The organism is Stenotrophomonas pavanii, from assembly GCF_900101175.1.
Classification (GTDB): domain Bacteria; phylum Pseudomonadota; class Gammaproteobacteria; order Xanthomonadales; family Xanthomonadaceae; genus Stenotrophomonas; species Stenotrophomonas pavanii.
This window is the reverse complement of record NZ_FNFQ01000010.1, coordinates 89,232-146,902: the sequence shown is the minus strand read 5'-3', so window position 1 is coordinate 146,902 and position 57,671 is coordinate 89,232. Positions and strand designations below refer to the sequence as shown.

The window sequence follows — 57,671 nt, the reverse complement described above, 5'->3', positions numbered from 1 at the left end:
CCTGGCAGGGCGCCGTCGTTGGGCAGCCACCGCACCTATGCCTGTGCCGAGCATCCCAGCCTGGCCGCGATCCTGGCTGACTTCACCGCAGGCCTCGGCCAGCCGGTGCAGACCGCAGTGGTCGCCATCGCCGGCCTGCTCGATGGCGACGTGCTGATCAATTCCAACCTGCCGTGGACGGTGTCGCTCGCAGCCACGCGCGCGCAGTCCGGGCTGCGCGAACTGCAGCTGATCAATGATTTCGAGGCGGTGGCGTTGGCCATTCCCTTCCTTCAGCCCGACACGCTGGTGCCGCTGAATGGCGACGCGGATCCGGCGCAGGCGTTCCCGGCACTGGTGCTGGGCGCCGGTACCGGCCTGGGTGCTGCGCTGCGCTTCGCCGATGGCGAGCGCCCGGTGCTGGCCAGCGAAATCGGCCATGCCGCGCTCGGCGCCGGCAATGCGCTGGAGCTGCAGGTGCTGGGCAAGCTGCTGCAGCGCTGGCCGCATGTGGACAACGAGCGCGTGCTGTCCGGCAGTGGCCTGATGAACCTGTATCCGTGCCTGTGCGAGCTGCGCGGCGTCACCCCGGTGTGGAGCAGCACCGAGGCACTGATCGGCGCCGCGCGCAGCGGAGAAGACGCGCTGGCGGTGGAGACACTGCAGGTGTTCTGTGCCTGGCTGGGCAGCCTGGCCGGCGACGCAGCGATCGCCGTCGGTGCGCGTTCGGTGTACCTGGCCGGGGGTATTTCCGCGCATGTGCAGGATTTCCTGGCCGATGGCCGCTTCCGTGAGCGCTTCCTCAACAAGGGCGTGCTGACCGAGGTGCTGCGCCAGGTGCCGGTATGGCGCGTGGAGCACGGCCAGCTGGGCGTGCTCGGTGCAGCGGTCTGGCACGCCGCACGGCAGCCCACGCACGACTGATCGTCGGGGCCGGCATCGGGCCGGCCGCGCATTGCAGACTGGGAGGGGATGATGGTGGATCGCAGGCAGTTCCTGCAGGCCGGTGCACTGGCCGCGGGCATGGCGGCCTTGCCGGGCGTGCATGCACGCACGCAGGGTGGGGCCAGGGTGGTTTCCACCTGGGACTTCGGCGTGCCGGCCAACCAGGCCGCATGGAAGGTGCTGTCGCAGGGCGGCAGCGCGCTGGATGCGGTGGAAGCGGGCGCACGCTGGGCCGAGAGCGAGCTGTGCAATCCCACCGTCGGCCATTGCGGCAACCCCGATCGCGACGGCGTGCTCAGCCTGGACGCGAGCATCATGGATGGCGATGGCCGTTGTGGCGCGGTGGCCGCGCTGGTCGACATCCTGCATCCGGTGTCGGTGGCCCGCAAAGTGATGGAAAACAGCCCGCACGTGCTGCTGGTCGGCGAGGGCGCGCAGCAGTTCGCGGTGCAGCAGGGGTTCGAGCGCAAGCATCTGCTGACCCCGCAGGCTGAAGCGGCCTGGCGCGAGTGGCTGAAGACCGAGAAGTACCAGCCGCAGATCAACGCCGAGCGGCGAGGCATTCCCGGTAACAGCGACAACCACGACACCATCGGCATGCTGGCGCTGGATGCCCAAGGCCGCCTGGCCGGTGCGTGCACCACCAGTGGCATGGCCTGGAAGCTGCACGGCCGGGTCGGCGACAGCCCGATCATCGGTGCTGGCCTGTATGTCGACAACGACGTCGGAGCGGCCACTGCCTCGGGCGTGGGCGAGGAGATGATCCGCAACGCCGCCTCGTTCCTGGTGGTCGAGCTGATGCGCCAGGGGCGTTCGCCGGCGCAGGCCTGCCGCGAGGCGATCGACCGCGTCGTACGCAAGCGGCCTGAAGCGAGCAAGACCTTGCAGGTCTGCTTCCTGGCGATGAACAAGCAGGGCGAGGTCGGTGCCTACGCGCTGCATCGCGGCTTCGTCTACGCGGTGTGCGATGCGCAGCGCCAGGATGACCTGCGCGACTCGCCGTCGATCTACACGAGCAGCCAGGCGTGAGCACGCGGCTGACCCTGGAGGTCGCCAGCAATTCGTTGGCCTCGGCACTGGCCGCGCAGGCCGGCGGCGCCGACCGCATCGAGCTGTTCGACAACCTGGCCGAGGGCGGCACCACGCCGTCCTTCGCCAGCATCGCGATTGCCCGCGAACGCCTGTCGATCCCGCTGTTCGTGCTGGTGCGGCCACGCCCGGGCGACTTCCACTACGACGCGCTGGAAACCGAACTGATGCTGCGTGACATCGCGCAGTGCCGCGCGCTGGGCTGCGATGGCGTGGTGATCGGTGCGCTGGACGTGCAGGGTGGCATCGACCTGGCGCTCTGCCGCGAGCTGGTCCAGGCCGCCGGGCCGTTGCAGGTGACCTTCCATCGCGCCTTCGATGCGGCCCGCGATCTGTCGGCGGCGCTGGAGCAGGTGATCGGGCTGGGCTGCCAGCGCGTGCTGACCTCGGGCGGCCAGGTCAGCGCCGAAGCGGGCGTGGATATGCTCGCCGGTCTGGTCACCCAGGCGGCAGGCCGCATCACGGTGATGGCCGGTGCGGGCCTGGGGCCGGCCAACATCGCCACCGTGGCACGACGGAGTGGCTGTACTGAACTGCACGCGTCCGCAAAAGGCCTGCGCCGCTCGGCGATGCAGTTCCAGAACCCGGCGCTGCGCGGTCTGGACCCGGACTGGAGCCAGACCAGCACCGCGACCGTGGCCGCACTGCGTCAGGCACTGGACGGCTGATCGCAGGGCCGGGGTCGGTTCCCTTCGCAGAGGGGCTCCGACCCCGCTGCCGAACGCGCACCCCTTGCCGAAAAGTGACGCTTCTGACGTGCGCGGATCGCCAGTCCGTCTGCCAAACAGCGGAACGCGGGGGCATCCATGTTTCCGTGTAGACGATCAAGCGGGGATTGTTGACAGTGGGTCCGACTCCCCGTGGCAATGGCCCTCCTTCCGCATGTCTCGACTGCTCTTGCTGCTTCTCTGTCTGCTGCCCACCGCCGCAATAGCTGGAGAGGAGGGACGGCCCCCACTGTTGACCTGGACGGCGGCCGGACCGGAGGGAGGCGGCATGGACGCTGTGCTGGACGGCGTGACGCTAGCCGCTGCTGCTACTGGCGCGTTCGTCGACACGCGCGTACATCGAATCGGGAAGAAGCGCTTCCGTGCGCTATATCAGGTGTTCGATTCAAACGCCTCCAACCCGATGGGGCACTGTGGGGCGGGGCGCGAGATCCGTTTGTTCGTCTACGATTTGACCTCGCCGAAGCCCATTGAACGCGGCCGGATCCTGGTCAGCAGCTGCCTCGAATCCGTGTCCCTCGCCAGCCAGAACGCAGGGCGACCCCACAGTGAATCCGACTTTTCCTCGGTCATCTGGCGTGACGACGGGTTCACCATCGACTGGTGGGGTAACGAACCCGGAGGCGATACGTCGAGCCACTACGCCCTCCGAAATGGCCGCTTCGTCCCAACTCGCTCGGGTGAGGGGAATCGCTGAGGCGGACAAAACCGTTCCGCGCGCGGCTGTCGTGACCGTGTCACGTCTTCGTGCGCCGGTCTCTCAATGATGTTTCGCAACCCTTTGATTGTTCTGCGTAGAGGGAGCCGTTAACGGCATTCCCCCGGTCATTGCTGCATCGCCGCATGCCCGGTGTGGTTCAGCTGTGCTTTAGTTTGGATCGATCCACAGGGGAGGTGCCGTATCGGTCGTGAACCGATCCAGGCGCCTGGATCCGTCGTAGTGCCGCGCCACCGTCCGCCCGTGCGTCCACATCTTCGAAGAGCAACCACCCATGGCTCAGATCGTCCACAAGCGTCGTCACCTCCTGTCCCAGGCCCTGATCCTGGCCCTGTTGCCGCTGGCAGCCAGCGCACAGGAAGCCGCCAGCCCCTCCACCCAGGATCTCGACGCGGTCACCGTTACCGGCACGCGCATCAAGCGCGCCGCGGTCGAAGGCCCGGCCCCGGTCAACGTGATCACCGCGCAGCAGATCCAGAAAGAGGGCTTCGTCAGCGTGTATGACGCGCTGAAGACGCTTACCGAAGCGACCGGTACCGTCGAAGCGGCCTCGCAGTGGGGTTCGCACACGCCCAACGCCAGCGGGCTGAATCTGCGCGGGATGGGGCCGAACCGCTCGCTGCTGCTGGTCAACGGCCGCCGCGTGGCCGATTACCCGCTGCCGTACGGCGGCGAAACCAACTTCTCCAACTACGGCAACATTCCGGCCGCGGCGGTGGAGCGGATCGAAGTGCTGACCGGTGGCGCCTCGGCCATCTATGGCTCGGATGCGATCGCCGGCGTGGTCAACGTCATCCTCAAGACCAACTACGACGGTGACGAAGTGCGCGTGCGCGGCGGCACCTCCACCGAAGGCGGACGCGATACCTGGGACCTGTCCTGGGCCGGCGGCAGGACAGGGGACAACTGGAGCGTGACCTATGCGTTGCAGTACACCAAGCGCGATCCGTTGTTCGGCCGTGATCGCCCGCAGATGGACGATGCCGATGATGCACCGTATGCGTCCTGGAACATGGAGCAGCGCAAGGTCGGCTTCCGTCCCACGGCCGGGCTGGCGCTGATCGATCCGACGACGGGCCAGCGCCTGGCGCCACCCACCGGTACCTGCGAGAAGTTCGACGGTGAGTACTACACGGCCGATCGGCTGGTCTACAACTACGCCGCCAACCGCATCACCAACACCGGCCGCCTGTGCGGCATGAGCGCCGACTACGCCAACTGGCTGCTCACCGGTGGTGCCGAGAACGTGTCCGGCAACCTGTATGCCACCTTCGATTTCAGCAGCGACCTGCAGGCCTGGACCAACCTGGCGGTGTACCGCTCCGAAGCGATCTGGGGCACCAATCCACCCAGCGTCTCGCTGATCGACGATGCCAACGGCTATTACTGGGACGCCAACCGTAACCGGCCGATCCTGGGCGTGCGCCAGTTCACCCCGAACGAGGTCGGCGGCCTGGATACGCTGCGCAACACCAATCGTGAACTGTCCTGGGACTGGAGCGCCGGCCTGCGTGGCCGCCTCGCCGACCGCTTCGACTGGAGCGCGACGGTGGGGCGTTCCTATTACCGCGTGGAAGAACGGCAGAACGTGGTCGACGAGCAGAAGTCGTACGATTATTTCCTCGGCCCGCGCCTGGGCACCACCGCCGATGGCGAGGCGATCTACGCGCTGAACGAGTCGCGCTGGTGGAACCCGCTGACGCCGGACCAGTACTGGCAGATGGGTACGGTGGCGAGGAACCGCGCGTCATCGTGGGTCAACCAGGCCTCGGCGGACATCACCGGTGAGCTGTTCCAGGGCTGGGCGGGCCCGATCTCGTTCGCCGCCGTGGCCGAAGTGGCGCAGCAGGGCTATCACCTCAGCCCGGACCCGCGCGCCGGTATCGACTTCGACCTGCAGAACGTTGACCGCGGTGGCGGCGAACGCACCCGCTATTCGGCCGGCGTCGAGTTCAAGATTCCGCTGCTGGACAGCGTGACCGCCACCGCAGCCGCGCGCTACGACCGCTACGGCAACTACAAGGCCGATGACAGCAGCCAGGCGCTGGACATCGGCAGCCAGAAGGAAACCACCTGGAACGTTGGCCTGGAATGGCGTCCGGTCGAATCGCTGCTGGTGCGTGGCTCGTATGCCACCAGTTTCCATGCGCCGGACATGCATTACCTGCTGGGCCAGCCGAGCAGTTCCGAAGTGCAGACCTATGACCGCCTGCGCTGCATCCAGAGCGGTGCCTACCTGGTCAACAACTGCGGGGTGGGCAACACCGATGTCTGGTACACCTTCGACGTGAACCGGCGCGGCACGCCGCTGCTGCGCTCGGAGACCGGCGATTCGTGGACGGTCGGCTTTGTCTGGGACGTGATGCCCAACCTGTCGGTCAGCGCCGACTACTGGGCGATCAAGCTGGAAGACATGATCGTCGACGTCGGCGCCGACGAGGTGCTGGCCAGCGAGGCCGGCTGCCTGACCGGCAAGAACATCGATGGCACGCCGTGGGCCAATCCGGCCGGTGGCGACTATTGCGCCGGCATCCTGGCCCGCGTGAACCGTGACAGCAGTGGCCGGCTGGTGTCGATCGAGCGCGGCCCGTTCAACCTGGCCAGCCGCGAAGTGCGCGGCATCGACCTGACCGCGCGTTACCGGCTGGAAACCGCCCAGTGGGGCAGCTTCCAGCTTGGGGTGAACTACACCAACCAGATCTCGACCAAGGAACAGCGCTACGCCGCCGATCCGAATCCGGAACGCCGCGACCGCGACCTGCGCAGCAAGCTGCGCGCGAGCCTGGCCTGGCAACGCGGCAACTGGAACGCCAACGTGTATGCCGACCGCATCGGTTCGGTGCCGGGCGTGCGTTACCACTGGGGCACCGATCGTCTGGACAACCCTGGCGGCTGCCTGCCGTTCGCCGACGGTTATGTGCCCAGTGACAGTCCGTCGCTGAACTGCGTGGAACCGGCACGGTTGCCGGATGGCTCGGTGAACCCGAACCCCAATGCCGGCCAGCAGACCTCGCGCTACTTCGGCCGGGTCGGGCCGTTCATCACCTGGAACGTCAACGTGGGCTATCAGGTAACCGAGCACGCCAAGGTCAATGTCTACGTCAACAACGTGTTCAATTCGGCCAGCTGGAACCACAAGGACCCGTACAAGCTGGACTATGACTTCGCCCCGACCCGCCTGCTGAGCGCGGTCGGCCGCGAGTTCGCACTGGAGTATGTGTTCACCTTCTGAGGCGAGCTGCCGCCGGCGATGGATCCACGCCATGCGTGGATCTGGCCATGCACGGACGTGGATGCCGGGTGCCATTCAGGAACTGCGGACAGGCTGGATTTGACCTTCCCACGATGGCAAGGTTTAGCCTGTCCGCATCCAGAAGGAATCCCGGGAATCCGATCATGAGCACGCCACGCGCCACTGCCGTCCCCACTAGCGCCCCGATCAGCCTGCCGATCGAGGGCATGACCTGCGCCAGCTGCGTGGGCAGGGTCGAAGCGGCACTGTCCAGGGTCGAGGGCGTGGGAAGTGTCGCGGTGAACCTGGCCACCGAGCGGGCGGACATCCGCCCGTCGGGCCCGGTCGATCGCGCAGCGCTGATCCAGGCGGTGGAGCGGGCGGGCTATGACGTGCCCGCCGGTACCACTGAGCTGGCGGTGGAGGGCATGACCTGCGCGTCCTGCGTCGGCCGGGTCGAACGTGCGCTGCTGGCCGTGCCCGGCGTCAGCCAGGCCAGCGTGAACCTGGCCACCGAGCGCGCCACGGTGGGCGGCGTGGCGGATGCTGCGGCGCTGGTCGCCGCGATCGACAAGGCCGGCTATGACGCACGCGTGATCGAGGCGGGTGTGCAGTCCGATGACGAAGCGGCGGAAAAGAAGGATGCCGAGCGCGCGGAGCTGAAGCGCGATCTCATCCTGGCCGCCGCGCTGGCACTGCCGGTGTTCGTGCTGGAGATGGGCTCGCACCTGATCCCCGGCATGCACGCATGGGTGATGTCCACGATCGGCATGCAGGCCAGCTGGTACCTGCAGTTCGTGCTGACCGCGCTGGTGCTGGCCGTTCCCGGTCGTCGCTTCTACCAGAAGGGCGTGCCCGCGTTGCTGCGGCGTGCGCCGGACATGAACTCGCTGGTGGCGGTGGGTACCGCCGCGGCATTCGGTTACTCGGTGGTGGCGACCTTCCTGCCAAGGCTGCTGCCGGCGGGCACGGTGAACGTCTACTACGAAGCGGCGGCGGTGATCGTCGCGCTGATCCTGCTCGGCCGCTTCCTCGAGGCGCGTGCCAAGGGCCGTACCTCCGAGGCGATCAAGCGCTTGGTCAATCTGCAGGCCAAGGTCGCCCATGTGATCCGTGACGGCCGAACGGTGGATGTCCCGGTCAATGAAGTGCTGAGCGGCGACGTGGTGGAAGTGCGTCCGGGCGAGCGCGTGCCGGTGGACGGCGAGGTGGTCGAAGGCCGCAGCTTCATCGACGAGTCGATGATCAGCGGCGAGCCGGTCCCGGTCGGGAAGCAGCCGGGCAGCAGCGTGGTCGGCGGCACCGTCAACCAGACGGGCGCACTGACGGTGCGCGCCACGGCGGTGGGCGCGCAGACCATGCTGGCGCAGATCATCCGCATGGTGGAACAGGCGCAGGGCTCGAAGCTGCCGATCCAGGCGGTGGTCGACAAGGTCACCCTGTGGTTCGTGCCGGCGGTGATGCTGGCCGCGCTGGCGACCTTCGTGGTCTGGTTGATCTTGGGCCCGTCACCGGCGCTGAGCTTCGCGCTGGTCAATGCGGTGGCGGTGCTGATCATTGCCTGCCCTTGCGCGATGGGACTGGCCACGCCGACCTCGATCATGGTCGGTACCGGCCGTGGCGCCGAGATGGGCGTGCTGTTCCGCAAGGGCGAGGCACTGCAGCTGCTGAAGGATGCGCGGGTGGTGGCGGTGGACAAGACCGGCACGCTGACCGAAGGCCGCCCGCGCCTGACCGACTTCGAGATCACCGGTGGCTTCGATCGCAGCACGGTGCTGGCGGCAGTTGCCGCCGTGGAATCGCGCTCGGAGCATCCGGTTGCCCGCGCCATCGTCGATGCAGTCATCGAGCAGGGCATCGCGCTGCCGTCGATGGTCGACTTCGAATCGGTCACCGGCATGGGCGTGCGGGCCAGCGTGGATGGTGCGCGGGTGGAGGTCGGTGCCGATCGCTTCATGCGCGACATCGGCGTGGACATCACTGTGTTTGCGACGCTGGCGGCAGCGCTGGGCACCCAGGGCAAGTCGCCGCTGTATGCCGCCATCGACGGTCGCCTGGCCGCGATCATCGCGGTATCCGATCCGATCAAACCGAGCACGCCGGCCGCAATCGCGGCATTGCATCAGCTCGGCCTGAAGGTGGCGATGATCACCGGTGACAACGCCGGGACCGCGCAGGCGATCGCGCGCCAGCTGGGCATCGACGAGGTCGTGGCCGAGGTGCTGCCGGAAGGCAAGGTCGAAGCGGTGCGTCGCTTGAAGTCCACCTACGGCCAGATCGCCTTCGTCGGCGACGGTATCAATGACGCGCCAGCACTGGCCGAGGCCGATGTCGGCCTGGCCATTGGCACCGGTACCGATATCGCGGTGGAATCGGCTGATGTGGTGCTGATGTCGGGCAACCTGCAGGGCGTACCGAACGCCATTGCGCTATCGAAGGCGACGCTGGGCAACATCCGGCAGAACCTGTTCTGGGCCTTCGCCTACAACACCGCGTTGATTCCGGTGGCCGCCGGCGTGCTGTACCCGGTCTGGGGCGTGCTGCTGTCGCCGGTGTTGGCGGCCGGTGCGATGGCGCTGTCCAGTGTGTTCGTGCTGGGCAACGCACTGCGCCTGCGCCGCTTCCAGCCACCGATGGCCGATGCCGCCGCTGCGACCCAATGAAGGAGATCCGCATGAACATCGGTGAAGCCGCCAAGGCCTCCAGCGTGTCGGCGAAGATGATCCGCTACTACGAACAGATCGGCCTGATTCCTGCGGCGGATAGAACGGAGTCGGGCTATCGGGCGTATTCGCAGGCCGACATCCATCGCCTGCGCTTCATCCGCCGCGCGCGCGATCTCGGCTTCCAGGTGGCCGAGATCGGCGACCTGCTGGGCCTGTGGAACGACACGTCGCGCCACAGTGCCGATGTCAAGCAGCTGGCCGAGCAGCACATCGCCGACCTGGAACAGCGCATCGAGCACATGCGGCAGATGGCCGATACGCTGAAATCGCTGATCCGCTGCTGTGCCGGCGATGAGCGCCCGGAATGCCCGATCCTGCAGCGGCTGGGTGAAGACGATGAGGCTCCGCTGCCGGTGGAAGCGGCCAAGACCGGCGCGGTGCGCCGCCGCGCGCGCAAGCACTGAGTTTTCATGTTCGCATGCATTGAAAAGCCCGCCCTGTGACAGTGCACGGGGCGGGCTTCGTTGTGGATGCCGGGCAGGGGATCAGGCGCTGCGCGGCGGGAAACCTGCATCGTTCACCGCGGCGAACACCTGTTCCTGCGACGCGGTGGTCTGCACCTTGACCAGGCCGCTCGGCGGGTCAGCGACTACGCGGGCGTTCGGATCGATCTGCTGGATCGCGCGGGTCACGCTGCGTGCGCAGCCGCCGCAGGTCATGCCGTCGACATGGAATTCCATCTGTGGCTCCTTCGATGCTCTTGGGACAGGGCCAGTGTGCACCTTCCAACGATGGCAGGGTCAAGCGCCGGACTGAACGGCGGCCAAGGGGCCCATGAACATGCATCCATGAAAAACGGCAGCCACCTGTACCAGCGTGGCTGCCGTGGAGGACCCTCCCCGCCGGAACGGGGCGAGAGCGCGCCGGGCAGGCCCGGCGCCGCCTCAGAACTTCCAGTTCACGCCGAAATACAGCTGGCGGCCGGCGTACAGGTTGGACAGCAGGCGGGCCTGGCTGTCGTTGCCGATGTAGCTGCGCAGCTCGGACTTGGTGGCGTTCAGCACGGCGGCGGTCACCGTCCAGTCCGGGGTGAGGTTGTAGGCCACGTTCAGGTCAAGCTGGCTGTACGGCTTGGTGTAGGTGGTCATGCCATTGTTCAGGCCGCCGACCACTTCACCGCGACGGTTGTACGAGGCACGCGCCAGGAACTTGTCGTTCTCGTAGAACACGGTGACGTTGGCCTGGTTCTTGGCGCTGCCGACCAGCGGCGAGGAGCCGATTTCCTCGCCGTCCAGCACGATCGAGGCCAGATTGGTGTCGTTGTAGGTGTAGTTGGCCTGCACACCCAGGCCGAAGTCGAAGGTGTACTGGCCATACAGTTCCACGCCCTGCGAAACGCCATCGCGGCCGTTGGCCTGGGTCTCGTACTTCTGCACGGTGACCGACTGCCCGCCGACGTTCATCTGCTGGTCGCGTACCACCGGCACGGTGAAGTTGTCCACGTTCTTGCGGAACAGCGAAACACCCGCGACGGCGCCCGGCTTGAAGTACCACTCCAGGCCCAAGTCGAACTGGACCGCCTTGAACGGCTCCAGCGCCTTGTTGCTGCCCGAGCCGTACCAGCCGGGCGTGTCGGTGCCGCCGGTGACACGGCGATCGTTGGCGTACTCCTCGCTGATGTAACGCAGGCCACCGGGGTAGGCGATGCTGGTGTAGCTCGGGCGCGCGACCACCTTCGATGCTGCGCCGCGCAGCACCAGGTTGTCGGTGATGTCCCAGGCGATGTTGAAGCTGGGCAGCACGTCGGTATAGGTCTTTTCCAGCGACGACAGCGCGTACACCTTGTCGCGCACCTGGGCGTCGGGCAGGCGGACGAAGCCACCCTGGCAGCGCAGGTTCGGATCGGCGGCCGGATCATCGCAGCTCATCGGTGCGCCGCTGGCGTTATCGACGAAGTAGTCGTTGAAGCGCTCGACCGAGTCGCTGGACTGGGCGAACTGCTTGGTGCGCACCACGCGCACGCCGACGTTGCCGCGCACGCGCTCGGTGCGGAAGTTGGCCTGGAAGTAACCGGAGTAGATCTTCTCGTTGACGTCGTAGACGAAGTCTTCCTCGGTGCGGTTGTGCGAGCCGCCGTAGGTCTTGTTCAGGTAATCGATGTAGGCCGGGTAGTTGATGCCCGGGAACACATTGGCGTTGAAGGCGCCGGTGATGTTGCTGATCGGGTTGGACAGGAAGAAGCCCGGCTGCGCGTTGCCAGCGGTCGGATCGCAACCGGCCTGGTAGCGGTTGTTGTCATAGTCGGACGGGTCCAGGCCCGGGCACACCCAGTAGGTGTTGCCGGTGTTGCGGTGGACCTTGCCGTCGCGGTACTTGGCGCCGAACTGGATCGAGTCCAGCCAACCCGCCTCGAACAGCTTGGTGACGTCTGCCTGGAAGTAGTTCTGCTTGACTTCGGTCTGCATCCAAGACGAATCGGTGGAACCGGTATCGACTTCGGCGATGCCGGCCATCAGCTGCTGCTGCAGGTCGGGCGAGAACTGCACCGACGGCGTCCCGGTGAGGTCCCACGCGGTGTACTGGTTGCCGGACTGCCACTGGTTGCCAACCTTGCGGCGCGGCTTGGCCGACATGCGGAAGTTCATCGACGGGCCACCTTCGGACCAGGTGCGGCCGCCGGTGAACGAGGCTTTCCAGAGCGGGCTGATGTCCCAGTCAATGGTCAGGTCCGCAGTCTGCGACAGCGCCTTTTCCTTGCTGTAGCCGCCGGTGAGCTGCGGGGTGGGGATGGTGCAGTCGTCCGGGCCCCAGCCACCGGGCTTGAGGCCGGCCGCAGCCGCTTCATCCTCGCTGCAGTAGTAGGTCTTGCCGGCCAGCTTCTGGTACTGCGCGCCGGTGACGATGCTGCCGCTCGGATCGAAGTCGAGGCCATTGAGCAGGCGGCCGCCGGCCCAGTTGCCGTCCTGGTTGTAGCGGGCCAGGTTCCATTCCGGCACCTTCAGCATGTTCTGGGTGTAGTCACCCTGCAGTTCGAAGCGGAAGTAGTTGGCCGTCATCGTGACGTTGTCGACCGGCTTGAACTGGAAGGTCAGCTGCCCGCCCTTGCGTTCGCGCTTCTCTTCCTTCACCGCGAAGTTCACCGAGGTCGGCATGAAGAACTCGCTGTAGTTCTTGCCTGTCTGGTTGTTGAAGCCGGACTGGCCCCACCAGTAGTGGATGCCATCCTGCTCCAGCAGGTTGCCGTTGGCATCGCGGGCGGTAGTGCCGTTGCCGTACCACTGGTAGTCCTCGGTGCTGGCTTCCATGGTGCGGGTAGTGCGCTTCTGCTGGGTCACGCCGACCAGCACGCCGAAGCGCTCGTCCTTGCTGTGCCAGGAATACAGCGCCGACACCTGCGGATCGACGTCGTGGCTGGTGTCGGAGGTGGTGCCCTCCAGGTTCACGTAGCCGGAGTTGGATTCCATGTCGAGCGGACGGCGGGTATGCAGGATGACCGTGCCGCCGATGCCGCCTTCGTCGATGCGGGCTTCCGGCGACTTGAACAGCTCGGCGCTGGACAGCATGTTCGACGGCAGCAGGGTGTAGTTGAAGGAGCGGGTCGCTTCGTTGTTGGTCTCCGACGAGGCGACGAAGTTGCCGTTCAACTGGGTCAGGGTCAGGTCCGGTGCAAGGCCGCGCACGCTGACGCTCTTGCCTTCGCCACCGCTGCGGGTGATGACCACGCCGGGCACGCGCTGCAGGGCGTCGGCCACGTTCTTGTCGGGGAACTTGCCGACGTCTTCGGCGGTGATCACTTCGACCACGGCGTTGGCATCGCGCTTCTGCTCGAGGCTCTTTTCAATGGCGTAGCGGTAGCCGGTGACCTGGACGCTGTCCAGAGTCGTGGCGTCCTGCGTGCCGGTGGACGCGGCCTGCTGCGCGGCGGCGCCTGCCGGAATGACGGCGGCAGCCAGGGCCAGCGCGATGGCCAGCGACAATGCGTCCTGGCCGTGCGTACGTGTTGAATGCTTCATTCCCATCTCTCCCTCTCTCCTGGATTGATCCGGTGACGTGGCACGGACAACTTGAATCGATCTAATTTGAAGTGACTTTGCGGCGGTCGCCATGCAGTGGCAGTAGCACCGCGCGTGTGGCCTGGTACGTCCTGTTGCTGCTCCCCCAACTCCCGGCCATCGCAGCGTCGTCTTGGATCGATCTAAGCGATGGGCGGGCGATTTTTAGCACGGGTCGCCCGCAGGTGCATGCTGCTGCGCAATATGGTACTGGCGTGGCGAAGGGATGACGGTTTGCTGAAATCAGTGAAATCGTTTTCGTGCGCAGGGGAGGGGGGTCGGCAGGGCTGCGCCCTGCACCCGGGTCGTGCCGGCCGCTGGCCGGCAACAGCCAAAGCCAAAGCCAAAGCGGCTCGGGGTTGTCTGTGGGTTGGCGGGGCGGTGTGGACTGGTAGGACACGCCGTAAACCCCCCTCCGGAGTCCGGCCCAGCCGCTGGCGACTGGGCGTTCGGGCGCTTGTGAAGCAGTGCTTCGCAAGCAAAGCGCCCTCACCCGTGGGGGCTCGATGGCGCCATCCATGGCGCCAACGGTCCTGCCAGCCCACACCGCCCCACCTTTGACAGTTTCCCGGTGACGGTTGGATTGATCCTGGAGCGACATGGGGTCGTGGGGTCAGATCCGTTTTCCGTTGGAAAAATGGATCTGACCCCGGATTGATTTCGATATCCGACAGAGATTCATCCACGCATGGCGTGGATCCATCCACAGATCACGGAGATCTGTCGAAGGCGGGGTGGGTCCGGTTGCGGGGGTGTCCGCGGCATGGATGCCGCGGCCAAGCCCCCAGGGATGGGTTTACGGCGTCCCCCGCAACCGGACCCACCCCGCCATTCCACGGATCGCCGGCTTTTGCTGTTGCTTCGGCTGTTGCTTCTGGGGTTGCCGGCCAGCAGCCGGCAGTACGCGCGGGTGCAGGGCGCAGCCCTGCCGAACCCCCTCATGCTGCGCCGCAGAATGCATTCGGCTGAACCCGCATGCTCTACTTGAATCGATCTAAATTCACGGTCGCACGGGTCGGGCGTCATTCCAGGGGGAGCTCTCTGCAGGTCAGGGCAGGGCTCAGCGGAACGCTGCCGGACGGCCCCGGCCGTCTGCCTCCGCGCCATCGACTACAGGAACCCGACATGCGTCCAGTGCCGTCCGCTCCCGCCGTCCCATCATCCTCGCGCCCGCTGGTGCGCCTGGCCTGCCTGCTTGCGCTGTCGGCGGCGCCGATGCTGCTGCAGGCCGCGCCGGCAGCGCTGGAGCGCGAGGTCAACACCTTCATCGGCAGCAAGGACGATGGCAACACGTTCCCGGGTGCGTCGGCACCGTTCGGCCTGATCCAGGTCAGCCCGATCGGCAGCCACTACTCGGGCTGGCGCTATGACGATGAGAAGATCCGCGGGTTCGGCCACTCCTTCCTGTCCGGCGCGGGTTGCTGGGAACAGGGCGGCCAGGTGTCTGTGCTGCCGGTGACCGGCTCGATCGGTCCGGGCGGTGATTTCGATACCGGCAACGCCAAGCAGTTCGACCACAAGGCCTATGCCTCGGCTTACACCCATGACGGCGAGGTCGGCCAGGCCGGCTACTACAAGGTGCGCCTGACCAGCTACGGCGGCATCGATGCCGAGGCGACCGCGCGTACCCGTGCCGCGGCCGAGCGCTACACCTTCAGCCAGCGCAGTGGCGATGGCCACGTGCTGGTCAACGTCGGCCAGGCCAACGAGCGCCATTCGGTGATCGGCAGCGTGGTCGATGTGGTCGGCGACCGCGTGGTCGAGGGCAAGCTGGTCACCAAGAGTTTCTGCGGCGGCCATCAGTACACCACCTGGTTCCGCATCGAGTTCGACCGCCCGTTCAAGGCGCATGGCACCTGGGGCGAGGGCGGTGGCCTGCCGGGCGCGCGCCACAGCATGGAAGGCGAGCAGAAGCCGAACGGTGCCTGGCTCAGCTTCGACCTGGCCAAGGGCCAGTCGGTGACGGCAGTCAGCGCGATCTCGCACGTGGATGCCGAAGGCGCGCGCACCAACCTGCGCGCGGAAGGCATGCAGGGTGGGGCGCTGCTCGGCTTCGACCGCATGCGCGCGCTGTCCCAGCAGGCCTGGCGTGAGCAGTTGGGCCGGGTGCGCGTGCAGGGCGGCACCGCCGATGACCGCACCGTGTTCTACAGCGCGGTCTACCACGCGCTGCTGCAGCCGATGACCGGCAACGACGCCGATGGCCGCTACCGCGGCTATGACGATGGCATCCACCGTGCCGATGGCTGGACCTACTACGAGTACTTCTCGCTGTGGGATACCTACCGTGCGCAGAACCAGTGGCTGGCACTGACCCGCCCGGACGTGGCGCGCGACATCGGCCGCACCCTGCTGGCGATCGATGAGCAGGGCGGTTGGCTGCCGCGTTGGGGCTATGCCAACTTCGAGACCAACATCATGACCGGCGATCCGGTCACCCCGTTCATGGTCGACCTGTGGCGCTTCGGTGCGCTCAAGGGGCGTGAATCGCAGGCCTGGGATGCGCTGCGCCGCAATGCCTTCGGTACGCCGCCGCTGAACTCGCGCATGGCCGGCCGCTCCGGCAACCCGACCTACCTGGACAAGGGCTACGTGGCCTATGACCGTGCATTCCCGTCCAAGGGCATGGACGTCGATCCGCACCACGGTGGTTCGGCCACGCTGGAGTACGCGCTGGCCGACTGCGCGCTCTCGCAGATGGCCGATGGCCTGGGCCACGCCCAGGATGCGGCGACGCTGCGTGAGCGCGGCCGCAACTGGCGCAAGGTGTGGGATCCGCAGGTGCGCGATGCCGAGACCGGCTTCACCGGGTTCCCGCGCCCGCGCACCGAGGATGGCCAGTGGTACACCCCGTCCGACGGCCATTACAGCCCGCGTTCGCACCACGGCTTCCACGAGGGCACGGCGTGGCAGTACCAGTGGCTGGCGCAGCAGGACGTGCCGGGCCTGGTCGAAGCGATGGATGGCCGCGAACAGGCGGGCCGCCGCCTCGATGCGTTCTTCGCGATGGACGCGCTGCAGGCCGACCCGCTCAACGCCGCGCGCAAGGCGTGGGTGGTCGGGCCGTACAGCTACTACAACCAGTTCCGCTACAACCCGAACAATGAGCCGGACCTGCATTCGCCGTGGCTTTATACGCTGATCGGCCAGCCGTGGAAGACCGCGGCCGTGGTGCGTGCGGCGCAGCAGCTGTTCACCAATGCCCCCAACGGCGTGACCGGCAACGATGACCTTGGCACGATGTCGGCCTGGTACCTGTTCAGCGCCATCGGCGTGTACCCGGCGGTGCCGGGCAGCGGCCAGTTCCTGCTGCACACCCCGCGTTTCAGCAAGGTGGAAGTGGACATGGGCAACGGCCGCACCCTGCGCATCGACGCGCCGGGCGCCGATGGCCGCCGCCTGCAGTACGTGCAGGGCGTGCAGGTCGATGGCCAGGCGCATGCACCGGTGTGGCTGGACTGGAGCCGCCTGCAGCAGGGCCCGCGCGTGCGCTTTGCGCTGGATGCGAAGGTGCCGGAGCAGGGCTGGGGCACGGCGGTGAAGGACCTGCCGGTATCCTGGTGCGCGGCACCGGGCAGCCAGCTGCGCTGAGCCGGACTGTGCCGTTCGCGGTGACCCAGCGAACGGCACGGCACGACACGGCCCTGATCCATTAGGCTTGAGCCTCCAGCGGAGTCCGGGAAGACGATGAACGACAACGGCAGCAGTCCCAGCAAGCGCGCCGGCAAGGCGGTGACGGTGACCGACATCGCGCGTGCGATCGGCGTGTCACGGGCAACCGTGTCGCTGGTGTTGCGCGGCAGCCCGCTGGTCAATGTCGATACCCGCGCCAAGGTCGAGGCCGAGCTGCGCCGCCAGCGCTATGTCTACAACCGCGCGGCGGCCAACCTGCGCCGACGCACCTCGTCGAGCATTGCGCTGGTGATCAACGACCTGTCCAACCCGTTCTTCGCCGAATTCGCGTCCGGCGTGGACGAGGCGCTGGGCGGGCGCGGTTACGTGACGCTGCTGGGCAGCACCGGGGAATCGCCGGAGCGCCAGCAGGCGGTGCTGTCCACGCTGATGGAGCACACCCCGGCCGGCCTGATCCTGTCGCCGGCCGAGGGCAGCGACACCGCGCAGTTGCGGCAGGCGCTGGGCGCCAATGCCAACGTGCTGCTGTTCAACCGCGAACTGGCCGGGGCTGACTGGGACTTCCTGACCCTGGACAACCAGCACGGCGCCTATCTGGCCACGCGCCACCTGATCGAGCGCGGCCATCGCCAGATCGCCTTCTTCGGCGGCCACGCCGCATCCAGTTCCTGCCACCAGCGCCGCGCCGGGTTCCAGCAGGCGTTGGCCGAGGCCGGGCTGTCGCTGCCGCCGGGTTGGATGATCGAGTCGGCGCCTAACCGTCTGGAAGCGGCAGCGCGCACCGATGAGCTCTTCGCCGACGGTCATCGGCCGAGTGCGGCGGTCTGCTACAACGACACCGTCGCGCTGGGCCTGATGCTGGGCTTGAACTCGCGGGGCATCCGTCCGGGCGGCGATTTCGCCGTGACCGGCTTCGATGACATTTCCGAGGCGGCGGTGGCGGTACCGCCATTGACCACGCTTACCGCCGATCCGCGCGAGCGTGGCCGCCAGGCTGCGGCGCTGCTGCTGCAACGGCTGGACGAACCGGACGCGCCGCCGCGGCGCACGGTCGCGCCGGTGCAGCTGCGCATCCGCGAAAGTAGTGCCGCACGACCGAACTGATTCCTTCCGCATACCCCTTCCACGCAACAACGACCTTCCGCGCATCGAGGCGCGTACCGCATGCCGATCTCCGCAACGCCCCGTCCATCGGGTTCTTCGGGCAACGCACCCGCCGTCACCAACGGCAAGGCGCTGGCTGTCGTCACCACGATCTTCTTCATGTGGGGCTTCCTGACCTGCCTCAATGACATCCTGATCCCGCACCTGAAGGCGGTGTTCGAACTGAACTACGCCAAGGCGATGCTGGTGCAGTTCACCTTCTTCGGCACCTATTTCCTGATGTCGCTGCCGGCCGGTCGGCTGGTGGCGGCGCTGGGTTACAAGAAGGGCATCGTGGCCGGCCTGGTGATCGCCGGCATCGGCGCGCTGGGCTTCTGGCCGGCGGCCGAACTGCGCGTCTATGGCGCCTTCCTCGGTGCCCTGTTCGTGCTGGCCACCGGCATTACCGTGCTGCAGGTGGCCGCCAACCCCTATGTCGCGCTGCTGGGCCCGGAGCAGACCAGCTCCAGCCGCCTGACCCTGGCGCAGGCGCTGAACTCGCTGGGCACGGCCATCGCGCCGATCTTCGGCGGCATGCTGATCCTGTCCAACACGGTCAAGAGCGCTGACGACATCGCGGCGCTGCCGGCCGCCGAGCAGCTGGCCTACCGTGCCGCCGAGGCGCAGGCGGTGCAGGGTCCGTACGTGGGCCTGGCCGTGGCGCTGGTGCTGCTGGCGCTGTTCGTGTTCCTGTTCCGCCTGCCGGCGCTGAGCGACGCCACCGAGCAGGCCGACCAGGGCCACCACCACAGCTACCTGGATGCGCTGCGCAAGCGCCACCTGCTGCTGGGCGTGCTGGGCATCTTCTTCTACGTCGGCGCCGAAGTGTCGATCGGCAGCTTCCTGGTCAATTACCTGTCGATGCCCAACATCGGTGGCTTCAGCGAACAGGAAGCCACGCACTACGTGTCGGCCTATTGGACGATGGCGATGATCGGCCGCTTTGCCGGCTCCGCGCTGCTGGCGCGCTTCTCGCCGAGCCGCCTGCTGGCGATCTTCGCGCTGGTCAACGTGGCGCTGCTGGTCACCACCATGCTGACCTCCGGCAACATCGCGCTGTACTCGGTGGTGGCGATCGGCCTGTTCAATTCGATCATGTTCCCCACTATTTTCGCGCTGAGCATCGAGCGCCTCGGCCCGCTGACCAACAAGGGCTCCAGCCTGCTGATCATGGCCATCGTCGGCGGTGCCGTGGTGCCGTACCTGCAGGGCGTGCTGGCCGACCACATCGGCGTGCAGGCCAGCTTCATCCTGCCGCTGCTGTGCTACGGCTACATCATTTTCTACGGACTGGTCGGCGCGCGTACGCCGGCCTCCGCAACGCAGGGAGGCTGAGTCCGGAATGGGTGCCATTGTCTGCTTCGGCGAAATTTTGATCGATCTACTAGCGCAGCCGCCGGCCTCGGCCGACACGCCGCGCGCATTCCTGCAGTATGCCGGCGGTGCACCGGCCAACGTCGCCGTGGCGGCTGCACGGCTGGGCGCGAAGACCCAGTTCGTCGGCATGCTGGGCCGCGACATGTTCGGTGACTTCCTGGCCGACAGCCTGGTCGAGCACGGCGTGGGTACCGATTACATCGTGCGCACCGACGCGGCCAAGACCGCACTGGCCTTCGTGGCCCTGGATGCCAATGGCGAGCGCAGCTTCAGCTTCTACCGGCCGCCGGCGGCCGACCTGCTGTTCCGTGACAGCGATTTCCAGGCCGCGTGCCTGGACAGCGCGCAGTGCTTCCACGTCTGTTCCAACAGCCTGACCGAGCCGGCCATCGCCGAGGCGACCTTCGCCGGCATGGACCGCGCCCGTGCCGCCGGTGCGGTGGTCAGCCTGGACCTCAACCTGCGCCCGGCACTGTGGCCCGCCAACGAAGATCCGACGCCGCGGCTGTGGCAGGCACTGGAACGCGCTGACCTGGTCAAGCTGTCGCGCGAGGAGCTGGACTACCTGGCTGCGCCGCTGGGTGCCGACGGCGAGGCGGCGGTGCTGCGGCGCCTGCTGGCTGCGCAGGCGCGCTGGGTGATCGTCACCGACGGTGCGGCCACGCTGCACTGGTACACCCGCGACAAGCACGGCACCGTCACCAGCTTCCGCGTGGCTACGGTCGACACCACGGCCGCGGGCGACGCGTTCGTCGGTGGCGTGCTGGTTGGGCTGCTGGAGCGCGGCGGTGCCGGTACCGGTTTTGCCGCCTTCTGCCAGGACCCCGAGGCGATCACCGCCACGCTGCGCTTCGGCGCTGCGGTCGGCGCGCTGGCTGTTACCCGCAAGGGCGCGTTCGCCGCGATGCCCTCGCTCGATGAAGTGCAGCAGCTGCTGCAGGCACAGGACATTACCGCATGAGCCCTTCGCCCGATTTCCGTTCGCCCGCGTTCCTGCGCGCGCACATCGCCGAGACCATGGCGTTCTACCACCCGCGCTGCATCGATCCCAACGGTGGCTTCTTCCACTACTTCCGTGACGACGGCAGCATCTACGATGCCAGCCATCGCCACCTGGTGAGCAGCACCCGTTTCGTCTTCAACTATGCGATGGCTTACCGCGAGTTCGGCAATGCCGAGTACCGCGACGCGGTCGAGCACGGCGTGCGCTACCTGCGCGAGGTGCACCGCAACCCCGCCACCGGCGGCTATGCCTGGACCCTGCGTGATGGCAAGGTCGAGGACGATATGAACCACTGCTACGGCGTGGCCTTCGTGCTGCTGGCCTACAGCTGTGCGCTGAAGGCAGGCATCGAACAGGCGCGCGCGTGGATGGACGAAACCTGGCAGCTGCTGGAAACGCGCTTCTGGGAGCCGCAGCACGGGCTCTACAAGGATGAAGCGGACGGCCAGTGGAACTTCACCGGCTACCGCGGCCAGAACGCCAACATGCACATGTGCGAGGCGATGCTGGCTGCGTTCGAGGCCAGTGGCGAGCAGCGCTATGTGGAGCGCGCGCTGCAGCTGGCCGACAACATGACCCGCCGCCAGGCGGCCAAGGCCGGCGGGCTGGTCTGGGAGCACTACGATGAGAACTGGGAGATCGACTGGGACTACAACCTGGACAACCCCAAGCACCTGTTCCGCCCGTGGGGCTTCCAGCCGGGTCACCAGACCGAATGGGCCAAGCTGCTGTTGATCCTCGATCGCCACGTGCAGGCGGACTGGCTGGTGCCGACCGCGCAGCACCTGTTCGACGTGGCCGTGGCGCGCAGCTGGGACGACGCCCGCGGCGGCCTGTACTACGGCTTCGCACCGGAATCGCGCCGGCAGCCCGGCATGGATGGCGCGCCGATCGGTGGCGACAGCTTCGTCTGCGACGACGACAAGTACTTCTGGGTGCAGGCCGAAACGCTGGCCACCGCCGCACTGATGGCCAAGCGCACCGGTGATGACCGCTACTGGCAGTGGTACGAGCGCATCTGGGCGTACGCGTGGGTGCACTTCGTCGACCATCAGTACGGCGCTTGGTTCCGCATCCTCGATGCCGACAACCGCAAGTACAGCGACGAGAAGAGCCCGGCCGGCAAGGTGGATTACCACACCATGGGTGCGTGCTACGAAGTGTTGAACGTGGTGCGTTGAGGCGCGCGTCGCCGTACGCATGATGAATCGGAATCGGTAGCGCCGGGCCACGCCCGGCGGAAAAAACAGGAGCTCCGCGTGCATCGTCTTTCCCTCGTTGTCCGTCTGCTCCTGCTGCTGGTCGCAACGTCGGCCTTCCCGGCAACTGCAGCCCCGCTGCAGGCGCAATGGGAATTCCGCATGTTGCCCGGCGACGCGCAGGGCGCCGCGCACCCGGGCCTGCAGCAATGGCGTGCGGCCACGGTGCCGGGCAGCGTGCACACCGACCTGCTGGCGCATGCGCTGATCCGCGACCCGTACGTGGGTGCGCCCGAAGCCGAGCTGCAATGGATCGGCCTGGCGGCCTGGGAGTACCGCGCGCGCTTCGACGTGGACGCGGCGACGCTGGCCAAGCCCAATGCCGAACTGCGTTTCGACGGGCTGGACACTTATGCCGAAGTCAGCCTTAACGGCAAGCCGCTGCTGCGTGCGGACAACGCGCACCGGACCTGGCGTGCGCGCGTGGAAGGGCGTCTGCGGGCCAGGGACAATGAACTGCAGATCGTGTTCCGCTCACCGATCCGCACCCTGCTGCCGGGCGTGCAGGCGATGCCGCACAAGATCGCCGGCAACTATCCTTCGCCCTATGGGGACGAGCCGAAGGACGCGATGGTCGGCAACTTCGCGCGCAAGCCGGCCTACCACTTCGGCTGGGACTGGGGTCCGCGCTATGTCACCGCCGGCGTCTGGCGTGGAATCGACCTGCAGGCCTGGGACGCGCACCGCCTGACCGATCTTGCGGTGCGCACCGATGCATTGAGCGCGGAGCAGGCGAAGCTGGCGGTGCTGCTGCAGGTGGAGCAGGGCGCGTCGGCCGGCTCGGCGGTGGTCCATGTGGACGTGCGCGATCCGCACGCCCGCAGCGTGGCCCAGGTGCAGCGCACGGTACTGCTGAAGCCCGGGCAGAACAGTGTTGAACTACCGATTGAACTGGCGGAACCGAAGCGGTGGTGGCCGGTCGGCCATGGTGCGCAGGATCGCTATACCGTGCAGGCGCGCCTGGATGGCGGTGCCGACGCAACGCTGGTGCGCGAGCAGCGCATCGGCCTGCGTACGGTTGAGCTGCGCCGCGAAGAGGACGGCAAGGGCGGGCAGGGCTTCGCCTTCGTCATCAACGGCGTGCCGATCTTCGCCAAGGGCGCCAACGTCATTCCGTTCGATGCCTTTCCCGCACGTGTCGATGCCGCACGCCTGCGCCAGGTGCTGACCGCCGCGCGCGATGCCAACATGAACATGCTACGCAACTGGGGCGGTGGCTACTACGAGGACGACGCGTTCTTCGACATCGCCGACGAGCTGGGCCTGCTGGTCTGGCAGGACTTCATGTTCGGTGGCGGCATGCAGCCGGGCTACGATCCGGCGTTCCGCGCCAGCGTGGTCGCCGAGGCGCGCGACAACGTGCGCCGGCTGCGCCATCACCCCAGCATCGTGCTGTGGTGTGGCAACAACGAGGAAGAAACCGCCTGGAAGGACTGGGGCCACGGCCGCGACCTGAAGGCGGCCGACCCGGCATTTGCGGCGAAAGTCTGGCAGGGCTATGTCGACCTGTTCGGCAACGACCTGCGCCAGGTGGTGGGCGAGGAAGGACTGGGCGTACCGTACTGGTCCAGTTCGCCCAGCAACGATCTGGACGAGAAGGCCAACGATTCCACCCGCGGCGACAAGCACTACTGGCAGGTCTGGGGCAATCCGGCGCTGCCGGTGCAGGCCTACCTGGGTGAGACGCCGCGCTTCATGTCCGAGTACGGGCTGCAGGCGTGGCCGTCGGTGGCGACGGTGGACCAGATCGCCACCCGCGCCGAGCAGCGCATCGACAGCCCGGTGATCCGTGCGCGCCAGAAGTTCATGGCCGGCGAGGGCAACAGCCGCCTGCTGCACTACATCGAACTGGGCTACGGCACGCCGAGGGACTTCGAGGACTTCGTCTACCTGAGCCAGGTGATGCAGGCCGATGGCATCGCGCTGGCCGCGCTGCATCATCGCGCCTCGCGGCCGTACACGATGGGCTCGCTGTACTGGCAGCTCAACGATGTCTGGCCGGGTGCTTCATGGTCCAGCGTGGACTACTTCGGTCGCTGGAAGGCGCTGCACTTTGCCGCGCGGCGTTTCTTCGCGCCGGTCACGCTGGCGGCATTGCGTGATGAGGGCAGGACGCGGGTGCGCCTGATCAATGATGGCGCCTCACTGGAAGCGCGCTGGCGGCTGCGGGTGATGAATGTGGATGGCAAGGTACTGCGCCGTCGCGAGGACGCAGTGATGCTGTCGGCGGAGGGCGTCACCTCCATCGGTGATTTCCGCGATGCCGAGCTGCTGGCCGGCGCCGACCCGAAGCGCACGGTGGCCGTGTTCGAGCTGCTGCAGAACGGCGCGGTGCGTGCGCGGCAGGTGGTCGGATTCGTCGAGGCCAAGGACCAGGTGCTGCCGCGGCAGAAACTCAAGGCCACGTTGGCCATTGACGGCGACCACTACCGCCTGCGCCTGGAAAGCGCGGCGTACGTGCGCGCGGCGTGGATCGACTTCGGCGCGCTGGACGTGCAGGTCGAAGACAACCTGCTGGACCTGCTGCCGGGTGAAACCCGTGATATCGCGGTGCGCGGTCCGGTGGACCTGGCAGCGCTGCGCGAAGCGGTGAAGGTGAAGACCCTCAACGATCGTTGAGCAAAAAAGGGGACGGAGGGGATTAAGTCGTTTGCGGCCCATGTGTGCCACAAACGACTTAATCACCTCCGTCCCCTTTCTCCTGCTTACAGCTGGATCTGCTGGAAGTTCTCGACCCGCTCGTGGCCATTGGCGGCCTGGCCGGTGCGCGGCATCGGGTAGTCGTCGCGGCGGTCGATCAGGCGCGTCTGCAGGCCGGCTTCACGGGCGGCATCCAGCTCTTCCACCACATCGGACAGGAACAGGATCTCGCCGGCGGGCACGCCGATCGACTGCACGATGCGGCGGTAGCTGTCGGCCTCACGCTTGCCGCCGATCTCGGTATCGAACCAGCCCGACACCAGCGGGCTGAGGTCACCGGCATCGCTGAACCCGAAGAACAGCTTCTGTGCCGGCACCGAGCCGGAGGAGTACACGTACAGCGGCAGGCCGGAGGCATGCCAGCCTTTCAGCACCGGCGCCACTTCCGGGTAGAAGTGCGCGGTGTAGTCGCCACGACGGTAGCCTTCGTCCCAGATCAGCCCCTGCAGCGCTTTCAGTGCGGTGTGCTTGCGGTCCTGGTCGATCCAGCCCTGCAGCGTTTCGGCCACCAGGCTGTCCTGGCAGGCGCCGCCGATCTCGGCAGCGACCGCATCCAGCCAGCGGCGGACGTCGGGCTGCTGGCCGTGCTCGGCGATGAACGCGGGCAGCGCTTTGCGGGCATAGGGGAACAGCACGTTCTTGACGAACGAGATGCTGCTGGTGGTGCCTTCGATATCGGTCAGGATGACGCGGGGCTGCATGGATCAGGACGCCTGGGTGGGTACGTAGCGGGGGAACTTCTGCGCGATGTCGGTGCCGGTGAAATGACCCACCCAGCCGTCCGGCTCGGTGAAGAAGCGGATCGCCACGAAGCTCGGCTCATCGCCCATGTCGAACCAGTGGGTGGTGCCATCGGGCACGGCGATCAGATCGTCCTTCACGCACTCGATCTCATAGACCTTGTCCCCCACGTGCAGGGTGAACAGGCCCGAGCCTGCGACGAAGAAGCGCACCTCGTCCTCCTTGTGGAAGTGCTCGTCGAGGAACTTCTTGCGCAGCTCGGCGCGGTTCGGGTTGTCCGGGGCGATCGAGGCGACGTCCACGCTCTTGAAGCCGCGTTCGGCGACCAGGCGGTCGATGTCGGCACGGTAGGCGGCGAACACTTCCTCCTGGCTGGCGCCCGGCGCGACCGGCGCGGCGGCCTGCCAGCGCTCGAAGGTGACGCCGATCTTCTGCAGTTCGGCAGTGATGACCGCGCCGTCCTGGGTGTCCAGCAGCGGCGATTCGGGGCGGGTGTCGTCGTAGATGCGCAGTCGGCTCATGGCGGCAGCTTGAACGTCTCGGGGGGAAGACAGGGTAGCAGGGCGGGCGCGGGGTGCAGATTCCGGATCGGCATCTGCACCTGCGCGCCGGTTCAGCTGCGCAACTTGCGCAGCTCCAGTTCGCAGTGGAACAGGAACTCGAACGCTTCCAGGTGGCGGCGCGCCTCGGCCATGTCGCGGCCCCAGGCATACAGGCCGTGGCCGTCGATCAGGTAGCCCCACAGGTTCTGGCGGTCGAGCAGGTCATCGACCTGCTGCGAAAGCACGTTCATGTCCTGGGTGTTGGCGAACACCGGTACGTCGATGGCCATCTCGTGGGTGCTGTTGCCGGCGAAGGCCTTCAGCAGTTCGTAGCCTTCCAGGTGCACATGACCCTGCGGCGCGTACAGGCGCGAGGCAATGGTCTGCACCGGCGAATGGGTGTGCAGTACGCAGCCGATTTCCGGGAAGCGGCGGTACAGCTGGGTGTGCAGCAGGGTTTCGGCGGAGGGGCGCAGCGGGCGGCCAACGGCCTTGCCGTCGAAGTCCACCACCATGATGTCGTCCTCGATGAGGCGGCCCTTGTCCTTGCCCGAGACGGTGATCGCGGCGTGGCGGTCGTCCAGGCGGTGGGAGAAGTTGCTGCTGGTGGCCGGGGTCCAGCCGGCCTGGGCCAGTTCGCGGACGTTGTCGATCAGCAGCTGGGCCAGTTCGCTCAGGCGCGCGGTGTCGTACGGGAAGGTGGGGGCGTTCATGTGGGCGATTTTACTGGATTCGGCCAACGGCTGAGCCCCTCGTGGCGGGTCGTGTAGAGCGGTTCATGGCGGGCGGGGCGGGTGGGCCGTGCAGGGGGCGCTGCAAGCACGTCCCTGTAAGCTCGATGGCGCCATCCATGGCGCCAACGCCCCTGCACGGCCCACCCGCCCCGCCTCTGACAGGTTCCGCGCGCGGCCTGCCACGGAGTGAAGAAGGAAAAGCGAAAAGCGGGTCGCTTCGCTGCGCTTGCTCGCAGTCGAGCATGGCTCCGCTCGACAGAAATATTCATTCCGGAACATTCGTTCATGAGAACGCTTCATCCACGCATGGCGTGGATCTACTGGACGCGCCGGTGGACTGTCGGAGGTGGGGCGGGTTGGGTTCGCGGGGGTGTCCGCGGCATGGATGCCGCGGCCAAGCCCCCAGGGATGGGTTTACGGCGTCCCCCGCGAACCCAACCCGTCCCGCCAAGCCCTCAACCCAGCTGTTGCCGTTGCCGTTGCTCCGGCTTCAAAGGCGGGTGCAGGGCCGCAGGCCCTGCAATGCAAAACCTTACTTACCCCGCAGGCGGCTGTGCCGGAACCCGTAGCCGAAATAGATCACGAAACCGACGACCGTCCACACCCCCATCAGCATCCAGTTGTGCATCGTCATTGCCGACAACAGTGCCAGGCAGCTCAGCACGCCCAGGCTGCAGATCAGCCACGCCATCGGCATGCGGAACGGGCGCGGCAGGTCCGGCTGGGTACGGCGCAGGATCAGCACGCCGGCACAGACTGCGGCGAACGCGATCAGCGTGCCCATCGAGGTCAGCTCGCCGAGGATGTCCAGCGGGAACAGCGCCGCCAGCAGCGCGATGCCGATGCCGGTGATCACGGTGTTGACGTGCGGGGTGCGGTACTTCGGGTGGATCCGGGTGAACACCGGCGGCAGCAGGCCGTCGCGGCCCATGATCATGAAGATGCGCGGCTGGCCGATGATCATCACCAGCACCACCGAGGACAGGCCGACCAGCGCGCCGACCTCGACCACCCAGCGCAGCCAGCCGAGCTGGGGATGCGCCGCCACCGCGGTCACCACCGGCTCATCGGTGCCCAGCAGCTGGAACGGCACCAGGCCGGTCATCACCGCGGCCATCGCGATGTACAGCACGGTACAGATCACCAGCGACAGCATCATGCCGATCGGCATGTCGCGTTGCGGGTTCTTCGATTCCTGCGCCGCCACCGATACCGCCTCGAAACCGATGTAGGCGAAGAACACCATCGCCGCGCCACGCAGCACGCCTTCCATGCCGTACTTGCCGGGGCCTTCATTGGCGGGGATGAACGGAGTCCAGTTACTGGTGTCCACGTACTTCCAGCCGACCACGATGACCAGCACGATCAGGCCGGTCTTGAGCACGACCATCGCCATGTTCATCGCCGAGGACTTGCTGATGCCGACGTAGCACAGCCAGGTCAGCAGCAGCACGAGCGCGGCGGCGGGCAGGTTGGCGATCGCGCCGGTCGGGCGCAGCTGCGCGTCGAGCGGGGCACTGACCAGGGCTGCCGGTAGATGGATGTCGAACTGGCTGAGCAGGCTGAGGAAGTAACCGGTCCAGCTGACTGCCACCGCCGAGGCGGAGACGCCGTACTCGAGCACCAGCATCCAGCCGATGAACCAGGCCGAGAGCTCGCCGAAGGTGGCGTAGGTGTACGTGTAGGCGCTGCCGGAGACCGGCACCATCGAGGCGAATTCGGCATAAGCCAGCGCGCAGAAGGCGCAGCAGATGGCGGCCAGCACGAAGGACAGCATGATCGCCGGGCCGGCGTGGTTGGCGGCGGCCTGGCCGGTGATGACGAAAATGCCTCCGCCGATCACCGCGCCGATGCCGAGCGCGGTCAGCCCCCAGGGGCCAAGGTGGCGACGCAGGCTCAGGCCGTTGGCGTCTTCATGGGCGGCATGCGGATGCTTGGTGGCCCACAGTTGCTTGAACATGTGTGGTGGTCTTGTCGAAGCGCGCCATGGGCGGCGCGCGGGAAAACGGACGGGCCGGCGCGAGGCCGGCCCGAAGGCGGATCAGGGCGACTTGGCGAGCTTGCTGTTGCGGATGCCGTAGCCCAGGTAGATCAGCAGGCCGAGCAGCGTCCAGCCAACGAACAGGTGCCAGTGCACCACGAACGCCTGCCAGAACAGGAACAGGCAGGTGGCCGCGCCGAGCGGGCAGATGATCCAGACCATCGGCACGCGGAACGGGCGGTGCAGGTCCGGCTTGGTATAGCGCAGCACCAGCACGCCGACGCAGACGGTGGCGAAGGCCAGCAGGGTGCCCATCGAGACGAGTTCGCCGAGCACGTTCAGCGGCACCAGGCCGGCCAGCGCGGCAGCGATCACGCCGACCACGATGGTGGCGACGTACGGGGTGCGGAAGCGGGCGTGGACCTTGCCGAAGAACTTCGGCAGCAGGCCGTCGCGGGAGATGGTGTAGGCGATGCGGGTCTGGCCCATCATCATCACCAGCACCACCGAGGACAGGCCGGCGATGGCGCCGACTTCCACGAACGTCTTCAGCCAGGACAGGGTCGGGTAGGGCTCCAGCGCGGTCGCCACCGGCTTGTCGGTGCCCAGCAGGTGGTACGGCATCATGCCGGTCAGCACCGCACAGACGATGATGTAGACGATGGTGCACACGGCCAGCGAGCCGAGCAGGCCGATCGGCATGTTGCGTTGCGGGTCCTTGGTTTCACCGGCAGCGGTGGAGACCGCATCGAAGCCGATGTACGCGAAGAACACGATGGTGGCGGCGCGGAAGATGCCGCTCCAGCCGAACTCACCCGGCACGCCGGTGTTTTCCGGAATGAACGGGTGCCAGTTGGCCGGGTCGATGTGGGCCGCGCCGATGCCGATGAACAGGCAGATGACGGTGACCTTGATCGCCACGATGATCGCGTTGACGAACGCCGACTGGGTCACGCCCACGTACAGCAGGCCGGATACCGCCGCCACGATCAGCACCGCCGGCAGGTTGAACAGCTTGCCGGAGGAGACGAACTCGCTGCCGGTCCAGGCGATGGGCGCGGCGCTGAGCAGGTCCGGGAAGGGCATGTGCAGCGTGGTGGTGATGAAGCTGATCAGGTAGGCCGACCAGCCCACCGCGACCGACGCCGAGGCGAACAGGTACTCCAGCACCAGGCACCAGCCGATGAACCAGGCCATGCCTTCGCCGAGGGTGGCATAGGAATAGGAGTAGGCACTGCCGGAGACCGGCATCATCGCCGCGAACTCGGCATAGCACAGGCCTGCCAGCGCACAGGCGAAACCGGCCAGTACGAACGACAGCATCACCGCCGGGCCCGCGTGGTTGGCTGCCGCCTGGCCGGTCAGCACGAAGATGCCTGCGCCGATCACCGCACCCACGCCCAGCAGGATGAGGTGTTTAGCCGTGAGGGTCCGTTTCAACGTGGCTTCGCCGTCCAGGCTGCCTTCGATGGGTTCGCCGGCATCGACGTGCCCGGCCGGCTCGACCGGCTTGACCCTCAACAGAGCTTTCAGCATGCAGTACTTCCTAGTGATCGGATGGGGTGGGCGGCCGATACGTTGCCGGCCGCCTTGAATGGTGAAGGCCGTGCGAACGGCCCGCTGTACCTTAGCCAAAGCTGAAGCCAACGCACAAGCGCAATCGCAACAATGAACGGCGATAATGAGCAGTATTTTTCCGAACTGCCCCCATTCATGAGCCAGACCGTCGAAACCCTTGCCGCGCTTGACGATCGCCTGCGCGGCCTGCTCCGGGACTACGCGCGCCGCGAACCCGCCCACGACGCCCTGGCTGCCGAATTCGGCACATTGCTGGATCATCCGCAGGATCCGTTCCGGCGTGAGCGGCTGGCCGGCCACTTCACCGCCAGCTGCTGGCTGGTCAGCGCCGACGGCCAGCGCCTGCTGCTGACCCACCATCGCAAGCTGCAGCGCTGGCTGCAGCTGGGCGGCCACGCCGACGGTGAGCGCGACCTGGCCCGGGTGGCGCTGAAGGAGGCCGAGGAGGAGTCCGGCCTGAGCGGGCTGGTACTGGAAGACCCGGCCATTTTCGATCTGGACAAGCACTGGATTCCCGAGCGCAAGGACGTGCCGGGGCACTGGCACTACGACGTGCGTTTCGTGATCCGGGCGCTTGGTGGCGAGGCATTCGTGCTCAGCGAGGAATCGCTGGACCTGGCCTGGCGGCCGGTAACCGAGGTCGCGGCCGACCCGGCGTCGGATGAATCCATGCAGCGCATGGCGCGCCGCTGGCTGGCACGTTGATGCTCTCGGACGGCTGTGCCGCGTTTGTTGCGGCTCATGCCTGTGGCGAGGCGAAGCAGGATGCTGCCCTTGCGATGATCAAGGCTGCATTGCCAGTCATCACATCCATCGACTGGGAGCGCGTGCCATCGCGCCTGGAGGTCCCCGGGGTGGGGCGGGAGCGGCTGGCGCAGGAGTTGAGCGCCATTGCAGATGCTGTTGGCTTGCCAAGCGAGGCTGCGTTGACGGTTGTCCAGGTGGATGGGGCGGTACCTTCGCTGGGCAGCCGCCTGCAGGACTGGCTGGTTCATGCCGAGGAGCTGGATTTCGTCGATACGCTGTTCCTGTCGATGGAAGACAGGGTTCTGATCCATTGGGACTTTTACAAGAACCTCCACGCCGTAAGGTTCTGAGGTTTTCCATCCACGCATGGCGTGGATCTACTGCGGGATAGCGCGAAACGCCAGTAGATCCACGCCATGCGTGGATGGTGCGACGCCGGAAGCAATCCGCCGGGGCATGCCCGGCGACGCCTTGCTCAATACAGGATGCGCGTCCGCAGCGTGCCCGGAATCGCGGCCAGTTCGTCGCGGACGGCGGCGGCCTGCGCCTCGCTGGCGGTGATGTCGATCACCACGTAGCCCACCTTCGGGTCGGTGCGCAGGAACTGGCCGTCGATGTTGACGTTGTGGCGCGAGAAGATCTCGTTGACCCTGGACAGCACGCCCGGCACGTTCTGGTGGATGTGCAGCAGGCGCAGGCTGTCCTCGTGTTCGGGCAGGGTCACTTCCGGGAAGTTGACCGCCGACAGCGTGCTGCCGTTGTCGCTGTAGCGCACCAGCTTGGCCGCCACTTCCACGCCGATGTTGTCCTGCGCTTCCAGCGTGCTGCCGCCCACGTGCGGGGTCAGGATCACGTTGTCGTGGCGGGTCAGCGGCGACTCGAAGATATCGCCGTTGCCCTTCGGTTCGACCGGGAACACGTCCAGCGCGGCACCGCCGACGTGGCCGCTGGCCAGCGCTGCGTCCAACGCGTCGATGTCGACCACGGTGCCGCGCGCGGCGTTGATCAGGTGCGCGCCCTTGCGCATCTTCGCCAGCTCGGTGCTGCCGATCATCCACTGCGTGGCCGGGGTCTCCGGCACGTGCAGGGTGACGATGTCGGCGCGGGCCAGCAGGTCGTCCAGGCTCGCCGCGGCACGCGCATTGCCCAGCGCCAGCTTGGTTTCCACGTCGTGGAAGATCACCTGCATGCCCAGCGATTCGGCCAGCACGCCGACCTGGGTGCCGATGTGGCCATAGCCGATGATGCCCAGGGTCTTGCCACGCACCTCATGGCTGCCGCTGGCCGATTTCGACCAGCCGCCGCGATGGCACTCGGCGTTCTTCTGCGGAATGCCACGGGTCAGCATGATCGCCTCGGCGATCACCAGCTCGGCCACGCTGCGGGTGTTGGAGTAGGGCGCATTGAACACCGGGATGCCGGCCAGCTCGGCCGCGTCCAGGTCGACCTGGTTGGTGCCGATGCAGAAGCAGCCCACCGCGATCAGGCGCTTGGCCTCGGCCAGCACCTCGGCGCTGAGCTGGGTGCGCGAACGGATGCCGACAATGTGCGCCTCGGCGATGCGCGCCTTCAGTTCGTCCTCGGGCAGTGCCTTGGTGTGCGCCTCGATCTGGCTGTAGCCGGCGGCGCTGAACACCTCCACGGCGGTCTGGCTGACCCCCTCCAGCAACAGCACGCGGATATCCTGCTTGGGGAACGAGGTCTTCTTCGGCGACATGGGGCAACACGGCCAGTGGGACAGGGGCTGACCACTATGCCAGATCGCAACGCCCATGGTGCAGTGCGCAATTGGTTGCATCCGTAGCTATCTGTACGGCTGCGGGGCTGGACGCTAGCGCGTGCCGCTGGCACGCTTGCCCGTTCTTCACGCACCGCGCTGGACCGTCATGACCGATTCCCGCATTGCCTCGCTGCAGCAGGCCTGTCCCGGCCTGAAGCTGAAGACCGACCCGGCCGACCTGGAGCATTACGGGCGTGACTGGACCCGGCGCTGGACGCCGGCGCCGCTGGCGATCGCACTGCCGGCCACGGTCGAGGAAGTGCAGGCGGTGATGCGCTGGAGCGCGGGCGAGGGCGTGGCCGTGGTGCCGTCCGGTGGCCGTACCGGCCTTTCCGGTGGCGCGGTGGCGGCCAATGGCGAGCTGGTGCTCAGCCTGGAGCGGATGAACAAGGCGCTGGCCTACGACGCGGTCGATCGCACCCTGGTGGTGCAGGCCGGCATGCCGCTGGAGGCCGTGCACAACGCCGCGCTGGACCACGGCCTGATCTACCCGGTGGATTTCGCCGCGCGCGGGTCGTGCACGATCGGCGGCAACATCGCCACCAATGCCGGCGGCATCCGCGTGATCCGCTACGGCAATACCCGCGAGTGGATCGCCGGGCTGAAGGTGGTTACCGCCAGCGGCGAACTGCTGGAGCTCAACAAGGGCCTGATCAAGAACTCCAGCGGCTATGACTTCCGCCAGCTGCTGATCGGTTCGGAAGGCACGCTGGGCGTGATCGTCGAAGCGACGGTGAAGCTGACCGATCCGCCGCCGGCCAGCAACGTGATGCTGCTGGCGCTGCCCAGCTTCGAAGTGCTGATGCAGGTATTCGCCGCGTTCCGCGCGCGGCTGCAGCTGCAGGCCTTCGAATTCTTTACCGACCGGGCGCTGGAGCACGTGCTGGCGCATGGCGCCCAGGCACCGTTCGACGAGGTGCATCCGTACTACGTAGTCACCGAGTTCGCCGCCAACGACGAAGCGCAGGAAGCGGCGGCGATGGCGGCCTTCGAGGACTGCATGGGCAACGGCTGGGTCAGCGACGGGGTGATCAGTGCCAGCGACGCCCAGGCCGCCCAGCTGTGGCGCCTGCGCGAAGGCATCACCGAATCGCTGGCGCGCTACAAACCTTACAAGAATGATGTCTCGGTGCGGATCTCGGCGATGCCGGCGTTCCTGGCTGAGACCCAAGCACTGATCGGGCAGGCCTACCCGCACTTCGACGTGGTCTGGTTCGGCCATATTGGCGACGGTAACCTGCACATCAACGTGCTCAAGCCCGACGACACCAGCGACGCCGATTTCGTCGCGCAGTGCGAGCAGGTGACCAAGCTGCTGGCGCAGGTACTGGCGCGCTTCGATGGCAGCATCTCGGCCGAGCACGGCATCGGCCTGGTCAAGAAGGGCTACCTGGACAGTACCCGCGGCCCGGCCGAGATCGCGCTGATGAAGGCAGTCAAACGCGCGTTCGATCCCCAAGCGCGGCTGAATCCCGGCAAGCTGTTTGACGCCTGAACCGGGCAAATCCTTCACGCACCCGTTACGCTCCACGCATCCTCACAACCGGCCTCGAACCGATGACCCGTCCGATCCTGCTGCTCGCCCTGCTGTCCCTGCCGCTGGCCGGCTTTGCTTCCAGCTTCGCCGGCACCTCGGCCGGTTCGGCGACCGGTGCCTCTTCCGGTTCCTCGGGCAGCAGCTCGGGCGACGACAAGGTGGTGCTGGCGGCACGCGACGACGCCGCTGCCTTCGTCGCCAGCGACGGCCAGATCCGAGGCGCCCGCCTGCAGGCCGCACTGGCCCACCTGCGTGAGCAGAGCGCCGCCGCGCAGCAGCAGAGCGACCTGGAACTGGCCCGCTCACTGCTGGCGCGTTGATCCGGCCTTCGGGTAGTGCCGGCCGCTGGCCGGCAACTGCATGACATCTGTACGGAACGCCGCCACGCATGGCGTGGCTCTACTGCTGGTCGCCCACGTCGCGCACGCAGCTGATCGCCTGCAGCTGGACCCGGCAGGGTTGAGCCCTGCCCAACGGCAGGTGGCGTCGCAGACGCTCGCCGATGTGCAGTCACTGCTGCCCGAGGGCCTGCTGCGCGCATTGCCGGCGCAGGTCCAGGTGCGCTGGAGCGATGAGCTGCCGGTCGATGTACATGGCCGTGCCTTCGGCGGGCGCATCGCGCTGCGCCGCGACCTGCTGGACGAGGCGGTGCCGGGTGCGCGGCGCGCGCGACGCAGCGCGCTGGTGCATGAGCTGACCCACGTTGCCGACCGCGGCGGCGCGAACTGGTCGCGCAGTGCGCGCTGGCGTGATCTGGCCGGTTGGCAGCGCAAGCCCTGGCACCTCGGTCGTGGCGACAACGATTTCCGTGACCGCAGCCCCGATGCCTATGAACTGAAGGACCCCGCCGAATACCTGGCGGTGAACGCCGAGCACTTCGTGCTCGACAGCGCGTTCGCCTGCCGGCGCCCGGCGCTGGCGCAGTGGTACCAGGCCCACTTCGGAGCGCCGCCATCGCTGCCGCAACCGCAGTGTGCCGCAGCGTTGCCGTTGCTGCAGGCCGGATCGGAAGAGGGCGCGGCATCGCTGCTGCAGCTCGATCCGGCCCGCGTCTATGCCGTGGACTACCTGTTCGCCGAAGGCAGTGCGCAGCCGATGAGCCGTTGGGGCCACAGCATGCTGCGGCTGGTGATCTGCAAACCGGGCCGCGTGCCGGGACCGGACTGCCGCCTGGACCTGGAGCACCACCGCGTGCTGTCCTTCCGCGCCTTCGTCGGCGACGTGCAGATATCCAACTGGCGCGGCCTCACTGGTGGCTACCCGTCGCGCCTGTTCGTGCTGCCGCTGCAGCAGGTGGTGGACGAATACACCAAGGTTGAATTGCGCGGGCTGCAGTCGCTGCCGTTGCGGCTGCACCGCGAGGAGATCGCCAGCCTTCTGGAGCGGACCGCCCAGGTGCACTGGAGCTATGACGGGCGCTATTACTTCGTCAGCAACAACTGCGCAGTGGAAACCGCAAAGCTGCTGCAGGCCGGTGTGCCACGGCTGGGCGAGGCCGGGCTGGCCCAGCTGAGCCCGCGTGGCCTGAAACGGCGACTGGCACGGCTGGATGCGCTCGATGAGCGCGTGCTGGCCGATCGCAGCGCAGCACAGGCGCAGGGGTATTACTTCGCTTCGGCGCGCGACCACTACCAGCAGTTGTTCGCAGCGGCGGCGGCGCAGCTGGCCTTGCCCGCCCGTGATGTGCACGGCTGGCTGAAGCTGCCGGCACGGCAGCGCGCGCCGTGGCTGCTGCAGGGTGACCTGCGCGCCAGCGCCGGCCTGCTGCTGCTGGAACAGGCTGCGCAGCGGCGCGCCGAGCTGCGCGCGCGCGACGTGCTCAAGCGGCAGCTGATGGCGGCGCCGGACAGCGCAGAAACCCGCAGCCTGCGCGCGTTGCTGGAGCAGGGCGGGCAATGGCTGCGCCCGGGTACGCTGCTGCAGGATGGCGGCTACGGGTTGCCGCTGGCCGACGAGCAGGCACTGCTGTCCACGGCCGTGGCCACGGCCAGCGCACAGGCCGTACCGGCATGGCAGGCCTTGCGTTCGCGGCTGCGCCAGCAACTGCCGGTGCGGCAACGCGAGGAAATGGATGCGATCGACGCGAACCTGGCCGCGCTCGGTGCACGGCTGCGGGCACAGGCCGCGGCTCCGGCTACTGGCGCGGCAGTTCGATGACGAAGCGACTGCCGCCGGCGCTGCCCGGCGTGCAGTAGGCTTGGCCACCGTGCGCATCGGCAATGGCCTTGACCACCGCCAGGCCCAGCCCGCTGCCACCGCCCTGGCGTGAGCGCGAGCCGTCGGCGCGCGTGAACGGCGTGAAGATGTCCGCGTGCAGTGCCGGATCGATGCCCGGGCCCTCATCCTCGATTGCCACCTGCACGTGGCCCGGCGTGTCATGCACGGCGATGCGCACCTTGCCCGGGCTGGCATAGCGGCGCGCGTTCTCCAGCAATGCCAGCAACGCCTGGCGCAGGCGCGTGGGATCACAGTGCGCGTTGTGCTCCTCACGGCTGGTTTCCAGTTCGAGCACGAAACCGGCGGCGCGGAACTGCGGGTCGACCAACGTCATCACCGAGTGCACCTCGGCCACCACGTCGGTGCGCGCGCGGCGTACATCCAGCCGTGCGTTGTCGGACAGGCTCAGCACGCGCAGGTCCTCGATCAGGCGCGACAGTCCTTCGACCTGCGCGAGCAGGCTGCGGAACTGCGACTCGTCCGGCTGGAACACACCCTCGGCCAGCCCCTGCAGGCGACCACGCAGGATCGTCACCGGCGTGCGCAGCTCATGGGCAATGGCCGCGTGCCACATCGCGCGCTCGCTCTCCATGTGCTGCAGGCGGCGCGCCATTGCGTTGAAATCCTCGACCAGGGTGGCCACTTCGCCGGGGGAATTCTCCTCGGCGCTGGCACGTGCGCCGAGGTCGCCGCCGGCAAGCGCGCGCACGCTGTCCACCACCGAATTCAACGGCGACAGGATGCGATGGGCCAGGCGGAATGAAGCAGCGAGGGCCAGCGCCAGTCCGGTCAGGATCACGCCGACCATCCATGCCAGCTCTGGCCCGGTCGGCAGCCAGCTTTCGGGCTCTTCGGTGCTGCCGGGGAAGAATTCGACCAGCACCGCATACAGCAGCCACGACGACAGGATCATCATCACGATGACGCCGATCACCATCAGCGACATCGACACGATGATGTGGCGGCTGAGCCCGGAGCGGCGCAGGCGGGCCATCAGCGGTCGGCCATCAGACGGTAGCCGACGCCGCGCACGCTGGCCGGCACGTTGACCATGCCCACTTCGTCGAGCTTGCGGCGCAGCTTGCTGACATGGCTGTCGACGGTGCGCTCCAGCGCTTCACTTTCCGGCAGGCATTCATGCATCAGTTCGCTGCGGCTGAAGATGCGCGTGGGCGCCAGCGCCATGCAGTGCAGCAGCTTGAACTCGGTGAGGGTGAGCAGTACTTCATGGCTGTAGCCTTCGCCCTCGACGTGCACGGCATGGGTGGCCGAATCGATCAGCAGTGGGCCGACCCGCAGCGCAGTGGGTGCATCCACCCGCGAGGCCCGCAACGTCCGCCTGAGCACGGCGCGCACGCGCGCGGCCACCTCGGCCGGGTTGAACGGCTTGACCACGTAGTCGTCGGCGCCCATCCGCAGCGCGGTCAGCTTGTCCAGGTCCTGGTCCAATGCGGTCAGCATGATCACCGGCGTCTCGCCACGCTGGCGCAGCTGGGTCAGTACGCTCCAGCCATCCAGGCGCGGCAGCTGCACATCGAGCAGGACCAGGTCGGGGCGGGCGCTGCGATGCAGGTCCAGTGCGCTGTGGCCATCGGCGGCACGCAGGGTGCGCAGGCCTTCGCGTTCCAGGTAGGCAGTAAGGATGTCGGCGATCTCGACCTCATCCTCGACAATCAGGACGAGGGCGGCGAGGGCGGGTGAGGCATGCATGCAGGGCGGGGCCGTAAGGTGCTTGCCTCCATCGTATCTCCACACTTCCTCCATCGAAACCCCATCATCGCCACGCACACTGCGCGCTTCAGAACCTATCCGCCGCCTGCGCGGCATTGTGCACAGCAATGAGAACCTTCAGGACTCCGGTCGCGTTGATCGCGGCCCTTGCCTTGGCCATGACGGCCTGCTCCTCCCCCGAAGCCACCCCGGAACCGGCGCCGCGTGTCAGCGTGGTGAGCGTGGGTCCGCAGGTGGTGCAGCGCGATGACGAACTGCCCGGCCGCGTGGCGGCGGTGCGCACCGCACAGATCCGAGCCCAGGTGGGCGGCATCGTGCAGCGGCGCCTGTTCGAACAGGGCGCGGAAGTCAGTGCCGGCCAGGCCCTGTTCCAGATCGACCCGGCAGCGTTCCGTGCCGATGTCGATTCGGCATTGGCCGCGCTGCAGCGCACTGAGGCCGCGCTGGCCCGCAGCCGCGTTCAGTCGCAGCGCCTGCATGCATTGGCCGCCGCGCAGGCGGTCAGCCAGCAGCATCGCGACGACGCCAGCGCCGAGTACGAACAGGCCCGCGCCGCCGTGAACGAAGCACGCGCAATCCTGGCGCGTCGCCAGCTCGACCTGCGCCATGCGACGGTCAGCGCACCGATTGCCGGTCGCATCGACCAGGCGCTGGTGACCGAAGGCGCACTGGTCGATGTCGCCGATCCGGAGCCGATGGCGGTGGTGCAGCAGATCGACCAGGTCTACGTCGATGTGCGGCAGCCCGCCGCGCAGCTGGAATCGCTGCAGCGCAGTGCGGGCGATGCCGGCGAACTGCCGGTGACGATCATCGGCGCCGCTGGCAAACCCCTGCCCGAGCGCGGCACGCTGCTGTTTTCCGGCGTCAACGTCGATGCGCGAACGGGAGACGTGATCCTCCGCATCGTGGTCGACAACCCACGCCGCCAGCTGCTGCCTGGCATGTACGTGCGCGCGAGGGTGCCACGCGGCGCGCCGGCCAGTGCCCTGACCGTGCCGCAGCAGGCGGTCCTGCGCAGCGCCGGTGGCCAGGCCTATGCGTGGGTGATCGGCGGCGACGGCAAGGCGGTGATCCGCACGCTGGAGGTGGACGGCAGCGTCGACCGCCAATGGCTGGTGCGCTCTGGCCTGAAGGCGGGCGAGAAAGTGGTGGTCGAGGGCCAGGAACGCCTGCAGGAAGGCGTGGTGGTCGATGCACGCGACTGGCACAGGCCAGTCGCCAGCGCCGGTGCCGTGCAGGCCGGCAGCCAGGGCTGAGCCTTTCCCGGGCCGGTCCCTCCAGGGAAATCCAACATGGCACGTTTTTTCATCGATCGCCCGGTGTTCGCCTGGGTGCTGGCGATCTTCATCATCCTGGCCGGCGTACTGTCGATCCCTCGGCTGGCGGTGGAGCGCTATCCGGCCGTTGCGCCGCCCAGCGTCAGCATCTACGCCAGCTATCCGGGCGCCAGCCCGCAGACGCTGAACGACGCCGTGGTCGGCCTGATCGAGCGCGAGCTGTCCAGCGTCAAGCATCTGCTGTACTTCGAATCGTCGGTGGATACCTCCGGTGAAGCGTCGATCACGGCCACCTTCAAGCCGGGGACCGACCCGGAGCTGGCGCAGGTGGACGTGCAGAACCGGATCAAGGCGATCGAGCCACGCCTGCCACGCAGCGTGCGCCAGAACGGCCTGTTCGTGGAGGCCGCCGATTCCGGCTTCCTCATGCTGGTCGGCCTGCGCTCGCCGGATGCCAGCGTCAGCGAGGCAGCGCTCGGCGACTTCATGGCCCGCAACATCATCGAGGAGCTGCGCCGCATCGATGGCGTCGGCCGTGTGCAGCTGTTCGGCGCCGAACAGGCGATGCGCGTGTGGCTGGACCCGGCCCGGTTGACCGGTTACGGCCTGACCATCACTGACGTGGCCACGGCCATCGAGCAGCAGAACCTGGAGATCTCACCCGGGCGCATCGGCGATTCGCCGGGTGTGCCGGGCCAGCGCATCACCGTGCCGTTGAGCGCCGATGGCCAGCTGTCCACGCCGGAGCAGTTCGCCGCCATCGTGCTGCGCGCCGGGGCCGACGGCTCGCGGGTACTGCTGGGCGATGTCGCCCGCGTCGAGCTGGGCGCGCAGAGCTACGCCTGGGGTACCCGCGAGGACGGTCACCCGGCCACCGCCGCCGGCGTGCAGCTGCGCCCGGGCGCGAATGCGGTGCGCACGGCCGCGGCGGTGCGCGAGCGGATGGCCGAGCTGGCACCGCTGCTGCCGCGCGGGGTGGAGTCGAGCATTCCGTTCGATACCGCACCCTTCGTGAAGATCTCGATCCAGAAGGTGGTGCAGACCCTGCTGGAGGCGATGCTGCTGGTGTTCGCGGTGATGTACCTGTTCCTGCAGAACTGGCGCTACACGCTGATTCCAGCGCTGGTGGCACCGATCGCACTGCTGGGGACCTTCGCGGTGATGCTGGCCCTGGGCTTCTCGATCAACGTGCTGACCATGTTCGGCATGGTGCTGGCGATCGGCATCATCGTCGATGATGCGATCGTCGTGGTCGAAGGCGTGGAACGGATCATGGCCGAGGAGAGCCTGCCCCCGCGCGAGGCCACCCTCAAGGCGATGCGCGAGCTGACCGGTGCGGTGATCGGCATCACCCTGGTGCTGACCGCGGTGTTCATCCCGATGGCGCTGGCCAGCGGCTCGGTGGGCGCGATCTACCGCCAGTTCACCGTGGCGATGGCGGTGTCGATCCTGTTCTCGGCGCTGCTGGCGTTGAGCCTGACCCCGGCGCTGTGCGCGACGCTGCTGCGCCCGAGCACCCATGGCCATCATGGCCGCGGCGGGTTGTTCGGTGCCTTCAATCGCGGCTTCGAGCGGATGACCGGGCGTTACCAGCGTGGTGTTGCATCGGTGCTGCAGCGGAGCGGGCGGGTGATGGGCGTGTTCGCGGCGCTGGTCGTGGCGCTACTGCTGGGCCTGCACTGGCTGCCGGGCGCGTTCCTGCCGGAGGAGGACCAGGGTTATTTCATGACCTCGATCCAGCTGCCGGCCGAGGCGACGGCCGAACGCACCTTGGCGGTGGTCGAAGCCTACGAACGCCATGTGGCCTCGCGGCCGGGCATCGGCTCCAACCAGGCGATCCTCGGCTACAGCTTCTCCGGTTCCGGCCCGAGCGCAGCGCTGACCTATACGATGCTGAAGGACTGGGGTGAGCGTGCAGGGGCCACCGCGGCCGGCGAAGTGGAGGCCGCGCAGAAGGCGATGGCGGCGGTTGCCGAGGGCGAGGTGATGAGCGTGATGCCGCCCGCCATCGACAGCCTGGGCCGATCGTCCGGCTTCTCGCTGGCCCTGCAGGCGCGCACCGGGCAGAGCCAGGCCGAACTGCGCGCAGCCCTGCAGCAGCTGTTGAAGCTGGCCGAGGCCAGTCCGCTGCTGTCGGAGGTGCATGCCGACGGCCTGCCGGCCGGCACCAGCGTGCGGCTGGACATCGATCGGGCCAAGGCCGAGGCGATGGGGGTGGGCTTCGAGCACATCAGCAGCACGCTGTCGGCGGCGATGGGCTCGCAGTACGTCAACGATTTCCCCAACAAGGGCCGCTTGCAGCAGGTGATCCTGCAGGCCGATGCACCCCACCGGATGGAACTGGAGGATGTGCTGAAGCTGTACGTGCGCAACAGCGAAGGCGGCATGGTGGCGCTGTCCGAGCTGGTCACCCCGCACTGGACCGAGGCGCCGCTGCAGCTGCAGCGCTATCTCGGCTTCCCGGCGTTGAATCTGTCCGGCGCACCGGCCTCGGGCGTATCGACCGGCCAGGCCATGGCGGAGATGGAGCGGTTGGCGCAGAAGCTGCCGTCCGGTTTTGCCCTGCAGTGGACCAGCCAGTCGCTGCAGGAGCGCGAATCGGGACAGCAGGCACCGTGGTTGTTGCTGCTGTCGATGCTGGTGGTGTTCCTGGTGCTGGCGGCACTGTACGAGAGCTGGTCGATCCCGCTGGCGGTGATGCTGGTGGTGCCACTGGGCCTGCTCGGTGCGGTTGCTGCGGTGCTGTTGCGTGGCATGCCCAACGACGTGTTCTTCAAGGTCGGCATGATCACCGTGATCGGGCTGTCGGCGAAGAACGCGATCCTCATCGTCGAGTTCGCGCGCCAGCTGCAGCAGCAGGGTCGCGGCCTGGTGGAAGCAGCGCTGGAGGCGGCGCGGCTGCGCCTGCGGCCGATCGTGATGACCTCGCTGGCGTTCGCGCTGGGCGTGGTGCCGCTGATGCTGGCGCAGGGCGCGTCGAAGGAAACCCAGCAGGCGATTGGAACCGGTGTGTTCGGCGGCATGGTCAGTGCGACCGTGCTGGCGGTGTTCTTCGTGCCGGTCTTCTATGTAGTGGTGCAGCGCGCGCGGCAGTGGATCGCGCAGCGGCTGCGCAGGCGCCGGCCGATGCCGGAAGGAACCGTGGATGGAACGCAACAGCGTTGAAGATCTGCACGAGCCCCAGTTGATGGCGCTGGAGCAGCGCCTGTGCACGGCACTGCTGGAGAATGATCACGATGCGCTGGCCACGCTGCTATCGCCAGCCCTGTTCATGATGGATGGCCACGGTGGCCGGATGCGCGACCTGCCGTGGCTGGGAGCGTGGCATGCCGGAGGCCTGCAGGTGCGGAGCCTGCGCCTGCACGCGGTGGAAACGCTGCTGTGTGGCCGCCTGGCGTTGCTGTCCGGCGATGTGCACGGGGTGGTGCATTGGCAGGGCCGGGAGCGCGAGTTGAAACTGCGCCTGCTGCGGGTGTGGACCTGCAGTTCCGGAGACAGCGGCGCCCGGTTGTTGTCGATGGCGGTGTTGGCCGCGTGAGTGCGGTCAGGCCGCTTTCAGGCCCTGCTCACCGCAAGGTGGTAGGGTCGAGCGTCTCTGTAGTTTCGACAAGGAGTCGAGCCATGCGTGTAGTTCCCAGTCTGTTGGCGGCCTCCCTCGGCTTGGTGCTGGCCGCGTGCCAGCCGGCTCAGGCACCCGCCGCCGCCAATGACACCCCGCCTGCCACGCCGCAGCCGGATCCCGGCGCCAAGGGCGGCGGCAGCGAGACCGCCTATCAATGCGGTGACCTGGGCGTGCGCGCGACCTTCAATGGCGAGGATGCGGCGACCGTGGTGATCGGCGACCGTACCTTCGCCATGACCTCCGAGCGCGCGGCGTCCGGCGCCAAGTATGGCGATGGCCAGGGCAACAGCTTCTGGACCCGGGGCAGCGATGAAGGACTGTTGAGCCTGAAGGGCGAGACGGACCGCGAGTGCCATGCGGTCGAAGCGACCGAAGGTGATGGCAGCGCGGGCACGGCCGCGTTCCGCGCCACGGGCAACGAGCCGGGCTGGTTGGCGGTCGTCGATGGCGACGCGCCGGGCCTGCAGGTGGAAGTCGATTATGGCGAGCGCCGCTTCGACGTCGCCCAGCCCACCCAGGGTGCTGACGGATGGAGCGGCAAAGCATCCGATGGCACCGACGTCAAGCTCAGCTTCCAGCGCACCACCTGCCAGGACGACATGAGCGGCGAGGCGTTCGAGGCCAAGGTGAATCTGACCATCGGCACCCGCCAGTACCACGGCTGCGGCAACTTCGGTACACAGCAGCCGTAAGCTTCCTGTGGAGCCGAGCCCGCGCTCGGCTCTACACGGCTGCTGCGTCCGATGCGCTGCCCGCTGCCTGCGGTGAACTTGCCGCAGGCAGGGACAGGCTGCCGATCAGCGAAAGCGCTTAGTCGGCGCGGCCGGCGAATTCGCCGGTGGCGGTGTTCACCAGCACGCGTTCACCATTGACGATGTACTCCGGCACCATGATCTCGATGCCGGTGTTGAGCTTGGCCGGCTTCGGGCGCTTGGTCGCGGTGCCGCCCTTCAGTTCCGGCGGGGTCTCGATCACTTCCAGCACCACCGAGGCCGGCAGCTGGATCGCCACCGGCTGCTCGTCGATCACCTGCACGTAGATGCCGGTCAGGCCGTCGGTGATGTAGCCGGCGTCATCGCCGATCACGTCCGCGTCCAGGGTGTAGGGGGTGTAGTCCTCGTCATCGAGGAACACGAAGGCATCGCCGTCCTTGTACGAATAGGTGGACTGGCGGCGCAGCAGTTCGACCTCGACCAGGTTGTCGTCGGCATCGAAGCTGGCATCGAGCTTGTTGCCGCCCGGCACGCTGTACATGATGAAGCGGAAGCGGACGTTGCCGCCGCGACCCTGCGGCGAGCTGCGCTCGATGTCGCGGATCTGGTACACGCCGTTGTTGTACTCGACGACGTTGCCCTTCTTGATGTCGTTGGCTTTCATGGTGATCTAGGTCGTTGGGGGAGGGCGCCGTCCCGGCGCCCGGGGGGAATCACTTCGGAGCGAGGCGGGTGGCGCCGTCCAGGCGGATGGTCTCGCCGTTGAGGTAGGTGTTGCCGAGGATGAAGCCGACCAGGCTGGCGAAGTCTTCCGGCTTGCCCAGCCGCGACGGGAACGGGATCGAGGCGGCCAGCGACTGCTGCACGGTTTCGGGCATGCCATCGACCATCGGCGTCCAGAACACGCCCGGGGCGATGGTGTTGACGCGGATGCCGAAGCGCGACAGCTCGCGCGCCATCGGCAGCGTCATCGACACCACGCCGCCCTTGCTGGCCGCATACGCGGCCTGGCCGATCTGGCCTTCATAGGCGGCGATGCTGGCGGTGTTGATGATCACGCCGCGCTCGCCGTCTTCGCCGGCGTCGTTGTGCTGCATGCGGTTGGCCGCGGCCTTGGCCACGTTGAAGCTGCCGACCAGGTTGACCATCACCGTGCCCTGGAAAGCGGCCAGCAGCATCGGGCCTTCCTTGCCCAGCACGCGGCCAGCGCCGAGGATGCCGGCACAGTTCATCGCCACGTTCAGGCCGCCGAGGAAATCGTGGGCCTGGTCGATGGCCGCAGCCACGGCCGACTCATCGCTGACGTTGACGTTGAAATAGCGGGCCTTGTCGGCACCCAGTGCGGTGACGGCGGCAGCGCCCTTGTCATCGTTGAGGTCGAACAGGGCCACCTTGCCGCCCTGGGCGACGAGGTGCTGGGCCACGGCCAGGCCGAGGCCGGAGACGCCGCCAGTGATCACGGCACGTACGGAAGACAGCTGCATTGAACGGTCCTGCAGGTTCGAGAACCGCCGATTCTAACGGAAGCGGCGACCGCCGCCGTTGTGCACTGCGCCGCCCCGGCAGGAGCGGCGCAGCGGGGTTCTCAGCCGGTCGCTGCGAGCGCCTGCCCGGTGCGGCTGGCGGTGGCGCGGCCGAGCAGGCCAGCCAGCCAGCGGCCGGTCTCGGCCAGTGCCGGCAGGTCCACGCCGCTGTCCAGGCCCAGGCCCTGCAGCAGGTAGACCACGTCCTCGCTGGCGACGTTGCCGCTGGCCCCCTTCGCATACGGGCAGCCACCGGCCCCCGAGACTGCGCTGTCGACCACGCGCACGCCTTCTTCCAGGCAGGTGGCGATGTTGGCGATGGCCTGGCCGTAGGTGTCGTGGAAGTGCACGGCCAAGGCGTCCATCGGGATCTCGGCAGCGACCGCCTGCAGCATCGCCCGTGCCTTGCGCGGGGTGCCGACGCCGATGGTGTCGCCCAGCGAGATTTCGTAACAGCCCATCTGGTGCAGCGCGCGCGCTACCCGCACCACGTCGGCCAGCGGCACCTCGCCCTGGTAAGGGCAGCCGAGCACGGTGGAGACGTAGCCGCGCACGCGCACGCCATCGGCGGCGGCGCGGCGCAGGATCGGCTCGAACCGGGCCAGCGATTCGTCGATGCCGGCATTGGTGTTGGTGCGGTTGAAGGCCTCGGACGCAGCGGTGAACACCGCCACTTCCTCCGCGCCCACCGCGCGGGCGCGGTCGTAGCCCTGTTCGTTCGGCACCAGCACCGGGTAGTGGATGCCGGGCCGGCGCTGGATGCCGGCGTAGACCTCGGCGGCGTCGGCCAGCTGCGGGATCCACTTCGGGCTGACGAAACTGGTCGCTTCGATGCTGCGCAGGCCGGTAGCCGACAGGCGGTTGATCAGTTCGATCTTGTCGGCGGTGGACACCGACTGCTTTTCGTTCTGCAGGCCGTCACGCGGGCCGACCTCGACGATGCGGACATGATCGCTCATGCGGCTGCCCCATCGGCCGGGAGGTGGCAGACCGCTTCGATGTTGTTGCCGTCCGGGTCGAGCACGAACGCGGCGTAGTAATCCGGGTGGTACCACGGGCGCAGGCCCGGGGCGCCGTTGTCGCGGCCACCGGCGGCGAGGGCGGCGGCGTGGAAGGCGTCCACCTGCGCGCGGCGGGCGCAGGCGAAGGCCACGTGCACGCCGTGGCTGGCGGTGCCGCCATTGCCGAGCCAGAAGAACGGCTTGCCGTCGCTGCCGAAGCCGACGTGGTCGTGGTCGCCGGTCTGTTCGGCGCTCACTTCCATCACCACGCCGATCTGCAGCGGCGCCAGCGCCTGCAGGAAGAAGGTCTTGCTGCGCGCCAGGTCGGCGCTGGTCAAACCAAGATGATCGAGCATGTTCAGGCTTCCGTGACCCAATGGGGGGCGCGCTTGTCGAGGAAGGCGCCCAGGCCTTCCTGGCCCTCGGCGGAGACCCGCAGGCGCGCGATCAGGGCCGCATTATCGCGATCCAGGGCGTCGCGGTCATGGCTGTCCCGGACCTGCCGCACCAGCTGCTTGGCGGTGGACGAGGCGATCGGGCCGGCCTTGTCGAGCAGCGCCAGCTGGCGTTCCAGCGCCTCGTCCAGGCGCTCGGGCTCGACCAGCTGATGGACCAGGCCGATGCGCAGCGCGGTATCGCCATCGAAGTGCTCGCCGGTGGCGAACCAGCGACGGGCCTGGCGGGGGCCGATGGCCTCGATCACGTAGGGCGAGATGACGGCGGGCAGCAGGCCCAGGCGGCTTTCGGTCAGGCCGAAGCGGGCCGAGGTGCTGGCGATGGCGATGTCGCAGCAGGCGACCAGGCCGACACCGCCGCCGAAGGCCGCGCCGTGGACCCGGGCCAGGGTCGGTCTGGGCAGCTCGTCCAGGGTGCGCATCAGCCGTGCCAGGGCCAGCGAGTCCTCGCGGTTGTCGGCTTCGCTGGCCGCCGCCATGCCGCGCATCCACTGCATGTCGGCACCGGCCGAGAAGGAAGCGCCGTGACCGGCCACCACCACGGCCCGGATCGAATCGTCGCGCCCGGCGGCCTCCAGCGCGGCGGTCAGCCGGGCGATCAGGCTGGCGTCGAAGGCGTTGTGCAGCTCCGGCCGGTTCAGCCAGAGGGTGAGGACGGCGCCGCGGCGCTCGATCTGCAAAGCATCGTTCATGGGATTCCAGAGTCACTCCATACCTGTATGGATCATAGCGGGCCATTGGTCATGGGCCATGACGCGACGCGGGAATGTTAGAATCGAGAACCATTTACATCCAGCAGAGAACACGCTAGATGACGCTGTCCGAACTGCCGCTGCACACCTCGGCCGTGGTCGAGTCCGTGCAGGACCTGCATGCCAACGATGCCATTGCCCGTCGCCTGCGCGAGCTGGGTTTCGTGAATGGCGAGGAAGTACGCCTGGTGGCCAAGGGTCCGGTGGGGGGCGAGCCGCTGCTGGTGCAGGTCGGGTTCACCCGGTTCGCGCTGCGGATCAGTGAAGCCAAGCGCGTCGTGGTCGACGCCGTCAGTCAGGAACGCCGTGCATGACCGCTACTGCCGCCTCCGCCCCCCTGCGCATCGCGCTGGTCGGTAACCCCAACAGTGGCAAGACCGCGCTGTTCAACCAGCTGACCGGCAGCCGGCAGAAAGTCGCCAACTACACCGGCGTCACCGTCGAGCGCAAGGAAGGCCGCCTGCGTGCGCCGTCCGGCCGTGAATTCGCCGTGCTCGACCTGCCGGGCGCCTACAGCCTGCATCCGGCCAGCCTGGACGAGGCGATCACCCGTGACCTGTGCCGGGGCTTCTACCCGGGCGAAGCGGCGCCGGACGTGCTGCTGTGCGTGATCGACGCCACCAACCTGCGCCTGCACCTGCGCTTCGCGCTGGAGCTGCGCGAACTGGGCAAGCCGATGGTGGTGGCCCTGAACATGGTCGACGCGGCCCAGCGCCGTGGCATCCAGGTGGACGTGGCCGCGCTCGAGCGCGAGCTGGGCGTACCGGTGGTGGAGACCGTGGCGGTGCGCAAGCAGGGGGCCAGGGCCCTGGTCGAGCGCCTGGACGCGATGGTGCCGCACCTGGATGCACCGGTGCCGGGCCCGGAAGGTGGCATCGATTACCACGCCAGGGTGCGCGAGATCCTGTCAGTCGCCGTGCGGATGCCGGCGCGGACCGCGAAGATCGACGACGCACTGGACCGCTGGCTGCTGCACCCGGTGTTCGGGCTGATCAGCCTGGCAGTGGTGATGTTCCTGATCTTCCAGGCGGTGTACGCGTGGGCGACGCCGCTGATGGATGGCATCGAGGCTGGCTTCGCCTGGCTCGGTACTCTCGTTGGCAGCGTGTTGCCGGAGGGCCCGCTGGCCAGCCTGCTGACGGACGGCATCATCGCCGGCGTCGGTGGCGTGGTGGTGTTCCTGCCGCAGATCCTGATCCTGTTCTTCTTCATCCTGGTGCTGGAGGAATCCGGCTACCTGCCGCGTGCGGCGTTCCTGCTCGACCGCATGATGGCCGCCGCCGGCCTGTCCGGCCGCTCGTTCATCCCGCTGCTGTCCAGCTTCGCCTGCGCGGTGCCGGGCATCATGTCCACGCGCAGCATCCAGGACCCGCGTGACCGCCTGGCCACCATCCTGGTCGCACCGCTGATGACCTGCTCGGCGCGCCTGCCGGTGTATGCGCTGCTGATCGGTGCGTTCATTCCGCAGAAGACGGTGTGGGGGGTGTTCAACCAGCAGGGCCTGGTCCTGTTCGGCCTGTACGCGGCCGGCATCCTCAGTGCGCTGGCGATGTCGTGGATCATGAAGAAGTGGCGCCGCGACAAGAGCGAGCACCCGCTGATGCTGGAGCTGCCGTCCTACCGGCTGCCGCACGTGCGTGACCTGGCGGTGGGCCTGTATGAGCGCGGCATGATCTTCCTCAAGCGCGTCGGCGGCATCATCCTGGCGCTGACCATCCTGCTGTGGGTGCTGCTGTCGTTCCCGGCGGCCCCGGTCGATGCCACCCTGCCGGCGATCGACTACAGCTACGCCGGCCGGATCGGCCATGCGATGGCCGTGTTCTTCGCGCCACTGGGCTTCAACTGGCAGATCTGCATCGCGCTGATTCCGGGCCTGGCCGCGCGTGAGGTGGCGGTGTCGTCACTGGCGACGGTGTATGCGCTGTCGGCGGCCGACGACGATGCCGCCAGCCAGGCACTGACCCCGTTGATCAGCGACGGCTGGTCGCTGGCCACGGCCCTGTCGCTGCTGGTCTGGTACATCTACGCCCCGATGTGCATCTCGACGCTGGCCACCATCAAGCGCGAGACCAACTCGTGGAAGCAGATGGGCTTCGCGGCGTTCTACCTGTTCGCGGCGGCCTATGTGGCCGCGCTGATCACCTACCAGGTGACCAGGGCGCTGGGAGGCGGCTGATGGATACCGGGCTGCTGGTCCAGTACCTGATCATCGCGGTGGCCGTGCTGGTCAGTGCCTGGGTGGTGCTGAAGAAGCAGTTCCCCGGGACCGTGCGCACGCTGCGCGGGGCGCTGGCGCTGGCCCTGCTGAAGCCGGGCCGCGCGGCCTGGGCGCAGGCGCTGGGGCGAAAGATCGCGCCGCCGGCAACGGGTAGTGGTGGCGCCTGTGGCGGTTGCGACAGCTGCGGGCCGACCAAGAAGTAGCGTCGAGCCATGCTCGGCGGCGGCCGCCGGGTGGTGCGAACCTTGGTTCGCACGCTCTCAGTGTTCAGACCTCTCTGCGGATGATCGCCCGGAAGTTCCCGTCCCGGTTCAGGCGCCGCACCGACGCGCGGTTTCCATGGGCTGCTGCGAAACCCGCCACGTCCGCCAGGGCATCGAGCAGCAGGGCCTTCAATGCGTCGCGATTGCCGGCCTCGAGCAGATCTTCAAGATCCTGCTGGATGAAGGCCCGGCGCAGGCCCGGCGTCTCTTCGATCCGCCAGTCGACATGGGGCGTGGGAATGCTGGAGCGGTACCGGAAAGCCGTTTCAAGGTCGTCAGGCGCGAGCGGATACGCGAGCAGCTCCGGGAAGTAGAGTCCAGCATTCACATAGAAGCCCCGGCTTTCGCTGGCACGCTGGTGATTCACGACAAGCAGCGCGGCATCCAGCAAGCGGTAGCGGGTCGTCGACGTCCCGGCAAAGCCGGTCTTCCTGGCGCACTTGCTGAAGACGGTCGAGGATTTCATGGGTGATGCCCCGGCTGAAGGGAGGGCCACAGACTTGAAGCGGAGCGTTGCCGCGTCCAGTGGCAAACCCGTCACCGCCGGAGTCGAACGGCCTGACAGTTGCGCGCAGGCAACACCGTGCGTCGCGAGGAATGAGCGCCTTCAATCAAAGAGCATGCAGCGTCACAGCGATGGCGCTTGCCGGAGCGGGCGTGCTGCCGCTAGCCTGCAGGCATGAACCAGACTCCCCTGCGATTGCTCATTCACGGCGCCTCCGGGCGCATGGGCCAGGCCCTGCTGCGGCTGGCCGCCGAACATCCCGAAACCCTGCAGATCGTGGCCGCGGTGACCGGCCGTGCGCCGGCGCAGCGCGTGGTCGACGGCGTGCCGTTCTTCGGTGCCAGCGAACTGCCCGGCGCGCCGGTGTTCGACGTGGCGATCGACTTCAGCCTGCCGGAGGGCTTCGACCCGCTGCTGGCGCTGTGCGTGGAGCGTGGGGCCGGGCTGGTGTCGGGCACCACCGGCATCTCCAGCACGCAGCGCCAGGCGCTGGAGGCGGCAGCGGCGAAGATTCCGCTGGTCTGGGCCTCGAACTTCAGCTTGGGCGTGGCGGTACTGGACGAGCTGGTCGAGCGCGCGGCGCAGGCGCTGCCCGGCTGGGACTGCGACATCGTCGAATCGCACCACACCCAGAAGAAGGACGCGCCGTCGGGCACCGCGCTGACCCTGGGTGCGGCCGCGCAGCGGGGCGGGGCGGAGCCGCACTACGCCAGCCTGCGTGCCGGCGACATCGTCGGCGAGCACCTGGTCCAGTTCACCGGGCTGGGCGAGCGCATCGAGCTGGTGCATCGGGCCACCAACCGCGACATCTTCGCCCGCGGCGCCCTGTTCGCCGCCCGCCAGCTGCAGGGCCGGGGCCCGGGCAGCTACCGGGTGCGGGACCTGCTGGCGTAAGGCGGTAGTTGCCGGCCGCTGGCCGGCAACCTTGGGTTACGGGGCGCCAATGGGATTGCCGGCCAGCGGCTGGCACTATCCGGTAGCGGGTGCCGCATACGCCGCCGGATTGAAATGAATGCGCAATCGCCTGTTCATGAAGCGCGATAACCGCTGGCGCGAGCGCCCCGGCAGCGCTACAATTCGCACTCGCCGAATCACGAAAGCCGGACCGGTCCCAGACCGTACGTCCGCGCTTTTTTGCAACCGGATTTCCGTGAAGCGCAGGCGTGACTTCGGCAGCCCCCTCGGTAGCCAAAGTGAGATTCCCGTGACCCAAGCCGCAATCCTCGTCCTCGAAGACGGCACCGTATTCGAGGGCGAATCCGTAGGCGCGCCCGGCCTGTCCGTCGGTGAGGTGGTGTTCAACACCGCCATGACCGGCTATCAGGAAGTTCTGACCGACCCGTCCTACGCCCGGCAGATGGTCACGCTGACCTATCCGCATATCGGCAACACCGGCATGACCGACCAGGACGATGAAGCGTCCAAGGTGTGGTCGGCCGGCCTGATCGTGCGCGATGTTCCGCGCCGTCCCAGCAACTGGCGCAGCCAGGTGTCGCTGCAGGACTGGCTGATCCAGCGTGGCGTGGTTGCCATCGCCGGCATCGACACCCGCAAGCTGACCCGCATCCTGCGCGAGAAGGGCGCGCAGAACGGTGCGCTGATGGCCGGCGACATCGACGTGGAAAAGGCACTGGAAGCCGCCCGCAAGTTCCCGGGCCTGAAGGGCATGGATCTGGCCAAGGTCGTCACTACCGAGAAGACCTACACCTGGACCGAGGGCCAGCTGGATCTGGATGCCAATGCCTTCGTCAGCGTGCCGGCCCGGTTCAAGGTCGTTGCCTATGACTTCGGCGTGAAGACCAACATCCTGCGCATGCTGGCCGAGCGCGGCTGCGAAGTGACCGTGGTGCCGGCGCAGACCCCGGCCGCCGAAGTGCTGGCACTGAAGCCGGACGGCGTGTTCCTGTCCAACGGCCCGGGTGACCCGGAACCGTGCGACTACGCCATTGAAGCGATCAAGACCTTCATCGACGTGAAGATCCCGACCTTCGGCATCTGCCTGGGCCACCAGCTGCTGGGCCTGGCCTCGGGCGCGCAGACCATGAAGATGGGCCACGGCCACCACGGTGCCAACCACCCGGTGCAGGACCTGGACAGCGGGCGGGTGATGATCACCTCGCAGAACCACGGTTTCGCGATCGATGAAGCAACCCTGCCGCCGACCCTGCGCGTGACCCACCGTTCGCTGTTCGACGGCACCAACCAGGGCGTCGCCCGCACCGACGTGCCGGCGTTCTCGTTCCAGGGCCATCCGGAAGCGTCGCCGGGCCCGCACGACGTCGGTCCGCTGTTCGACCGCTTCGTGGTGCTGATGGAGCAGGCCAAGGCGTGATCAGTACGCCGCCGGCCTGCCGGTGGCGTCGCGATGGACCGTAAACCCCGCATCGCTGCTGCCCCCGGCGCGGCGCCGCGGATCAAGATTCCTGATCGACAGCGTGCGATCACCCCCCTTGTCACGCTGTACTGACTTAGAGAAGAAAATGCCCAAGCGCACTGACCTCAAGACCATCCTCATCATCGGTGCTGGCCCGATCGTCATCGGCCAGGCCTGCGAGTTCGACTACTCCGGCGCCCAGGCCTGCAAGGCCCTGCGCGACGAGGGTTACCGCGTGGTGCTGGTCAACAGCAATCCGGCCACGATCATGACCGACCCGGAGATGGCCGACGCCGTCTACATCGAGCCGATCAACTGGCAGACGGTCGAGAAGATCATCGCCAAGGAAAAGCCCGACGCGCTGCTGCCGACCATGGGTGGCCAGACCGCGCTGAACTGCGCGCTGGACCTGGCCGACAACGGCGTGCTGGAGAAGTACAACGTCGAACTGATCGGCGCCAAGCGCGAAGCGATCCGCATGGCCGAAGACCGCGAGCTGTTCCGCGTGGCCATGGGTGAGATCGGCCTGGAATGCCCGACCGCCGCCGTCGCCCACACCCTGGACGAAGCGCTGGAAATCCAGACCCGCGTCGGCTACCCGACCATCATCCGCCCCAGCTTCACCCTGGGCGGCAGCGGTGGCGGCATTGCCTACAACCGCGAAGAGCTGGTCGAGATCGTCAGCCGCGGCCTGGAACTGTCGCCGACCACCGAAGTGCTGGTGGAAGAGTCGGTGCTGGGCTGGAAGGAGTTCGAGATGGAAGTGGTCCGCGACACTGCGGACAACTGCATCATCGTCTGCTCGATCGAGAACCTGGACCCGATGGGCGTGCACACCGGTGACTCGATCACCGTGGCGCCGGCGCAGACCCTGACCGACAAGGAATACCAGCGCCTGCGCGATGCCTCCATCGCCGTGCTGCGCAAGATCGGCGTCGATACCGGTGGCTCGAACGTGCAGTTCGGCATCAACCCGAAGACCGGCCGCGTGGTCGTCATCGAGATGAACCCGCGCGTGTCGCGTTCCTCGGCGCTGGCCTCCAAGGCCACCGGCTTCCCGATCGCCAAGGTCGCCGCCAAGCTGGCCGTGGGCTACACCCTGGACGAACTGAAGAACGAGATCACCGGCGGCCTGACCCCGGCCTCGTTCGAGCCGTCCATCGACTACGTCGTCACCAAGATCCCGCGCTTCGCCTTCGAGAAGTTCCCGGCCGCCGACGCCCGCCTGACCACCCAGATGAAGTCGGTGGGCGAGGTGATGGCGATGGGCCGCACCTTCCAGGAGTCGGTGCAGAAGGCCCTGCGTGGCCTGGAGACCGGCAAGGTCGGCTTCGATCCGACCGGGCTGGACCTGTCCAACGAAGACGACCTGCAGACCCTGCGCCGCGAGCTGAAGGCGCCCGGCCCGGAGCGCCTGTTCTTCGTCGCCGATGCGTTCCGCGCCGGCATGAGCGTGGAAGAGATCTACGCGCTGTCGTTCATCGATCACTGGTTCCTGGACCAGATCGAGGAAATCATCGCTGCAGAAGGAGAAGTCGCTGCCGGTGGCATCGACGCGCTGGACGCCGCACGCCTGCGCAAGCTGAAGCGCGCTGGCTTCTCCGACGCGCGCCTGGCGCAGCTGACCGGCACCAACGAAGCCGCCATCCGCGCGCTGCGTCGTGCGCACAAGGTGCGCCCGGTCTACAAGCGCGTGGACTCCTGCGCCGGCGAGTTCTCCACCGGCACCGCCTACCTGTACTCGACCTACGAGGACGAGTGCGAGGCCGCGCCGAGCAACCGCGACAAGATCATGATCCTGGGCGGTGGCCCGAACCGCATCGGCCAGGGCATCGAGTTCGACTACTGCTGCGTGCACGCGGCACTGGCGCTGCGCGAGGATGGCTATGAAACCATCATGGTCAACTGCAACCCGGAGACCGTGTCGACCGACTACGACACTTCCGACCGCCTGTACTTCGAACCGCTGACCCTGGAAGACGTGCTGGAAATCGTCGAACTGGAACAGCCGAAGGGCGTGATCGTGCAGTACGGCGGCCAGACCCCGCTGAAGCTGGCGCGCGCGCTGGAGGCCAACGGCGTGCCGGTGATCGGCACCAGCCCGGACTCGATCGATCTGGCCGAAGACCGCGAGCGCTTCCAGCAGCTGGTCGACAAGCTGGGCCTGAAGCAGCCGCCGAACCGCATCGCCCGCAACGACCAGGAAGCCCTGCTGCTGGCCCGCGAGATCGGCTACCCGCTGGTGGTGCGCCCGAGTTACGTGCTGGGCGGCCGTGCGATGGAAATCGTCTACGGTGAAGCCGACCTGGCCCGCTACGTGCGCGACGCGGTGAAGGTGTCCAACGATTCGCCGGTGCTGCTGGACCGCTTCCTCGACAACGCCGTCGAGTGCGACGTCGACATCATCGCCGACAAGGACGGCAACGTCCTGATCGGTGGCGTGATGGAGCACATCGAAGAAGCCGGCGTGCACTCGGGCGATTCCTCGTGCTCGCTGCCGCCGTACTCGCTGTCGGCCGAAACCCAGGCCGAACTGCGCCGCCAGGTGGTGGAGCTGGCCAAGGCCCTGAACGTGGTCGGCCTGATGAACACCCAGTTCGCGATCCAGACCAGCGACGAGGGTGCTGACACCATCTACTTGCTGGAAGTGAACCCGCGTGCCTCGCGCACCGTGCCGTTCGTGTCCAAGGCCACCGGCATGCCGCTGGCCAAGATCGCCGCCCGCTGCATGGCCGGCAAGACGCTGGCCGAGCAGGGCGCGACCAAGGAAATCGTGCCGGACTACTACTCGGTGAAGGAAGCGATCTTCCCGTTCGCCAAGTTCCAGGGCGTCGACCCGATCCTCGGGCCGGAGATGCGCTCCACCGGTGAGGTGATGGGCGTGGGCCGCAGCTTCAACGCCGCCTTCGCGCGTGCGCAGGAAGCCGGTGGCATCAAGGCACCGCCGGTCGGCAAGGCGTTCGTCTCGGTGCGTGATCCGGACAAGAAGCGCGTGCTGCCGGTGGCCAAGGCGCTGCTGGCGCGTGGCTACAGCCTGGTCGCCACCCGTGGCACCGCCGCCTGGCTGCAGCAGCACGGCATGGACTGCGAGATCATCAACAAGGTGGTCGAAGGCCGTCCGCACATCGTCGACTCGATCAAGAACGGCGAGATCGTCTACATCGTCAACACGACCGAAGGTCGTTCGGCGATCAACGACTCGTTCTCGATCCGTCGCGAGGCGCTGCAGCATCGCGTCACCTACTCGACCACCATTGCCGGCGCCAAGGCGCTGGTGGATTCACTGGAATTCCGCGGCACCGGTCCCGTCTGGTCGCTGCAGGAGCTGCACAAGGAGTTGAATGCATGAGAGCCCCCATCACCATGAAGGGCGCGCAGAAGCTGCGCGACGAACTGGATCACCTGAAGTCGGTCAAGCGCCCGAAGGTGATCGCCGCGATCGCCGAAGCGCGCGAGCATGGCGACCTGAAGGAGAACGCCGAGTACCACGCCGCGCGCGAGGAACAGGGCTTCATCGAAGGCCGCATCAAGCAGCTGGAAGGCGAGCTGTCGCACGCCGAGATCATCGACGTGAGCAAGCTCAATGCCGGCTCCAAGGTGGTGTTCGGCGCCAGCGTGACCCTGGCCGACGTGGAAACCGACGAAGAGAAGAAGTACCAGATCGTCGGTGACCTGGAGGCGGACATCAAGCAGGGCCTGATCGCGATTTCCTCGCCGGTGGCGCGCGCGATGATCGGCAAGCTGGAAGGCGATTCGATCGTGATCGACGCCCCGGCCGGCCAGCGCGAGTACGAGATCGTCAGCGTCAGCTACGTGGACTGACCGGGTGGCGACGGCGACCCTGCTGTTGCCGGCGCGCAGCCGCTTTGCCGCGGCAGCGTTGCCGGACGATGTGGCACGTGCGCTCGGCCGTGCCACGACCGTGCAGGTCGCGCCGGGCGAACGCGCGCAGCTGTCACGCCATTTCTCGGTTGCCGCGCCGCACTGGCCGGTGGCCGCACTGACCCGCCAGCGCGATGTCGGCGATGCCGCCGGCGCCAGCTGGCTGCGTGCCGATCCGGCCTGCATGGTGCCGGACATGCATGGCGCGCGGATGATGGCCTACGGCGAAACGCTGCGGCCTACGCTGGCCGACAGCCTGGCGTTGCTGCCGGTGCTGCAACCCTTGTTCGCCGATGCCGGGTTCGTGCTCGATGCGCCTGATCCTTCGCGCTGGTACCTGCGCCTGCCGATCGACGTGGTCCTGCCGGACTTCGACAGCCCGGACGAGGTGCTGGGCGATGACCTGTTCTCGCACCTGCCGGAAGGCGAGGGCGGCCGCCGCTGGCGGGCGCTGATGACCGAGGCGCAGGTGCTGCTGCACAACCATTCCTGGAACCAGCAGCGCGCCGCGCAGGGACAGCAGCCGATCAATTCGCTGTGGTTCTGGGGCGGTGGCGTGATGCCGGTGTCGGTCAGCACGCCGCACGCGCAGGTGCGCAGCCGCGACGCGCTGCTGCAGGGCCTGGCCCTGGCCGCCGGTGTGGCGGTCGACGGCGAGCAGGCGGTGGACGCACTGGTTGATCTGCGCCAGCTGCGTTCGCTGCAGCAGCTCGGCAACGATGCGATCCGGCCTTTGCTGGCCGCGCTGAAGCGTGGCGAACTGCAACGGCTGGTGCTGGATTTCGAGGACGGTCTGCAGTTCCAGCTCGACCGCGGCCAGCGCTGGCAGTTCTGGAAGAAGCCGCGCCAGCTCCACGACTGATCGGGGCCTCGGCCGAGCGGGGTCGGATCCGTTTGCCATCGGAAAATGGCTCTGACCCCGATGTTTCCCGGGGTTGCCGGCCAGCGGCCGGCACTACCGCAGGTAGCGGCGC

General features: G+C 67.5%; 46 protein-coding genes (1 of these 46 only partly in view). 30 read left to right on the top strand and 16 right to left on the bottom strand.

Annotated elements, in window-relative coordinates:
* The 7 genes from BLS66_RS16425 to cueR all read left to right on the top strand — a co-directional run.
* A protein-coding gene (locus BLS66_RS16425) for a glucokinase (RefSeq protein WP_074726336.1) crosses the window boundary here: on the top strand, window positions 1-903 show its 3' portion. It extends 120 nt beyond the left edge of the window; the window shows 903 of its 1,023 coding nt (coding positions 121-1,023); the start codon falls outside the window, past its left edge; the stop codon is at window positions 901-903.
* 51 nt (window positions 904-954) lie between these two features.
* Window positions 955-1,953, top strand: a complete 999-nt coding sequence (locus tag BLS66_RS16420; RefSeq protein WP_074726363.1) for a glycosylasparaginase — start codon at window positions 955-957, stop codon at window positions 1,951-1,953.
* Window positions 1,950-2,681 (top strand): copper homeostasis protein CutC, encoded by a 732-nt coding sequence (locus BLS66_RS16415; protein ID WP_064238373.1) that lies wholly within the window; start codon window positions 1,950-1,952, stop codon window positions 2,679-2,681. The genes BLS66_RS16420 and BLS66_RS16415 overlap by 4 nt, the downstream gene beginning before the upstream one ends.
* A gap of 328 nt (window positions 2,682-3,009) precedes the next feature.
* A complete protein-coding gene (locus tag BLS66_RS16410) occupies window positions 3,010-3,438 on the top strand; it encodes a hypothetical protein (RefSeq protein ID WP_083348180.1) in 429 nt (142 codons plus the stop codon).
* Window positions 3,439-3,733: 295 nt separating this feature from the next.
* Entirely contained in the window at window positions 3,734-6,691 is a 2,958-nt protein-coding gene (locus BLS66_RS16405) for a TonB-dependent receptor plug domain-containing protein (RefSeq protein WP_074726334.1), read from the top strand.
* A gap of 164 nt (window positions 6,692-6,855) precedes the next feature.
* Window positions 6,856-9,354, top strand: a complete 2,499-nt coding sequence (locus BLS66_RS16400; RefSeq protein WP_074726333.1) for a heavy metal translocating P-type ATPase — start codon at window positions 6,856-6,858, stop codon at window positions 9,352-9,354.
* An 11-nt stretch (window positions 9,355-9,365) separates the two neighbouring features.
* Entirely contained in the window at window positions 9,366-9,821 is a 456-nt protein-coding gene (gene cueR, locus BLS66_RS16395) for a Cu(I)-responsive transcriptional regulator (RefSeq protein WP_049471344.1), read from the top strand.
* A gap of 81 nt (window positions 9,822-9,902) precedes the next feature.
* Here cueR and BLS66_RS16390 read toward each other — a convergent pair whose 3' ends face one another.
* Both BLS66_RS16390 and BLS66_RS16385 read right to left on the bottom strand, forming a co-directional pair.
* The gene (locus BLS66_RS16390; RefSeq protein WP_049471345.1) at window positions 9,903-10,097 is read right to left on the bottom strand and encodes a heavy-metal-associated domain-containing protein; all 195 of its coding nucleotides are present in this window, start codon (window positions 10,095-10,097) and stop codon (window positions 9,903-9,905) included.
* A gap of 204 nt (window positions 10,098-10,301) precedes the next feature.
* Window positions 10,302-13,376, bottom strand: a complete 3,075-nt coding sequence (locus tag BLS66_RS16385; protein ID WP_049471347.1) for a TonB-dependent receptor — start codon at window positions 13,374-13,376, stop codon at window positions 10,302-10,304.
* 1,158 nt (window positions 13,377-14,534) lie between these two features.
* On the opposite strand from BLS66_RS16385, the gene BLS66_RS16380 reads away from it, so the two are divergent.
* The 6 genes from BLS66_RS16380 (at window position 14,535) to BLS66_RS16355 (ending at window position 24,443) form a co-directional block, all read left to right on the top strand.
* Entirely contained in the window at window positions 14,535-17,000 is a 2,466-nt protein-coding gene (locus tag BLS66_RS16380; RefSeq protein WP_064238379.1) for a GH92 family glycosyl hydrolase, read from the top strand.
* Between the two features lie 96 nt (window positions 17,001-17,096).
* On the top strand, window positions 17,097-18,146 hold the full coding sequence (locus BLS66_RS16375; RefSeq protein WP_014646964.1) for a LacI family DNA-binding transcriptional regulator: 1,050 nt from the start codon (window positions 17,097-17,099) through the stop codon (window positions 18,144-18,146).
* Window positions 18,147-18,206: 60 nt separating this feature from the next.
* Window positions 18,207-19,520, top strand: a complete 1,314-nt coding sequence (gene fucP, locus BLS66_RS16370) for an L-fucose:H+ symporter permease (protein ID WP_049464304.1) — start codon at window positions 18,207-18,209, stop codon at window positions 19,518-19,520.
* Window positions 19,521-19,527: 7 nt separating this feature from the next.
* Window positions 19,528-20,523: a carbohydrate kinase family protein gene (locus BLS66_RS16365; protein ID WP_074726332.1), complete on the top strand. Its 996-nt coding sequence runs from the start codon at window positions 19,528-19,530 to the stop codon at window positions 20,521-20,523.
* The gene (locus tag BLS66_RS16360; RefSeq protein ID WP_074726331.1) at window positions 20,520-21,746 is read left to right on the top strand and encodes an AGE family epimerase/isomerase; all 1,227 of its coding nucleotides are present in this window, start codon (window positions 20,520-20,522) and stop codon (window positions 21,744-21,746) included. The genes BLS66_RS16365 and BLS66_RS16360 overlap by 4 nt, the downstream gene beginning before the upstream one ends.
* A 78-nt stretch (window positions 21,747-21,824) precedes the next feature.
* The gene (locus BLS66_RS16355; protein ID WP_074726330.1) at window positions 21,825-24,443 is read left to right on the top strand and encodes a beta-mannosidase; all 2,619 of its coding nucleotides are present in this window, start codon (window positions 21,825-21,827) and stop codon (window positions 24,441-24,443) included.
* An 86-nt stretch (window positions 24,444-24,529) separates the two neighbouring features.
* Here BLS66_RS16355 and mtnC read toward each other — a convergent pair whose 3' ends face one another.
* The 5 genes from mtnC to BLS66_RS16330 form a co-directional block, all read right to left on the bottom strand.
* Complete coding sequence (gene mtnC, locus BLS66_RS16350; protein ID WP_053462819.1) at window positions 24,530-25,225, bottom strand: acireductone synthase; 696 nt, start codon at window positions 25,223-25,225, stop codon at window positions 24,530-24,532.
* A 3-nt stretch (window positions 25,226-25,228) separates the two neighbouring features.
* Entirely contained in the window at window positions 25,229-25,786 is a 558-nt protein-coding gene (locus BLS66_RS16345; protein WP_049464314.1) for a 1,2-dihydroxy-3-keto-5-methylthiopentene dioxygenase, read from the bottom strand.
* Between the two features lie 92 nt (window positions 25,787-25,878).
* Complete coding sequence (locus BLS66_RS16340) at window positions 25,879-26,520, bottom strand: methylthioribulose 1-phosphate dehydratase (protein ID WP_049464316.1); 642 nt, start codon at window positions 26,518-26,520, stop codon at window positions 25,879-25,881.
* A gap of 553 nt (window positions 26,521-27,073) precedes the next feature.
* Window positions 27,074-28,501, bottom strand: coding sequence for an amino acid permease (locus BLS66_RS16335; protein WP_074726329.1), 1,428 nt, complete (start codon window positions 28,499-28,501; stop codon window positions 27,074-27,076).
* Between the two features lie 81 nt (window positions 28,502-28,582).
* Entirely contained in the window at window positions 28,583-30,058 is a 1,476-nt protein-coding gene (locus BLS66_RS16330) for an amino acid permease (protein ID WP_057495087.1), read from the bottom strand.
* A gap of 132 nt (window positions 30,059-30,190) precedes the next feature.
* Here BLS66_RS16330 and BLS66_RS16325 point away from each other — a divergent pair, with 132 nt between their 5' ends.
* Together BLS66_RS16325 and BLS66_RS16320 are read left to right on the top strand one after the other, a co-directional pair.
* Complete coding sequence (locus BLS66_RS16325) at window positions 30,191-30,805, top strand: NUDIX hydrolase (protein WP_083348179.1); 615 nt, start codon at window positions 30,191-30,193, stop codon at window positions 30,803-30,805.
* Entirely contained in the window at window positions 30,805-31,197 is a 393-nt protein-coding gene (locus tag BLS66_RS16320) for a hypothetical protein (protein ID WP_074726327.1), read from the top strand. Before BLS66_RS16325 ends, BLS66_RS16320 begins: the two co-directional genes overlap by 1 nt.
* A gap of 125 nt (window positions 31,198-31,322) precedes the next feature.
* Here BLS66_RS16320 and serA read toward each other — a convergent pair whose 3' ends face one another.
* The gene (serA, locus tag BLS66_RS16315) at window positions 31,323-32,564 is read right to left on the bottom strand and encodes a phosphoglycerate dehydrogenase (protein ID WP_005416356.1); all 1,242 of its coding nucleotides are present in this window, start codon (window positions 32,562-32,564) and stop codon (window positions 31,323-31,325) included.
* Window positions 32,565-32,733: 169 nt separating this feature from the next.
* Here serA and BLS66_RS16310 point away from each other — a divergent pair, with 169 nt between their 5' ends.
* The 3 genes from BLS66_RS16310 (at window position 32,734) to BLS66_RS16300 (ending at window position 36,321) form a co-directional block, all read left to right on the top strand.
* Window positions 32,734-34,122: an FAD-binding oxidoreductase gene (locus BLS66_RS16310; RefSeq protein WP_074726326.1), complete on the top strand. Its 1,389-nt coding sequence runs from the start codon at window positions 32,734-32,736 to the stop codon at window positions 34,120-34,122.
* Window positions 34,123-34,184: 62 nt separating this feature from the next.
* Entirely contained in the window at window positions 34,185-34,484 is a 300-nt protein-coding gene (locus BLS66_RS16305) for a DUF2388 domain-containing protein (RefSeq protein ID WP_049468701.1), read from the top strand.
* Window positions 34,485-34,524: 40 nt separating this feature from the next.
* On the top strand, window positions 34,525-36,321 hold the full coding sequence (locus BLS66_RS16300) for a DUF7844 domain-containing protein (RefSeq protein WP_074726325.1): 1,797 nt from the start codon (window positions 34,525-34,527) through the stop codon (window positions 36,319-36,321).
* Here the strand turns inward: BLS66_RS16300 and BLS66_RS16295 are convergent.
* Both BLS66_RS16295 and BLS66_RS16290 read right to left on the bottom strand, forming a co-directional pair.
* Window positions 36,299-37,375, bottom strand: coding sequence for an ATP-binding protein (locus tag BLS66_RS16295; protein WP_049468697.1), 1,077 nt, complete (start codon window positions 37,373-37,375; stop codon window positions 36,299-36,301). The two genes, BLS66_RS16300 and BLS66_RS16295, sit on opposite strands and share 23 nt — an antisense overlap.
* On the bottom strand, window positions 37,375-38,091 hold the full coding sequence (locus tag BLS66_RS16290; protein ID WP_049468695.1) for a response regulator: 717 nt from the start codon (window positions 38,089-38,091) through the stop codon (window positions 37,375-37,377). The genes BLS66_RS16295 and BLS66_RS16290 overlap by 1 nt, the downstream gene beginning before the upstream one ends.
* Before the next feature lie 128 nt (window positions 38,092-38,219).
* On the opposite strand from BLS66_RS16290, the gene BLS66_RS16285 reads away from it, so the two are divergent.
* The 4 genes from BLS66_RS16285 (at window position 38,220) to BLS66_RS16270 (ending at window position 43,703) form a co-directional block, all read left to right on the top strand.
* The gene (locus BLS66_RS16285; protein WP_057495090.1) at window positions 38,220-39,368 is read left to right on the top strand and encodes an efflux RND transporter periplasmic adaptor subunit; all 1,149 of its coding nucleotides are present in this window, start codon (window positions 38,220-38,222) and stop codon (window positions 39,366-39,368) included.
* A gap of 36 nt (window positions 39,369-39,404) precedes the next feature.
* Entirely contained in the window at window positions 39,405-42,554 is a 3,150-nt protein-coding gene (locus BLS66_RS16280) for a multidrug efflux RND transporter permease subunit (RefSeq protein ID WP_057495091.1), read from the top strand.
* Window positions 42,535-42,927, top strand: coding sequence for a nuclear transport factor 2 family protein (locus tag BLS66_RS16275; RefSeq protein ID WP_057495092.1), 393 nt, complete (start codon window positions 42,535-42,537; stop codon window positions 42,925-42,927). The genes BLS66_RS16280 and BLS66_RS16275 overlap by 20 nt, the downstream gene beginning before the upstream one ends.
* A gap of 83 nt (window positions 42,928-43,010) precedes the next feature.
* The gene (locus tag BLS66_RS16270) at window positions 43,011-43,703 is read left to right on the top strand and encodes a COG3650 family protein (protein ID WP_057495093.1); all 693 of its coding nucleotides are present in this window, start codon (window positions 43,011-43,013) and stop codon (window positions 43,701-43,703) included.
* A 118-nt stretch (window positions 43,704-43,821) separates the two neighbouring features.
* On the opposite strand, the gene yeiP is transcribed toward BLS66_RS16270, so the two are convergent.
* From yeiP to BLS66_RS16245, 5 genes are all read right to left on the bottom strand, one after another.
* The gene (yeiP, locus tag BLS66_RS16265; protein ID WP_005409468.1) at window positions 43,822-44,388 is read right to left on the bottom strand and encodes an elongation factor P-like protein YeiP; all 567 of its coding nucleotides are present in this window, start codon (window positions 44,386-44,388) and stop codon (window positions 43,822-43,824) included.
* Window positions 44,389-44,437: 49 nt separating this feature from the next.
* Window positions 44,438-45,208 (bottom strand): SDR family NAD(P)-dependent oxidoreductase, encoded by a 771-nt coding sequence (locus tag BLS66_RS16260; RefSeq protein ID WP_074726324.1) that lies wholly within the window; start codon window positions 45,206-45,208, stop codon window positions 44,438-44,440.
* 101 nt (window positions 45,209-45,309) lie between these two features.
* Window positions 45,310-46,206: a hydroxymethylglutaryl-CoA lyase gene (locus BLS66_RS16255; RefSeq protein WP_074726323.1), complete on the bottom strand. Its 897-nt coding sequence runs from the start codon at window positions 46,204-46,206 to the stop codon at window positions 45,310-45,312.
* Window positions 46,203-46,604, bottom strand: coding sequence for a VOC family protein (locus BLS66_RS16250; RefSeq protein ID WP_057495096.1), 402 nt, complete (start codon window positions 46,602-46,604; stop codon window positions 46,203-46,205). The genes BLS66_RS16255 and BLS66_RS16250 overlap by 4 nt, the downstream gene beginning before the upstream one ends.
* A 2-nt stretch (window positions 46,605-46,606) precedes the next feature.
* Entirely contained in the window at window positions 46,607-47,395 is a 789-nt protein-coding gene (locus tag BLS66_RS16245; RefSeq protein WP_057495097.1) for an enoyl-CoA hydratase-related protein, read from the bottom strand.
* 119 nt (window positions 47,396-47,514) lie between these two features.
* Here BLS66_RS16245 and BLS66_RS16240 point away from each other — a divergent pair, with 119 nt between their 5' ends.
* From BLS66_RS16240 to BLS66_RS16230, 3 genes are read left to right on the top strand one after another with little or no spacing between them, the layout of a single operon-like run.
* The gene (locus BLS66_RS16240) at window positions 47,515-47,769 is read left to right on the top strand and encodes a FeoA family protein (protein WP_049464336.1); all 255 of its coding nucleotides are present in this window, start codon (window positions 47,515-47,517) and stop codon (window positions 47,767-47,769) included.
* Window positions 47,766-49,631 carry a ferrous iron transporter B gene (feoB, locus tag BLS66_RS16235; RefSeq protein WP_057495098.1) on the top strand — a complete coding sequence of 622 codons (1,866 nt, stop codon included), beginning with the start codon at window positions 47,766-47,768 and terminating at the stop codon, window positions 49,629-49,631. The genes BLS66_RS16240 and feoB overlap by 4 nt, the downstream gene beginning before the upstream one ends.
* Window positions 49,631-49,876 carry a DUF6587 family protein gene (locus BLS66_RS16230; RefSeq protein WP_057495099.1) on the top strand — a complete coding sequence of 82 codons (246 nt, stop codon included), beginning with the start codon at window positions 49,631-49,633 and terminating at the stop codon, window positions 49,874-49,876. The genes feoB and BLS66_RS16230 overlap by 1 nt, the downstream gene beginning before the upstream one ends.
* A 64-nt stretch (window positions 49,877-49,940) precedes the next feature.
* Here BLS66_RS16230 and BLS66_RS16225 read toward each other — a convergent pair whose 3' ends face one another.
* A complete protein-coding gene (locus tag BLS66_RS16225) occupies window positions 49,941-50,402 on the bottom strand; it encodes a DUF4304 domain-containing protein (protein WP_057495100.1) in 462 nt (153 codons plus the stop codon).
* A 213-nt stretch (window positions 50,403-50,615) separates the two neighbouring features.
* On the opposite strand from BLS66_RS16225, the gene dapB reads away from it, so the two are divergent.
* From dapB to BLS66_RS16200, 5 genes are all read left to right on the top strand, one after another.
* Window positions 50,616-51,335: a 4-hydroxy-tetrahydrodipicolinate reductase gene (dapB, locus tag BLS66_RS16220; RefSeq protein WP_074726322.1), complete on the top strand. Its 720-nt coding sequence runs from the start codon at window positions 50,616-50,618 to the stop codon at window positions 51,333-51,335.
* Window positions 51,336-51,645: 310 nt separating this feature from the next.
* Window positions 51,646-52,773 (top strand): glutamine-hydrolyzing carbamoyl-phosphate synthase small subunit, encoded by a 1,128-nt coding sequence (gene carA, locus BLS66_RS16215; protein WP_049464327.1) that lies wholly within the window; start codon window positions 51,646-51,648, stop codon window positions 52,771-52,773.
* Between the two features lie 148 nt (window positions 52,774-52,921).
* Window positions 52,922-56,164 carry a carbamoyl-phosphate synthase large subunit gene (gene carB / locus BLS66_RS16210; protein ID WP_049464325.1) on the top strand — a complete coding sequence of 1,081 codons (3,243 nt, stop codon included), beginning with the start codon at window positions 52,922-52,924 and terminating at the stop codon, window positions 56,162-56,164.
* An 8-nt stretch (window positions 56,165-56,172) separates the two neighbouring features.
* Entirely contained in the window at window positions 56,173-56,637 is a 465-nt protein-coding gene (greA, locus tag BLS66_RS16205) for a transcription elongation factor GreA (RefSeq protein WP_181453298.1), read from the top strand.
* Window positions 56,638-56,641: 4 nt separating this feature from the next.
* A complete protein-coding gene (locus BLS66_RS16200; protein WP_049464323.1) occupies window positions 56,642-57,559 on the top strand; it encodes a phosphoglycerate mutase in 918 nt (305 codons plus the stop codon).
* Window positions 57,560-57,671: the final 112 nt, after the last annotated feature.

Bases quoted from the DNA above. Each gene is read 5' to 3' on its own strand.
- BLS66_RS16420 (WP_074726363.1), top strand. From the start codon at position 955: ATGGTGGATCGCAGGCAGTTCCTGCAGGCCGGTGCACTGGCCGCGGGC.
- BLS66_RS16410 (WP_083348180.1), top strand. From the start codon at position 3,010: ATGGACGCTGTGCTGGACGGCGTGACGCTAGCCGCTGCTGCTACTGGC.
- BLS66_RS16405 (WP_074726334.1), top strand. From the start codon at position 3,734: ATGGCTCAGATCGTCCACAAGCGTCGTCACCTCCTGTCCCAGGCCCTG.
- BLS66_RS16400 (WP_074726333.1), top strand. From the start codon at position 6,856: ATGAGCACGCCACGCGCCACTGCCGTCCCCACTAGCGCCCCGATCAGC.
- cueR (WP_049471344.1), top strand. From the start codon at position 9,366: ATGAACATCGGTGAAGCCGCCAAGGCCTCCAGCGTGTCGGCGAAGATG.
- BLS66_RS16390 (WP_049471345.1), bottom strand. From the start codon at position 10,097: ATGGAATTCCATGTCGACGGCATGACCTGCGGCGGCTGCGCACGCAGC.
- BLS66_RS16385 (WP_049471347.1), bottom strand. From the start codon at position 13,376: ATGGGAATGAAGCATTCAACACGTACGCACGGCCAGGACGCATTGTCG.
- BLS66_RS16380 (WP_064238379.1), top strand. From the start codon at position 14,535: ATGCGTCCAGTGCCGTCCGCTCCCGCCGTCCCATCATCCTCGCGCCCG.
- BLS66_RS16375 (WP_014646964.1), top strand. From the start codon at position 17,097: ATGAACGACAACGGCAGCAGTCCCAGCAAGCGCGCCGGCAAGGCGGTG.
- fucP (WP_049464304.1), top strand. From the start codon at position 18,207: ATGCCGATCTCCGCAACGCCCCGTCCATCGGGTTCTTCGGGCAACGCA.
- BLS66_RS16365 (WP_074726332.1), top strand. From the start codon at position 19,528: ATGGGTGCCATTGTCTGCTTCGGCGAAATTTTGATCGATCTACTAGCG.
- BLS66_RS16360 (WP_074726331.1), top strand. From the start codon at position 20,520: ATGAGCCCTTCGCCCGATTTCCGTTCGCCCGCGTTCCTGCGCGCGCAC.
- mtnC (WP_053462819.1), bottom strand. From the start codon at position 25,225: ATGCAGCCCCGCGTCATCCTGACCGATATCGAAGGCACCACCAGCAGC.
- BLS66_RS16345 (WP_049464314.1), bottom strand. From the start codon at position 25,786: ATGAGCCGACTGCGCATCTACGACGACACCCGCCCCGAATCGCCGCTG.
- BLS66_RS16340 (WP_049464316.1), bottom strand. From the start codon at position 26,520: ATGAACGCCCCCACCTTCCCGTACGACACCGCGCGCCTGAGCGAACTG.
- BLS66_RS16335 (WP_074726329.1), bottom strand. From the start codon at position 28,501: ATGTTCAAGCAACTGTGGGCCACCAAGCATCCGCATGCCGCCCATGAA.
- BLS66_RS16330 (WP_057495087.1), bottom strand. From the start codon at position 30,058: ATGCTGAAAGCTCTGTTGAGGGTCAAGCCGGTCGAGCCGGCCGGGCAC.
- BLS66_RS16325 (WP_083348179.1), top strand. From the start codon at position 30,191: ATGAACGGCGATAATGAGCAGTATTTTTCCGAACTGCCCCCATTCATG.
- BLS66_RS16320 (WP_074726327.1), top strand. From the start codon at position 30,805: ATGCTCTCGGACGGCTGTGCCGCGTTTGTTGCGGCTCATGCCTGTGGC.
- serA (WP_005416356.1), bottom strand. From the start codon at position 32,564: ATGTCGCCGAAGAAGACCTCGTTCCCCAAGCAGGATATCCGCGTGCTG.
- BLS66_RS16310 (WP_074726326.1), top strand. From the start codon at position 32,734: ATGACCGATTCCCGCATTGCCTCGCTGCAGCAGGCCTGTCCCGGCCTG.
- BLS66_RS16305 (WP_049468701.1), top strand. From the start codon at position 34,185: ATGACCCGTCCGATCCTGCTGCTCGCCCTGCTGTCCCTGCCGCTGGCC.
- BLS66_RS16300 (WP_074726325.1), top strand. From the start codon at position 34,525: ATGACATCTGTACGGAACGCCGCCACGCATGGCGTGGCTCTACTGCTG.
- BLS66_RS16295 (WP_049468697.1), bottom strand. From the start codon at position 37,375: ATGGCCCGCCTGCGCCGCTCCGGGCTCAGCCGCCACATCATCGTGTCG.
- BLS66_RS16290 (WP_049468695.1), bottom strand. From the start codon at position 38,091: ATGCATGCCTCACCCGCCCTCGCCGCCCTCGTCCTGATTGTCGAGGAT.
- BLS66_RS16285 (WP_057495090.1), top strand. From the start codon at position 38,220: ATGAGAACCTTCAGGACTCCGGTCGCGTTGATCGCGGCCCTTGCCTTG.
- BLS66_RS16280 (WP_057495091.1), top strand. From the start codon at position 39,405: ATGGCACGTTTTTTCATCGATCGCCCGGTGTTCGCCTGGGTGCTGGCG.
- BLS66_RS16275 (WP_057495092.1), top strand. From the start codon at position 42,535: ATGGAACGCAACAGCGTTGAAGATCTGCACGAGCCCCAGTTGATGGCG.
- BLS66_RS16270 (WP_057495093.1), top strand. From the start codon at position 43,011: ATGCGTGTAGTTCCCAGTCTGTTGGCGGCCTCCCTCGGCTTGGTGCTG.
- yeiP (WP_005409468.1), bottom strand. From the start codon at position 44,388: ATGAAAGCCAACGACATCAAGAAGGGCAACGTCGTCGAGTACAACAAC.
- BLS66_RS16260 (WP_074726324.1), bottom strand. From the start codon at position 45,208: ATGCAGCTGTCTTCCGTACGTGCCGTGATCACTGGCGGCGTCTCCGGC.
- BLS66_RS16255 (WP_074726323.1), bottom strand. From the start codon at position 46,206: ATGAGCGATCATGTCCGCATCGTCGAGGTCGGCCCGCGTGACGGCCTG.
- BLS66_RS16250 (WP_057495096.1), bottom strand. From the start codon at position 46,604: ATGCTCGATCATCTTGGTTTGACCAGCGCCGACCTGGCGCGCAGCAAG.
- BLS66_RS16245 (WP_057495097.1), bottom strand. From the start codon at position 47,395: ATGAACGATGCTTTGCAGATCGAGCGCCGCGGCGCCGTCCTCACCCTC.
- BLS66_RS16240 (WP_049464336.1), top strand. From the start codon at position 47,515: ATGACGCTGTCCGAACTGCCGCTGCACACCTCGGCCGTGGTCGAGTCC.
- feoB (WP_057495098.1), top strand. From the start codon at position 47,766: ATGACCGCTACTGCCGCCTCCGCCCCCCTGCGCATCGCGCTGGTCGGT.
- BLS66_RS16230 (WP_057495099.1), top strand. From the start codon at position 49,631: ATGGATACCGGGCTGCTGGTCCAGTACCTGATCATCGCGGTGGCCGTG.
- BLS66_RS16225 (WP_057495100.1), bottom strand. From the start codon at position 50,402: ATGAAATCCTCGACCGTCTTCAGCAAGTGCGCCAGGAAGACCGGCTTT.
- dapB (WP_074726322.1), top strand. From the start codon at position 50,616: ATGAACCAGACTCCCCTGCGATTGCTCATTCACGGCGCCTCCGGGCGC.
- carB (WP_049464325.1), top strand. From the start codon at position 52,922: ATGCCCAAGCGCACTGACCTCAAGACCATCCTCATCATCGGTGCTGGC.